Annotated in this window: 40 protein-coding genes and 1 tRNA gene (1 of these 41 only partly in view); 16 read left to right on the top strand and 25 right to left on the bottom strand. The window is 74.2% G+C overall.

Going from position 1 to position 57,671, the window contains the following annotated elements:
* Positions 1 to 127, top strand: the end of a protein-coding gene (locus ATJ97_RS01930; protein ID WP_098482302.1) for an aminotransferase class IV. Its footprint begins 719 nt before the window's first position; the window shows 127 of its 846 coding nt (coding positions 720-846); its start codon lies beyond the left edge, outside the window; the stop codon is at positions 125 to 127.
* 178 nt (positions 128 to 305) lie between these two features.
* Positions 306 to 377 (top strand) — tRNA-Val (locus tag ATJ97_RS01925).
* A 121-nt stretch (positions 378 to 498) separates the two neighbouring features.
* Here ATJ97_RS01925 and ATJ97_RS01920 read toward each other — a convergent pair.
* The gene (locus ATJ97_RS01920) at positions 499 to 1,119 is read right to left on the bottom strand and encodes a YgjV family protein (RefSeq protein ID WP_098482301.1); all 621 of its coding nucleotides are present in this window, start codon (positions 1,117 to 1,119) and stop codon (positions 499 to 501) included.
* 195 nt (positions 1,120 to 1,314) lie between these two features.
* Here ATJ97_RS01920 and glgX point away from each other — a divergent pair, with 195 nt between their 5' ends.
* Genes glgX through treZ form a run of 3 tightly spaced genes read left to right on the top strand, consistent with a single transcriptional unit; the run spans position 1,315 to position 7,723 of the window.
* Positions 1,315 to 3,435 carry a glycogen debranching protein GlgX gene (gene glgX / locus ATJ97_RS01915; RefSeq protein ID WP_098482300.1) on the top strand — a complete coding sequence of 707 codons (2,121 nt, stop codon included), beginning with the start codon at positions 1,315 to 1,317 and terminating at the stop codon, positions 3,433 to 3,435.
* A complete protein-coding gene (gene treY, locus ATJ97_RS01910; protein ID WP_098482299.1) occupies positions 3,432 to 5,948 on the top strand; it encodes a malto-oligosyltrehalose synthase in 2,517 nt (838 codons plus the stop codon). The genes glgX and treY overlap by 4 nt, the downstream gene beginning before the upstream one ends.
* The gene (treZ, locus tag ATJ97_RS01905; RefSeq protein WP_098482298.1) at positions 5,945 to 7,723 is read left to right on the top strand and encodes a malto-oligosyltrehalose trehalohydrolase; all 1,779 of its coding nucleotides are present in this window, start codon (positions 5,945 to 5,947) and stop codon (positions 7,721 to 7,723) included. The genes treY and treZ overlap by 4 nt, the downstream gene beginning before the upstream one ends.
* Positions 7,724 to 7,762: 39 nt before the next feature.
* Here the strand turns inward: treZ and ATJ97_RS01900 are convergent, their stop codons facing one another.
* From ATJ97_RS01900 to ATJ97_RS01865, 8 genes are all read right to left on the bottom strand, one after another.
* Positions 7,763 to 12,028, bottom strand: a complete 4,266-nt coding sequence (locus ATJ97_RS01900) for a TIGR02680 family protein (protein WP_098482297.1) — start codon at positions 12,026 to 12,028, stop codon at positions 7,763 to 7,765.
* Complete coding sequence (locus tag ATJ97_RS01895) at positions 12,025 to 13,278, bottom strand: TIGR02678 family protein (protein ID WP_098482296.1); 1,254 nt, start codon at positions 13,276 to 13,278, stop codon at positions 12,025 to 12,027. Before ATJ97_RS01895 ends, ATJ97_RS01900 begins: the two co-directional genes overlap by 4 nt.
* Positions 13,275 to 14,828, bottom strand: coding sequence for a TIGR02677 family protein (locus ATJ97_RS01890; protein WP_211287015.1), 1,554 nt, complete (start codon positions 14,826 to 14,828; stop codon positions 13,275 to 13,277). Before ATJ97_RS01890 ends, ATJ97_RS01895 begins: the two co-directional genes overlap by 4 nt.
* Positions 14,829 to 14,991: 163 nt before the next feature.
* The gene (locus ATJ97_RS01885; RefSeq protein WP_098482294.1) at positions 14,992 to 15,750 is read right to left on the bottom strand and encodes an iron ABC transporter ATP-binding protein; all 759 of its coding nucleotides are present in this window, start codon (positions 15,748 to 15,750) and stop codon (positions 14,992 to 14,994) included.
* Positions 15,747 to 16,676, bottom strand: a complete 930-nt coding sequence (locus ATJ97_RS01880; RefSeq protein ID WP_098485144.1) for an iron chelate uptake ABC transporter family permease subunit — start codon at positions 16,674 to 16,676, stop codon at positions 15,747 to 15,749. Before ATJ97_RS01880 ends, ATJ97_RS01885 begins: the two co-directional genes overlap by 4 nt.
* 61 nt (positions 16,677 to 16,737) lie before the next feature.
* Positions 16,738 to 17,709 (bottom strand): ABC transporter permease, encoded by a 972-nt coding sequence (locus ATJ97_RS01875; protein WP_483866838.1) that lies wholly within the window; start codon positions 17,707 to 17,709, stop codon positions 16,738 to 16,740.
* Positions 17,710 to 17,852: 143 nt separating this feature from the next.
* A complete protein-coding gene (locus ATJ97_RS01870; protein ID WP_211287014.1) occupies positions 17,853 to 18,815 on the bottom strand; it encodes a siderophore ABC transporter substrate-binding protein in 963 nt (320 codons plus the stop codon).
* A gap of 81 nt (positions 18,816 to 18,896) precedes the next feature.
* Positions 18,897 to 20,108: a carboxylate--amine ligase gene (locus ATJ97_RS01865; protein ID WP_098482293.1), complete on the bottom strand. Its 1,212-nt coding sequence runs from the start codon at positions 20,106 to 20,108 to the stop codon at positions 18,897 to 18,899.
* Between the two features lie 100 nt (positions 20,109 to 20,208).
* Here ATJ97_RS01865 and ATJ97_RS01860 point away from each other — a divergent pair, with 100 nt between their 5' ends.
* The 3 genes from ATJ97_RS01860 (at position 20,209) to ATJ97_RS01850 (ending at position 24,423) form a co-directional block, all read left to right on the top strand.
* Positions 20,209 to 20,793, top strand: a complete 585-nt coding sequence (locus ATJ97_RS01860) for a DUF3000 domain-containing protein (protein ID WP_098482292.1) — start codon at positions 20,209 to 20,211, stop codon at positions 20,791 to 20,793.
* A 114-nt stretch (positions 20,794 to 20,907) separates the two neighbouring features.
* Entirely contained in the window at positions 20,908 to 22,191 is a 1,284-nt protein-coding gene (locus ATJ97_RS01855) for an HRDC domain-containing protein (protein WP_098482291.1), read from the top strand.
* A 102-nt stretch (positions 22,192 to 22,293) separates the two neighbouring features.
* Complete coding sequence (locus ATJ97_RS01850) at positions 22,294 to 24,423, top strand: 3-hydroxyacyl-CoA dehydrogenase NAD-binding domain-containing protein (RefSeq protein WP_098482290.1); 2,130 nt, start codon at positions 22,294 to 22,296, stop codon at positions 24,421 to 24,423.
* On the opposite strand, the gene pflA is transcribed toward ATJ97_RS01850, so the two are convergent.
* Positions 24,417 to 25,322: a pyruvate formate-lyase-activating protein gene (pflA, locus tag ATJ97_RS01845; protein WP_098482289.1), complete on the bottom strand. Its 906-nt coding sequence runs from the start codon at positions 25,320 to 25,322 to the stop codon at positions 24,417 to 24,419. The genes ATJ97_RS01850 and pflA overlap by 7 nt on opposite strands.
* Before the next feature lie 76 nt (positions 25,323 to 25,398).
* A complete protein-coding gene (pflB, locus tag ATJ97_RS01840) occupies positions 25,399 to 27,669 on the bottom strand; it encodes a formate C-acetyltransferase (RefSeq protein WP_098482288.1) in 2,271 nt (756 codons plus the stop codon).
* A gap of 436 nt (positions 27,670 to 28,105) precedes the next feature.
* On the opposite strand from pflB, the gene ATJ97_RS01835 reads away from it, so the two are divergent.
* Complete coding sequence (locus tag ATJ97_RS01835) at positions 28,106 to 29,938, top strand: HNH endonuclease signature motif containing protein (protein ID WP_098482287.1); 1,833 nt, start codon at positions 28,106 to 28,108, stop codon at positions 29,936 to 29,938.
* Positions 29,939 to 30,067: 129 nt separating this feature from the next.
* Here ATJ97_RS01835 and dxs read toward each other — a convergent pair whose 3' ends face one another.
* Complete coding sequence (gene dxs, locus ATJ97_RS01830) at positions 30,068 to 31,981, bottom strand: 1-deoxy-D-xylulose-5-phosphate synthase (RefSeq protein ID WP_098482286.1); 1,914 nt, start codon at positions 31,979 to 31,981, stop codon at positions 30,068 to 30,070.
* A 107-nt stretch (positions 31,982 to 32,088) separates the two neighbouring features.
* On the opposite strand from dxs, the gene ATJ97_RS01825 reads away from it, so the two are divergent.
* Positions 32,089 to 34,236, top strand: coding sequence for an alpha/beta hydrolase family protein (locus ATJ97_RS01825; protein WP_098482285.1), 2,148 nt, complete (start codon positions 32,089 to 32,091; stop codon positions 34,234 to 34,236).
* 19 nt (positions 34,237 to 34,255) lie between these two features.
* Positions 34,256 to 35,482, top strand: a complete 1,227-nt coding sequence (locus ATJ97_RS01820) for an FAD-dependent monooxygenase (RefSeq protein ID WP_098482284.1) — start codon at positions 34,256 to 34,258, stop codon at positions 35,480 to 35,482.
* Positions 35,483 to 35,497: 15 nt separating this feature from the next.
* Here ATJ97_RS01820 and ATJ97_RS01815 read toward each other — a convergent pair whose 3' ends face one another.
* The 4 genes from ATJ97_RS01815 to ATJ97_RS01800 all read right to left on the bottom strand — a co-directional run bounded on the left by ATJ97_RS01815 (position 35,498) and on the right by ATJ97_RS01800 (position 43,363).
* Entirely contained in the window at positions 35,498 to 36,793 is a 1,296-nt protein-coding gene (locus tag ATJ97_RS01815) for a serpin family protein (protein WP_098482283.1), read from the bottom strand.
* A gap of 236 nt (positions 36,794 to 37,029) precedes the next feature.
* Positions 37,030 to 39,837: an aconitate hydratase gene (locus ATJ97_RS01810; protein ID WP_098482282.1), complete on the bottom strand. Its 2,808-nt coding sequence runs from the start codon at positions 39,835 to 39,837 to the stop codon at positions 37,030 to 37,032.
* 236 nt (positions 39,838 to 40,073) lie between these two features.
* Positions 40,074 to 41,387 carry a class I SAM-dependent RNA methyltransferase gene (locus ATJ97_RS01805; protein WP_098482281.1) on the bottom strand — a complete coding sequence of 438 codons (1,314 nt, stop codon included), beginning with the start codon at positions 41,385 to 41,387 and terminating at the stop codon, positions 40,074 to 40,076.
* On the bottom strand, positions 41,384 to 43,363 hold the full coding sequence (locus ATJ97_RS01800; protein WP_425432718.1) for an APC family permease: 1,980 nt from the start codon (positions 43,361 to 43,363) through the stop codon (positions 41,384 to 41,386). The genes ATJ97_RS01805 and ATJ97_RS01800 overlap by 4 nt, the downstream gene beginning before the upstream one ends.
* Positions 43,364 to 43,403: 40 nt before the next feature.
* On the opposite strand from ATJ97_RS01800, the gene ATJ97_RS01795 reads away from it, so the two are divergent.
* Complete coding sequence (locus tag ATJ97_RS01795) at positions 43,404 to 44,072, top strand: potassium channel family protein (RefSeq protein ID WP_098482279.1); 669 nt, start codon at positions 43,404 to 43,406, stop codon at positions 44,070 to 44,072.
* The gene (locus ATJ97_RS01790) at positions 44,072 to 44,788 is read left to right on the top strand and encodes a potassium channel family protein (protein ID WP_098482278.1); all 717 of its coding nucleotides are present in this window, start codon (positions 44,072 to 44,074) and stop codon (positions 44,786 to 44,788) included. The genes ATJ97_RS01795 and ATJ97_RS01790 overlap by 1 nt, the downstream gene beginning before the upstream one ends.
* Here ATJ97_RS01790 and ATJ97_RS01785 read toward each other — a convergent pair.
* Genes ATJ97_RS01785 through ATJ97_RS01775 form a run of 3 tightly spaced genes read right to left on the bottom strand, consistent with a single transcriptional unit; the run spans position 44,706 to position 46,500 of the window.
* Complete coding sequence (locus ATJ97_RS01785; RefSeq protein ID WP_245861992.1) at positions 44,706 to 45,416, bottom strand: DUF3159 domain-containing protein; 711 nt, start codon at positions 45,414 to 45,416, stop codon at positions 44,706 to 44,708. The genes ATJ97_RS01790 and ATJ97_RS01785 overlap by 83 nt on opposite strands.
* Positions 45,413 to 45,787: an OB-fold nucleic acid binding domain-containing protein gene (locus tag ATJ97_RS01780; RefSeq protein ID WP_098482277.1), complete on the bottom strand. Its 375-nt coding sequence runs from the start codon at positions 45,785 to 45,787 to the stop codon at positions 45,413 to 45,415. The genes ATJ97_RS01785 and ATJ97_RS01780 overlap by 4 nt, the downstream gene beginning before the upstream one ends.
* A complete protein-coding gene (locus ATJ97_RS01775) occupies positions 45,784 to 46,500 on the bottom strand; it encodes a DUF3710 domain-containing protein (RefSeq protein ID WP_098482276.1) in 717 nt (238 codons plus the stop codon). The genes ATJ97_RS01780 and ATJ97_RS01775 overlap by 4 nt, the downstream gene beginning before the upstream one ends.
* A 123-nt stretch (positions 46,501 to 46,623) precedes the next feature.
* On the opposite strand from ATJ97_RS01775, the gene ATJ97_RS01770 reads away from it, so the two are divergent.
* Complete coding sequence (locus tag ATJ97_RS01770; protein ID WP_098482275.1) at positions 46,624 to 47,121, top strand: DUF3093 domain-containing protein; 498 nt, start codon at positions 46,624 to 46,626, stop codon at positions 47,119 to 47,121.
* A 4-nt stretch (positions 47,122 to 47,125) separates the two neighbouring features.
* Here ATJ97_RS01770 and ATJ97_RS01765 read toward each other — a convergent pair whose 3' ends face one another.
* Together ATJ97_RS01765 and ATJ97_RS01760 are read right to left on the bottom strand one after the other, a co-directional pair.
* A complete protein-coding gene (locus ATJ97_RS01765; RefSeq protein WP_098482274.1) occupies positions 47,126 to 47,425 on the bottom strand; it encodes a DUF4193 domain-containing protein in 300 nt (99 codons plus the stop codon).
* 181 nt (positions 47,426 to 47,606) lie between these two features.
* Positions 47,607 to 48,449 carry an inositol monophosphatase family protein gene (locus tag ATJ97_RS01760; protein ID WP_425432781.1) on the bottom strand — a complete coding sequence of 281 codons (843 nt, stop codon included), beginning with the start codon at positions 48,447 to 48,449 and terminating at the stop codon, positions 47,607 to 47,609.
* 217 nt (positions 48,450 to 48,666) lie between these two features.
* On the opposite strand from ATJ97_RS01760, the gene sepH reads away from it, so the two are divergent.
* The gene (gene sepH, locus ATJ97_RS01755; protein ID WP_098482273.1) at positions 48,667 to 49,875 is read left to right on the top strand and encodes a septation protein SepH; all 1,209 of its coding nucleotides are present in this window, start codon (positions 48,667 to 48,669) and stop codon (positions 49,873 to 49,875) included.
* Between the two features lie 54 nt (positions 49,876 to 49,929).
* Here sepH and ATJ97_RS01750 read toward each other — a convergent pair whose 3' ends face one another.
* Genes ATJ97_RS01750 through ATJ97_RS01735 form a run of 4 tightly spaced genes read right to left on the bottom strand, consistent with a single transcriptional unit; the run spans position 49,930 to position 55,055 of the window.
* The gene (locus tag ATJ97_RS01750) at positions 49,930 to 50,574 is read right to left on the bottom strand and encodes a thymidine kinase (RefSeq protein WP_098482272.1); all 645 of its coding nucleotides are present in this window, start codon (positions 50,572 to 50,574) and stop codon (positions 49,930 to 49,932) included.
* On the bottom strand, positions 50,574 to 51,728 hold the full coding sequence (locus ATJ97_RS01745; protein ID WP_211287013.1) for an alkaline phosphatase family protein: 1,155 nt from the start codon (positions 51,726 to 51,728) through the stop codon (positions 50,574 to 50,576). Before ATJ97_RS01745 ends, ATJ97_RS01750 begins: the two co-directional genes overlap by 1 nt.
* The gene (locus tag ATJ97_RS01740; RefSeq protein WP_425432717.1) at positions 51,725 to 52,303 is read right to left on the bottom strand and encodes a DUF5998 family protein; all 579 of its coding nucleotides are present in this window, start codon (positions 52,301 to 52,303) and stop codon (positions 51,725 to 51,727) included. The genes ATJ97_RS01745 and ATJ97_RS01740 overlap by 4 nt, the downstream gene beginning before the upstream one ends.
* A 4-nt stretch (positions 52,304 to 52,307) precedes the next feature.
* Entirely contained in the window at positions 52,308 to 55,055 is a 2,748-nt protein-coding gene (locus tag ATJ97_RS01735; RefSeq protein WP_098482271.1) for a GNAT family N-acetyltransferase, read from the bottom strand.
* A gap of 88 nt (positions 55,056 to 55,143) precedes the next feature.
* On the opposite strand from ATJ97_RS01735, the gene ATJ97_RS01730 reads away from it, so the two are divergent.
* Positions 55,144 to 57,612, top strand: coding sequence for a DNA gyrase/topoisomerase IV subunit A (locus tag ATJ97_RS01730; RefSeq protein WP_098482270.1), 2,469 nt, complete (start codon positions 55,144 to 55,146; stop codon positions 57,610 to 57,612).
* Positions 57,613 to 57,671 lie beyond the last annotated feature (59 nt).

Below are 57,671 nucleotides of genomic sequence, written 5' to 3'. Positions count from 1 at the left end.
GACCTCCTCGACGCGCGGGGTGGTGCCCGTCGTCGCCGTCGACGGTCGTGAGCTGCGCCCGGGACCGGTGACCGAGCAGGTCTCGGAGATCTACACGCGGCGCCACCTCGAGACGCCCTACCCGTAGATGCCGGACCCGGAGGAGCCGGATCCGGAGGAGCCGGGCCCTGAGGAGCCGGGCCCTGAGGCGGTGTGGCCTTCCTCTCACCGCTCCGGGGGCCCGCCGGTTTCACGATCCGGCACCGCGTTCGCTAACATCACTTCTCGCACCCGAAGCGCCGGTCACGGCAGGCGCCGACGGACGCGGGCGATTGGCTCAGTGGTAGAGCGCCTCGTTCACACCGAGGAGGTCACTGGTTCGAACCCAGTATCGCCCACCGGCACAAGGCCGCCCCGGATCATCCGGGGCGGCCTTCGTCGTCCCCGGGCTCCTGAGCGCGCCCGACCCGGGTTCTCAGCGGGGCCGCACCGGGCGCTGAGCCTGCTCGTCCGCGGCTCTCAGCGCGCCCCGACCAGGTCCAGCTCGTAGGCACCGCCCACCTCGGTGAACCCGATCCGGTCGTAGTAGGGCTCGCGGACGCCGGGAGCGGTGCGCACGCGCCGGTACCCGTCCTCGACGAGGATGTCGCTGGAGTTGAAGACGAACTCGCCGGGCGTGAGGTCGCGGTACTTCTCGACCACGTGGTCCAGGTCGATCTGGGCGACGCCGTCCCCGGTGTCGTGGAGCAGCACGTAGCCCACCGTCTCCTCCCCCTTGACGATGAGGTAGGCGGCGCCGCCGGGGACGGGCCCGCGGAACCCTGGCGTGAACCTCTCGATGTCACCGCGGTGCCGCGCGAGGAGGTGGTGGAGGTACTCACCCTGGGGGTCCACCCGGAGCACCTCGTAGGCCTCCTCGGAGTGCCGGCGGCCGAGCAGCCGGTAGAGGTTGACGAGCTGGACCGCCGCGAGCACCACGTTCAGCCCCACGACCGGCCAGACGCCGAGCACGCTGTTGTAGACGATCTGCAGTAGGCAGCCGACCAGGTTGATGAACCGCAGCCGGAGGATGCGTTGCTGCATCATCGACCAGACCACGACGGCGGAGCCGACCCACCCCACGACCTCCAGCACCGGCATCTGCTTCCCCCACGCCTCGCACGTGCGGCACGAGCTGCCGCGCCGCCGGGATCCTCCCACGGCGCCCCCGCGAAGGTGCGGGACCATCTGCTCTCACCGGCACCTCGGCCGGCGGCGCGTGACCCATCTCACCCGCACCGTCCGAGAGATCCTCCCGGAGCGCCGTACGGCGGTCTGCGTGTCAAGGTATGCCTCATGCAGATCTGGCCCGGCCGCCCCTACCCCCTCGGAGCCACGTTCGACGGTTCCGGAACCAACTTCGCGCTCTACTCCAGCGTCGCCGAGCGCGTGGAGCTGTGCCTCCTGGACGACGACGGGACGGAGGAGCGCGTCGAGCTCACCGAGGTCGACGCCCACGTCTGGCACGGCTACCTGCCCTCGGTGCAGCCGGGGCAGCGGTACGGCTACCGCGTCCACGGCCCCTACGACCCGCCCGCCGGCCACCGGTGCGACCCGTCCAAGCTCCTGCTCGACCCGTACGCCAAGGCCATCGACGGGCAGATCGACGGCGACCGCTCCCTGTACTCGTACTCCTTCGACGACCCGGAGGAGCGCAACGAGGAGGACTCGGCCGCCCACACGATGACCTCCGTCGTCGTCAACCCGTACTTCGACTGGGGCTACGACCGGCCGCCGAACCGCGAGTACCACGAGAGCGTCATCTACGAGGCGCACGTCAAGGGCATGACGAAGCTCCACCCGGAGGTGCCCGAGGAGCTGCGCGGCACCTACTCGGGCATGTCCCACCCGGCGGTGATCCAGCACCTCGTCGAGCTCGGCGTCACCGCCGTCGAGCTCATGCCGGTGCACCAGTTCGTCAACGACCCGCACCTGCAGGAGAAGGGCCTGAGCAACTACTGGGGCTACAACTCCATCGGGTTCTTCGCGCCGCACAACGGCTACGCCGCCTTCGGCACCCGCGGCGAGCAGGTCCAGGAGTTCAAGACCCTGGTCAAGGCGCTGCACGAGGCGGGCATCGAGGTCATCCTCGACGTCGTCTACAACCACACCGCCGAGGGCAACCACCTGGGGCCGACCCTGTCCTTCCGCGGCATCGACAACGCCTCGTACTACCGCCTGGTGGACGGCGACGAGGCGCACTACTTCGACACCACCGGCACGGGCAACTCCCTGCTGATGCGCTCCCCGCACACGCTGCAGATGATCATGGACTCGCTGCGCTACTGGATCGAGGAGATGCACGTCGACGGCTTCCGCTTCGACCTCGCCTCGACCCTGGCCCGCGAGCTGCACGAGGTCGACCGGCTCTCGGCGTTCTTCGACATCATCCAGCAGGACCCGGTCATCTCCCAGGTCAAGCTCATCGCCGAGCCGTGGGACGTCGGCGAGGGCGGCTACCAGGTGGGCGGGTTCCCGCCCCTGTGGTCGGAATGGAACGGCAAGTACCGCGACACGGTCCGCGACTTCTGGCGCGGCGAGCCGTCGACCCTGGGCGAGTTCGCCAGCCGGCTCACCGGCTCGGCGGACCTGTACGAGCACAGCGGCCGCCTGCCGGTCTCCTCGATCAACTTCGTCACCGCGCACGACGGCTTCACGCTGCGCGACCTCGTCTCCTACAACGAGAAGCACAACGACGCCAACGGCGAGGGCGGGGCCGACGGCGAGTCGCACAACCGGTCCTGGAACTGCGGCGTCGAGGGCCCCACGGACGACCCGGAGATCAACGCCCTGCGCGCCCGGCAGCAGCGCAACTTCCTCGCCACGCTCCTGCTCAGCCAGGGCGTGCCGATGATCCTGCACGGGGACGAGCTCAGCCGCACCAAGGACGGGAACAACAACACCTACTGCCAGGACAACGAGCTCTCGTGGCTGGGCTGGGACCTGGACGAGGACGCCCAGGCCCAGCTCGAGTTCACGCGCCGGCTCATCGCGCTGCGCTCCGAGCAGCCGGTGTTCCGGCGTCGGCGCTTCTTCGCGGGTCTGCCGGAGCACGGCGGCGAGTCGGAGATCGGCGACATCGAGTGGTTCACCCCTGCCGCTGAGCACATGGCCGAGGAGGACTGGGGCACCTGGTTCGCGAAGTCGGTCATGGTCTTCCTCAACGGGCAGGCGATCCCGGAGCCCGACAGCCGCGGCGAGCGGGTGGTCGGGGACTCCTTCCTGATCCTGTTCAACGCCGCGGAGGAGCCGCTCGAGTTCTGCCTGCCGGGCGAGGAGTACGGGCCGAGCTGGGAGGTCGTCGTCGACACCGTCCACGAGAGCGCCCCCGAACGCACCGTCGAGCCCCGGACGAACCTGCAGGTCGAGGCGCGCAGCGTCGTCGTCCTGCGCGGGCCGAAGGAGGACCGCGAGTGACCGCCCCCGCCTCCCCGACCGGGGCGGCCGCCGCCCACCTGCCAGGACCGGACCGGCGCCTGCCCGTGAGCACCTACCGCCTCCAGCTCGGCCCGGACCTGTCGTTCGCGCAGGCGGAGAAGGCCCTGCCGTACCTGGACTCCCTCGGCGTCACGGACCTCTACCTCTCCCCCGTCCTGCAGGCCGCCCCCGGCTCGACGCACGGCTACGACGTCGTCGACCACAGCCGGATCAGTGCCGAGATGGGCGGCCGGGAGGGGCTGGAGTCCCTCGCGGCCGCCGCCCACGAGCGCGGCATGGGCGTCGTCGTCGACGTCGTCCCCAACCACATGGCCGTGCCGACCCCGGTGTGGCACAACCGCGCCCTCTGGTCGGTGCTCAAGCACGGCAGCTCCTCCCCCTACGCCACGTGGTTCGACGTCGACCTGGAGTCCGGCGACGGCCTCCTCATGCCCGTCCTCGGCAGCCGCATCGGCGCCGTCCTGGCCTCCGGGGAGCTCACCCTGGACCGGATGGTCGTGCCCAGCGAGCCCGACGAGGGCGAGCAGACCGTGCTGCGCTACTACGACCACGTCTTCCCGGTCCGGCCGGAGACGGAGCAGCTGCCGCTGGCCGACCTCGTCGAGCGCCAGCACTACCGCCTGGCGTACTGGCGGGTCGCCGACGAGGAGCTGAACTACCGGCGTTTCTTCGACGTCGGCACGCTCGCCGCGGTCCGGGTCGAGGACCCGGAGGTCTTCGACGCCACCCACGCGCTGCTCCTGGAGCTGTTCCACGACGGCGTCATCGACGCCTTCCGCATCGACCACCCGGACGGTCTGGCGGAGCCGCGCGGCTACCTGCGGCGGCTGCACGAGGCCACCGGCGGGGCATGGGTGGTCGCGGAGAAGATCCTCGAGGGCGAGGAGGAGCTCCCCGAGGACTGGCCCGTGGCCGGCACCACCGGCTACGACGCGGCCTGGCGCCTGCACGCCCTCCAGGTCGACCCGGGCGGCTCCGTGCCGCTCGCCGGCCTGATGCAGGAGCTGACCGGCGACCCCGCGAACCTGCCGGCGGTGGTCGAGGACGCCAAGCGGCAGATCGTCGCGACGTCCCTCTTCGCCGAGATCGACCGCCTCGCCCGGCTGCTGGCGGAGATCTGCCACGACGACATCCGCCTGCGTGACCACACGTACCGGGCCCTGCAGGAGTGCGTCGTCGAGCTGGTCGTGGCCTTCCCGCGCTACCGCGCCTACGTCGTGCCCGGCGAGGACGCCCCCGCCGCCGCGGAGCGCCTGCTGCACGACGCCGCCGACGTCGCCCGCGCCCACCTGGAGCCTGACCGGCACGACACTCTCGACGTCGTCGTCGGCCTGCTCCTGGGCAAGGAGGTCGGCAGCGCCGGCCGCACGCACGAGGAGCGGCGCACCGAGCTGATGGTGCGCTTCCCGCAGGTGTGCGGCGCCGTGATGGCCAAGGGCGTGGAGGACACCGCGTTCTACCGCTGGACCCACCTGGTGAGCCTGTGCGAGGTGGGCGGCGCACCCGAGCGGTTCGGCATCGACCCGGACGAGCTGCACGACTGGGCCGCCCGCACCCTGGCCGCCTGGCCCGCCACGATGACGGCCGGGAGCACGCACGACACGAAACGCGGCGAGGACGTCCGCGCGCGCATCGGGGTCCTCGCCGGCCACGCCGAGGCCTGGGCCGACCTCGTCCGTTCCCTGCGCACGGCGACGGCGGACCTGCGGCCCGCCGATCTCGACGGGCGCACCGAGAACCTGCTCTGGCAGACGCTGGCCGGCACCTGGACCGACGCCGGACCCATCCCGGTCGAACGGCTGCAGGGCTACCTCGTCAAGGCCGCCCGCGAGCAGAAGTCCTGGACCACCTGGACCGCCCCGGACGAGGCCCGCGAGGAGGCGATGAACCGCTACGCCGCGGCGCTGCTCGAGCACCCCGACGTCGTCGCGGCCTTCACGTCCTGGGTGGAGAGGACCAGTGCCGCCGTGCGCCGCGCCGTGCTCGGCACCAAGCTGCTCCAGCTCACCGTGCCGGGCGTGGCGGACGTCTACCAGGGTTCGGAGGTCACCCAGACCTCGCTGGTGGACCCGGACAACCGGCGCCCGGTCGACCTCGACGCCCTCGCGTCGGTCCTCGCCGAGCTCGACGGCGGACGCGCCCCCGCGGGCCTCGACGAGGAGAAGCTCCAGCTCACCGCCGCCGCGCTGCGGCTGCGCCGGACGCACCCGGGCGCCTTCGTCGGCGCCGAGGCGGGGTACGAGCCGCTCCCCACGACGACGGGTCACGCCGTCGCGCTCGCCCGGACCGACGCGACCGGCCCGCGCGTGGTCGCGGTGGCCACCCGGCTCGTCGCCGACACCGCACCGGCCCGCTCGCTGCCCGACCAGACCGTCGTGCTCCCGGACGGGACGTGGCGGGACGTGCTCACCGGCACCGAGCACGCGGCCGGCCCGTGCCGCCTGGGAGACCTGCTCGCCGCCCGTCCCGTCGCCCTCCTGGAGCGTGCATGACCACCACCACCGAGACCCTGCGCGTGTGGGCGCCCGTCGCGTCCGCCGTCGACCTCGTGCTGCCCGGTGCCGGCGACCCCGTCCCCATGCTGGCCGACGAGGGCGGCTGGTGGCGGTCGCCGTCGGCCCTCGCGCCGGGGACGGACTACGCGTTCTCGCTCGACGGCGGCCCGGCCCTCCCGGACCCGCGCAGCCCGTGGCAGCCGCAGGGCGTCCACGGACCGTCGCGCACCTTCGACCCCGACGCGCACCGGTGGTCCGACGGGTCGTGGACGGGCCGCTCCCTCCTCGGCGCGGTCGTCTACGAGCTCCACATCGGGACGTTCACCGCCGAGGGCACGCTCGACGCCGCCATCGACCGGCTCGACCACCTCGTGGCGCTCGGCGTCGACATGGTCGAGCTCATGCCGGTCGCCGCCTTCCCCGGCACCCACGGCTGGGGCTACGACGGCGTCGCCCTGTACGCGGTCCACGACCCCTACGGCGGGCCGGCAGCGCTGCAGCGCTTCGTCGACGCGGCGCACGCCCGCGGCATCGCGGTGTGCCTGGACGTGGTCTACAACCACCTCGGCCCGTCGGGGAACTACCTGGGGGCGTACGGGCCGTACTTCACCGAGCGGCACCACACCCCGTGGGGCGCGGCCGTCAACCTCGACGGCGACGACGCGGCCGAGGTGCGCGCGTTCGTCATCGACAACGCGCTGCGGTGGCTCCGCGACTTCCACGTCGACGCGTTGCGCCTCGACGCGGTGCACGCCCTCGTGGACGAGAGCGAGCGCCACGTCCTCGCCGAGCTCGCCGACGCCGTGGCGGACCTCGAGAGGCAGGTGGGGCGCCCGCTCTCCCTGGTGGCCGAGTCCGACCTCAACGACGCACGCATGGTCACCCCGACCGCCGAGGGCGGCCTGGGGATGACGGCGCAGTGGAACGACGACCTGCACCACGCGCTGCACGCCCTCGTCACCGGCGAGCGGCAGGGCTACTACGCCGACTTCGGCAGCCCGCAGACCCTGGCCAAGGCCCTGACCGACGTCTTCGTCCACGCCGGCGAGTACTCGAGTTTCCGGGGCAAGGTGTGGGGCGCCCCGGTGCCGCCCGACGTGGACGGCCGCCGCTTCGTGGTGTTCTCCCAGGACCACGACCAGGTGGGCAACCGGGCGCTCGGGGACCGGCCGAGCCGCACCCTCTCCCCCGGGCAGCTGGCGGTCAGCGCCGCCGTGGTGCTGCTCGGCCCGGGCACCCCCATGCTGTTCATGGGCGAGGAGTGGGGGGCGACCACCCCGTTCCAGTACTTCACCGACCACGCGGAGCCGGAGCTGGCGCGCGCCGTCCAGGAAGGGCGTGCGCGCGAGTTCGGCACGCACGGCTGGGCGGAGCTCTACGGCCGGGAGATCGAGGTCCCGGACCCGCAGTCCCCGGCCACCGTCGAGGCGTCCCGGCTGGACTGGGACGAGCCCGCCCGCCCGGGTCACGACCGGCTCCTCGCGTTCTACACCGACCTCGTGCGGCTGCGCCGCGACGAGCCGGACATCGCGTCCGGCGACCGTGGGGCCACCACGGTCCGCGTCGCCGACGACGGCAGCTGGCTGGTCGTGCGGCGGGGCGCGATCGACGTCGTGCTCGTGCTCGCCGACGGCGCCACGGCGGTGCCGGTGCCCGTGGGCGAGGCCGGCCCGCCGGAGGTCCTGCTGGCGTGGGGCGAGACCGCGCCCGTGCATGACGGCACCAGCGTCACCGTCGAGGGCCCCGGGGTGGCGGTCCTGCGGAACGCCTGACAGCGCGGACCCGGGGGCGCACCACGCCCCCGGGTCGTGTCATGCCGTCAGGTGGCGGGAACGGCCGTCCCAGTGCGTGTGGACGGCGACGGCGGGGGTGCCCTCCGCGCGGAGGATCTCGTACTCGTCGGCGCAGGGGACCTGCGGGTAGGTGACCCACAGGTTGTGCGCCGTCATGCAGAAGTCGAGGTCGAGACGCACGAGCAGGCCCATGAGCTCCCCGATGGTGGGGTCGTCGACCTTGGCGAAGGCGTCGTCCAGCAGGACCAGGCGCAGCGCCGTGTCGCCGAGGCCGGACAGGTACGCGTCCGCGGCGGCGAAGAGCGTGACGTAGGAGACGAAGCGGGTCTCGCCCTGCGACAGCTTGGCGCGCCCCCGCAGCTCGCGCCGGTCGTTCGGGCCCGGGCCGAGGATGGTCACCCGCATGTGGTGCCAGTCGCGGTAGTCGAGGGCGCTCTTGAGGTGCTGGGCGTACCCGGCGGTCTCGTCGAGCGCGAACTGCTCGTCCACCTGCTCGCGCAGGAGACCGATCAGCTCGTCGGTGCGCTCGCCCGGGCGCACGGCCGCGGCCGACCGGACGAGCTCCTTGATGCGGTGGACCCGGCTGCCCTCCGGCGCGTCCAGCACCCATGCCAGCCGCACCCCGATGCCGTGGCTCGTGCTGATGCTGCGCAGACTCTCGTTCATCGCGGACACGAGCTGCTCGGACTGCGCCAGCCGCCGGCGCAGCTCCTCCCCCACGCCGCCGACGACGAAGTTGGTGAACACCTCGTGCTCCCGGCTCGTGAGAGCCTCGCGTGCCCGCTCCACGCGCGCGCCCAGGTCGGCGGCGGCCTCCGCCACCGGACGCCGGCCGGCGCCGTCGACGAGCTCGACGAGGTGGACGTCCTCGGCGACGGTGGGCACGACGTCGAAACCGCCCTGCAGCTCGGCCTCGAGCTTCTGCCGGGCGCGTAGCAGCGCGTTGAGGTCGGCGGTGCCGCTCCCGGCGACGGCGGACCGCACCGCCTCGGCAGCGTCGCGGACCAGCTCCGGCGTGACCGGTCCGTCCGCCGTCAGGTCGAGCTCCCCGCCACCGGCGGCCGCCAGCACCCCCGGAAGGGCCACCTGCCGGCGCAACCTCTCCAGCGCCCCGGTGAGCTGTCTCTCCGCCGCAGCAGCCGCGTCCGCAGCGGTCTCGGCGTCCCGGCGGGCCACGGCCTCCTGCTCGCCCAGCTGCTGGGCGGCCATCCGAGCGTCACGCAGCTCCCGGGTGACCCGCCGCTGCTCGTCCTCGGTCACGGCCAGCCGGCGGTGGACCTCCCGCGCCTCCTGCCCGAGGCTGTCGGTGAGCGCCTCGACCTCAGCTGCCTCGCGGTGCCACTCGGCCCAGGCCTCCTCGGCGCGGAGCTCGGCCTCGGAGCGGCGTTCGCGGTGCCTGGCGAGCCGCGACACCTCCTCGGCGTGCCGGGCCCGGCCCCCCGCAAGAGAGCTCAGGGCGGCGGCGGCGGCCAGGCACGCGTCCTGGGCGGCCCTCGCGGTGTCACGCACGCCGCGCAGCTCGTCCGGGTCGTGAGGCAGGCCGTGCCGGTCGCAGAGCTGGCGGTGGGTCGTCTCCTGGGCCTTCCACGCCACGTGCAGCTCTGCGGCTCGCTCCGTCAGCCGGGCCGCCTCGGCCCGGCTGCGCGCCGCCTGGCGGGCTGCCGCGACGGCGAGGGTGCGGGCGTCGGCCAGCGCCGCGCCGCCGGGTGCGGTCCGCACGTGCGCGGTAAGTGCGGACCGCGCCGCCGCGAGCCGGTCGCGGGCAGCGGCCCGCTCGGTCTGCCGCCGGTCGAGGTCCGCCAGCTCGTCGTCGATCTGCGCCAGGCGCACGGCGCGGGCCGCGGCTCGCGCCGCGGCCCCGATGTGCCGGGCGGAGTCAGCGGTGTACCGCCCGCGCAGGGGCCCGTTGCCCCAGGAGCCGTCCACCTCGACCCACGTGGTGTGAGTGTCACGGCCCAGGCCGACGCGCGCCAGGACGGCGGTGACGACGGCCGCCGGCACGCCGGCGGTGGGGTCCGGTACGAGAGCCGCCCGCAGCGGGTGCTGAGCCGGCGGGGCGGCGGACGTCAGCAGGGTCTGGCCGTCCTCGGCGACGAGCGCGCCGTCTGCCGTCAGGCCTGCGCCGAGCAGGCCGGCGGAGAGCAGCGCGGCCTCGAGGCCGGCCCGGTCCGTGTCGCTCAGGCCGTCCGCGAAGTCCACCGCACGCCACAGCGCCACGGCCCCCTCGGGCAGCGCCCGCGCCCAGGGCGCGGCGGGCGGCTCCGGGTCGTTCGCGGCACGGAGGGCTCGCTGCTCGTCCGCCAGCTCCCGTCGCCGGACCGCGTCGGCCTGGTCCGCGGCGTCGAGGGCAGCACCCGTGCGGGCGAGCCGGTCGCGCGCGGGCTCGGCGGCCTCGGCGGCCACGCGGTCGAGCTCCTCGAGCCGGAGCGCGTGGGGGTTCTCGTCCCCGCCCCGGCCGACGCGGGCGTCGCCCGCGAGCAGGTCTGCGTCGAGCAGGAGGGGGCCGACGGCGGTGGCCGACCAGTCGACGTCGCCAAGCAGGTCGGTGGTCGCGTCCTGGGCGACCCACTCCCGCCAGGCGTCCGCCAGCCCTCGGGCGGCCTCGTCGCGGTCCTCTCGCCGCTCGGCCGCCCCGGTCTCGTCCACGGCCCGTCGCTCGTCGGCCTCACCCGCGGCCGTGCCGGCGTGGTCGGCCTCGGTCCTGGCGCGCGCGAGCTCGACGGCGCCCCGGAGCCTGTTCCCCGCCTCGCCCGCCCGCGCCTGCGCCGCAGTCGCGACCTCGCGCGCACGCACGGCGGCGTCCTCGAGGTCGGTCGGCGTGACCAGGAGCTGCTGGGCCTCCGGCCGCTGCTGAGGGTGCGGGTCACCTTCGAGCAGGGTGCGCACCGGTTCCGCGGAGCCCTCAACCGTCTCGAGGCGGGCCTCCAGCGTGCCGGGAAGGGCCGTCGTCGCCAGGCGGGCGCCGCGCAGCCCGGCCCGTGCCTCGTCGAGGACGCCGGCGGTCTCCCGGGCGGCGTCGACGACGTCCGCGGCGAGGGCGTCCACCGCGGCGACGGCCTCCTTCTCCTCGCTGCGTGCGCCGTCGGCGCCGTCGAGCCTCTCCTGCGCCCGCTGCGCGAGCGTCCGGACGTAGCGGTCGCGCTGGGCGAGGTCCTGGCCGGCGCGGTACGCCTCGGACGCCTTGAGACCTTCGGCAGTGGCCGCCAGCTCGCCCTCCCGGGTCTCCAGCCGTTCCACGGCGGTCCGGGCCTCCACCGTCCGGGCTGCGAGCTCGTCACGCGCGACGGCCGCCGAGCCCGCAGCCTCGGCCGCGGCCCGCGCCGCGTCGGCCGTGCGGGCCGCCCTGTCCGCCGTGGCACGCAGCTCCGTGGCCGCGTAACGGCCGTAGGTGGCGAGAAAGGTGCTGATGTGCTCGTGCGCGCCGGCGAGGCGGCGCTGGGACTCGCGGGACTCGGACAGGTCGTCGAGCCGGCCTCCGGCGTCGTTGAGCGTCTCCTCCGACAGCGGGGGCAGCGCCTCGGAGAGGATCCGTGGCAGGTTGCCCTCCTCGATGCGGTTGCCGACGTCGGGCGAGCGCAGGGTGCGGAGAAGCTGCAGCAGGCCGTCGTAGCGCTCGCGTGCGCCTGGCCCGGTCAGGCCGAAGACCGCGCTGCGGACACGTTCGCGGTGGGTGTCCGGGTTCTCGGTGAGGCGCTCGGCGCCGATGAGCTCGGCGAGGCGCTCACGGGGCATCGGCTGGCGCGCGGCGTCGAGGAGCTCGAGGTCGTGCCCCACGCGCAGCGGGGTGGTGAAGTACCAGACGCGCGCCTCCCCCGAGCTGGCCGACCAGCGCACCAGCGCGCCGAGCGTGAGGTGCTCACGGCCGGCGTCGCCGTCGCGGGCGAGCTCGACCCAGAGGTACCCGAGGCGGTTGCCCTGGCCCTCGGCCCCCACCTTCATGAGCTCGTCGAGACGCACCTTCCCGGAGCCGGTGGAGTCCATCCGTCGCCGGTCGGCGTCGAGGAGGAAGGGCAGGAGCATCTCCAGGGCCCGGCTCTTGCCCGAGCCGTTGGTCCCGCGCAGCACCATCCGCCCGCCGGAGAAGCTGAACGTCTCCGCCCAGTAGTGCCAGACGTTGACGATGCCTGCACGGTGCAGGCCCCACCGGTGAGGGCGGCGCGTGACGCCGTGCTCCCCGACGACGGCGCCCCCGCCCTCCGGGAGGAGGTCGGTGGCGCCGTCGGCGACGACGTCGACGGCGCCCTCCGGCTCGGTCCCGGCTGTCGCGGTGGTCGTGGTGCTCATCGGTCCTCCTGGAGCGGGAACAGGCCCTGCTGCGTCTCCGCCGGTGCGTCCTCGGACGCACGGGCGGCGGGGACGGACGCCCGGCGCGGGGCGCGCTGCGGCTCGGGCTGGTAGCGGGCGCACGCCGGGTGCAGCACGAGCCCCTCGGCGGTGCGCCGGGCCAGGCTCATGTCCTCGAGCCGGGACACGGCCTCGGCCTGCAGGTGCTCGGGGTCGCGGGCGAACGCCTCCGCGAACGTGGTGCCGTACTGCTCGACGAGCAGGTCCACCGCGTCCGACACCGCGGCCCACGGAGCGAGGAGGCCCGGCACGGTGCGACCGTCGACCTCGGCGACGACGCCGGGACCGCCGTCCAGGTCGTCGACGAGGGCGTTGACGAGCAGGAGCGCGACGTGCGCGACGGTGCCCTGGCCGGGGAAGGCGATGTCGGTGAGCTCGCCGTCGACGTCGTAGGCGAGTGCACCCTCCTGGCGGACCTCGAGCGTCAGGCCGAAGTGCTCGCCCAGGGTGCGGCTGAGGTCGGCGCGCTCGCGGGAGAGGACGTGCTGCTCCTCCGCGGTGAGGTCCTCCCGGCGCACGAGCGGGTTCTCGACGAGCCGGCGGCGCAGCGCCCGGCGAGGCTGCTCGGCGACGGCGCGCTCTCCGCGTGCCAGGAGCTCCTCCGGGGTGGCCACGTCTCCCAGTGGTCGCGCGAGCACGTGGGTGAGCAGCGTCCGGTTGACGTCGAGCAGCGCCTCATCCTGGCGGTCGCCCCAGGCGGTGACGGAGCCGTCCGTCTCGCTGAGCACGCCCCGGTCGAGGAGCAGCGCCATGGCCTGCACGAGATGGCGCCGGTCGGTCAGCGAGTCGTCGACGGCGATGCCCGCCACCGCGGCGTCGGCGCGGACCTGCTCGACCAGGGTGCCGAGGAGCACCTGCTCCCGGCCGGCGGTCTGCAGCAGGGCCGCGCACACGAGGGCGAGGTAGGCGTAGGTGCGCGGGGCGAACGGCTGCCCGCCGCGGCGCTGCGCGGGACGCGGCGGGGCGTCGGCGCTCGGGGCGTCCTTGACGAGGCGGGCGAACGAGGACTCCACGACGAGCGGGTAGCCCAGGACCGCGGGGAACATTCTCCGCAGCGCCGGCGCGTGCCGTCGGACGAGCGCGAACTCCTCCCCGTGGCGTGCCTTCGTCAGCACCGGGTGACGCAGCAGCGCCCGGGCGGCCTCGCGCCGCTCCGCGGCATCGTGCTCGGCGGTGCCGTGCGCACTCACGCGAGCACCTCCGCCGGCTCGGGCGAGGCAGCGCCGCCGTCGGCCGCGCCGCCGGCCGCGGTGACCTCCAGGACGAGCCCGTGGACGGTGAGATCTCCGTCCGTGGTCCGCAGCGTCGTGGACGCCGTCGGCTCCGGTGCGGCGGTGAGAGTCAGCCCGAGGTCGGTGTCCGTGGCCCGGGCCGTCGCCTCCAGCTGGGGGTGGAGCGCCAGCAGACGGGTCAGCTGGCCCAGCAGCAGGCCGAGGGCGGCCGGGCTGACCTGCGCGCCGTCGAGCCGGCCGGCGGCGACCAGCTCACCGACGGCGGCCGCCCGGGCGTCGGCCTCGCTCTGGGCCTCCGCCAGCAGCCGCACCCGGTCCAGGCCCGGGTCCGGGACGGACGAGGTTCGTCCCCGGGCGCCGCGGTCACCACGTTCGCGCAGGCTGAGCGGGACCTCCACGGGCGTCGCGGCCCACCAGGAGGTCGTGGCGCCGTCGCGAGGGTCCGGCTCCTCGGGGCCGCCGAGCAGGTGACGAGCGGGATAGGCGCCGAACGCTGCGGCGTAGAGGGCGTGCGCCTGGTCGGCGTCGGCGTCGTCGAACCACGAGGCGAGCTTGAGGAGGTCGGCACGCCGGCTCACCCCGGTGCCGGCGGACGCCAGCATCCGCTTGGTGTTGGCGAGAAGCTGACCGAGGGCCTGGTCGGCGGCGAGCCGCAGCGTCTCGGGGCCCGAACGGCCGTCGGCGCCGGTGTACCAGCCGCGCACGTGCTCCCAGTCCTCGCGGGTGCGTCCGGGCAGCCGCTCCGTGTTCGCGTCCGCCAGCGTGGGCAACGTGGCCATGGCGGCGAGGACGTCGTCGAGCAGCGGCTCCAGCGCGGTGAAGCGGCGGGCGACGACGGGGGCGTGGCGTGCGACGTCGGCCGTGAGCAGGTCGATGTAGTCGAGGAGCAGCCGCTTGAACTGCTGGTACTCCTCGCCGGCGAGGTCGTAGCGCGTGAGGACGGTGTTCACGTACGCGTAGAAGTCCCGCACGCTGTCGGAGAAGAGCCGCTGGTTGTTGAAGACCGTCGTCACGTCGCCGGAGAGTGCCTCGGCACTCACCGGGCGGCCGTCGCTGGCCGCCGTCATGCGGGCGACGATGCGGTCGAGGGTCTCGGCGGTGGCGCCGAGCAGCTCGCGGGCGACCTCCCGCGCACCGTCCCCGGCGGCGACGATCGCCTCGGCCTCGCGGTGCACGCGGACCCCCAGCTTGGAGGCCTGGTACCGGGCGCGGGAACGGACGTAGTCCTGGACCGTCGCCACCCGTGCGTCGCGGATGCCGCGGACGAGGTTGCCCCACCTCTCGAGCTGCTCGCACCGGGTGGTGACGTCGTCGACGGAGAGGACGGTCCCCCGCTCGGCGAGTGCCTCGCTCACCTCGGACGCGGAGAGGTCGGCCAGCAACGTCGAGGTGAACAACGTCATGATGGCGCGGTAGTCCGCGGCCAGGTCGGCGGTGAGGTAGCGGAAGAGATCCAGCCGTGCCGAGGTCGTCCCGCCGTCCTGCACCGACTCGTTCACAGCTGACACCCGCACGTCCCTCCTCCGCCACAGCGACGGTCCACCCTAATGGCCGGACCACGGCCGGATCGGCGGGCGGCGGGCGTGGCGGGGGTGACGTGCGCCGCGTCCGGCGCGGTCAGGGACTTCGGGAGGGTCGTCCGGCGCGTCGGCCCGAAAGTCGGAGCAGAGGTCAGTCGTAGTAGACGCCGATGCGCCGCCCGCCCACGATCTCGACGGCGACGTCCATGTCGTAGACCGCACGGAGCTGCTCGGTGGTGATGACCTCCTCGGCGCTGCCCTGGCACAGCACGCGACCGTTCTTCATCGCCACGATGTGGTCGGAGTAGCAGGAGGCGAAGTTGATGTCGTGGACGACGACCACCACAGTCTTGCCGAGCTCGTCGGCGGTACGCCGCAGCAGCTTCATCATCGACACGGAGTGCTTCATGTCGAGGTTGTTGAGCGGCTCGTCGAGCAGGACGTAGTCGGTGTCCTGGCACAGCACCATGGCCACGAAGGCGCGCTGGCGCTGCCCGCCGGAGAGCTCGTCGAGGTACCGCGAGGCGAACGGCCCGAGCTCGAGGTAGTCCATCGCGGCGGCGATGTGGCGCCGGTCCTCGATGGTCAGCCGGCCCCGGGAGTGCGGGTAGCGGCCGAACGCCACGAGGTCCTGGACGGTCAGCCGGACGGCCAGGTGGTTGTCCTGACGCAGGATGGACATGCGCTTGGCCAGCTCCGCGCTCGGCGTGCGGGAGACGTCGAGGCCGTCGATGCTCACGGTGCCGCCGTCCATCTCGAGCAGGCGCGAGATCATCGACAGCACGGTCGACTTCCCGGCGCCGTTGGCGCCGATGATGGACGTGACGCCGCCCGGGGTGAGCGTGAGGTCGACACCGTCGACGACGACGGTGGAGCCGTAGCTCTTGGTGAGGTTCTCGGTGACGATCATCGGCGGCCTCCCCGCACGAGCAGCATGATGAACACAATTCCTCCGACGAACTCGACGATGACGCTGAGCACGGTGTCCAGGCCGAACACGTGCTCGAGGATGGTCTGGCCGCCCACGAGCGTGACGACGGCGAGCAGCGACGCCACCGGCAGCACGTACGCGTGGCGGTGGGTCCCGGCCACGAGGTAGGCGAGGTTCGCCACCAGCAGGCCGAAGAAGGTGATCGGCCCGACCAGGGCGGTGGAGACGGAGACGAGCAGCGCGCACACCAGCAGCACGGCCATGGTGCTGCGGTGGTGCTCCAGGCCCAGGGTCACCGCGTTCGCCCGGCCGAGCGCGAGGACGTCGAGCTCGCGCCGGCGGCTCCACACCCACGCCGAGGCGACCGCCACGACGGCCGCGCACACGACCAGGAGGGTCGGGTCGACGGCGTTGAACGAGGCGAAGAGGCGGTCCTGGACGATGAGGTACTCGTTCGGGTCGATCACCCGCTGCATGAACGTCGCCAGCGAGCGGAACAGCACGCCGAAGACGATCCCGACGAGCACCACCAGGTACAGGCTGCGCCGCGCGCCGCCGAAGACCCACCGGAAGATCAGGAACGAGAAGACGAGCATCGCCGCCACCTCGACCGCGAAGCGCAGCGGCGGCGCCAGGCCGTTGACCGTCCCGGACCCGAGGAAGAACACCGCGGAGGTCTGGATCAGCGCGTACAGGGCGTCGAAGCCCATGATCGACGGCGTGAGGATGCGGTTCTCGGTCACGGTCTGGAACAGCACCGTGGAGACGGCGATGGCGACGCCGACGAGCACCATGGCCGCCACGCGCTCGACCCGCATGGGCACGAGAAGGGCGAGCGCGTCGAAGGCGCCGACCACGAGGAACCCGAGGACGACGAGGGCGGCCGCGGCTCCCAGCAGAGCCACCCGCAGTCCGGGACGGGGGCCCGCCGGGCGCCGTTCGGTCGCGGCGAGCGTGGCAGAGGCGTCAGCGAGCACCGGAGGGCCTCCGCAGCAGCAGGTACAGGAACAGGCCCGCGCCGACGATGCCGACCACGATGCCGATGGGCACCTCGGCGGGGTAGATCACCAGCCGGCCGACGATGTCGCACACGAGCACGAACCCCGCCCCGACGAGCGCCACCCAGGGCAGCGACCGGCGCAGGTAGTCGCCCATCGCGAGCGAGACGACGTTGGGGACCACCAGCCCGAGGAAGGGCAGCCCGCCCACCACGACCACGACCACCGCGCTGGTCACGGCCACGATCGCGAGGCCGAGCGCCAGGACCCGCCGGTAGTTGAGGCCCAGGTTGGTGGTGAACTCCTGCCCCAGCCCGGCCACCGTGAACCGGTTGGCCGCGAGGTAGGCCACGACGGCGCAGCCCGCGACGATCCAGAGCATCTCGTAACGTCCGCGCACGACGCCGGAGAAGTCGCCCGTCATCCAGCTCGACAGGGTGTGCAGCAGGTCGTTGCCGTAGGCCAGGAACGTCGACAGGGCGCCCACGACGCCCGCGAGCATCATCCCGACCAGCGGGACGACGACGACGGAGCGCAGCTGGATCCGTCGCAGGATCAGCAGGAACAGGGCCGTCCCGGCGAGGGCGAACACGGCGGCGACCCCCATCTTGCCCAGCAGCGGCATCCCGGGGGCGAGCAGGGTCACGACGAGCAGCCCGAGGCCGGCGGACTCGGTGGTCCCGGCCGTGGACGGCTCGACGAACTTGTTGCGCACCAGGAGCTGCATGACGAGCCCGACGACCGCCATCGCCGACCCGGCGAGCAGGATCGAGACGGTGCGGGGCACCCGCGAGGCGAGCAGGGTCTGTCGCTGCGCGTCGTCGAGGTCACCCGTGAGGACGTCGCCCACCGAGAGCTCGGACACGCCGACGAACAGCGAGATCGCCGCGAGGAGGAGGACGGCCGCCAGGCCCCCGAGAAGCCCCAGACGCTGCCGCAGGACGCCGGGGCGCCCGACCGGGCGGGCCACCTGCGACCGCGCCGCCGGCGGCGCCTCGGCGCCCGTCCCGGGGTGCAGACGCGCGGCAGGGCGCGGGGCCGTCGTGCTGACGGCCCCGCGCCCCGACCGCAGTTCCGGGCCTGTCACCGGGCCAGCGCCGTCCCGACCTCGTCCAGCATCGCCGGCACGTTGCTCAGGCCGTGCATGACCACGTACCACCGCTCGCCGTCGAGGTAGACCACCTGGTCCTCCTGCCACGCGGTGGTGGAGGTGACCAGCTCGTTGTCCAGCACCTGCTCCGCCGCCTGGCCGCTCGACTCGCCGATCGCGGCGTCGCGGTCGACGACGAACATCCAGTCGGGGTTCACGTCCCGGATGAGCTCGAAGGAGACGGCCTCGCCGTGGTCGGCGGCCTCGACACCGGTCTCGGCCTCGGTGACGCCGAGCTCGGAGTAGATCAGCCCGAAGCGGGAGTCGGCGCCGTTGAGGGTCACCTCGCCCCCGGAGGTCATCAGCACCATGCCGGAGCCGGCCGCCTCGCCGGCGGGCCGGATCTCCTCCGCCTGGGTCTCGATGTCCGCCAGCGCGGCCTCGACCTCGGACTCCTTGCCGAAGATCTCGCCCAGCATCGTGGCGCTCTCGCCGAAGTTGGCGAGGTAGTCGCCGCTCCACTCGAAGGTCGCGTCGACGGTGGGGAAGCTCTTCGACAGCTCCGGGTACGCGGCCGCGGAGCGGAACCCGACGATGACCAGGTCGGGGTCGAGCCGGGCGAGCGCCTCGTAGTCGGGCTCCTGGAGGGTGCCGACGTCGGTGTACTCGTCGGATTCGTACTCGCCCAGGAACGACGGCACGTTGGCCTTGGGCAGCCCCACGACGTCGACCCCGAGCGTGTCGAGGGTGTCCAGGACCCCCATGTCGAGCACCACCACGCGCTGCGGGTCGGCAGGGACCTCGGTGCTGCCCTGGGCGTGCTCGACGGTGACCGTCTCGGCAGTCTCCGCGTCGCCCGCGCCACCGTCGGCGCCGGACGACGAGCAGGCCGCGAGTGCGGTGGCCAGGGCGAGGGAGCCTGCGGCCACGGCGGCCCGGCGCGAGGTGCTGCTCACGTGTTCTCCTGAGGAAGGGTTACCTAACGAAGGAGACCCTAACCCAGATATACGCAACAGTCACGTACTGTAATTCAGTTCTCAGTGCGGGTAGTGCCGGGCGAACTTCCGGAACTGGTTCAGCTGCGCGGCCGCGATGTTCGCCCACCGCCGCGGGTTGCGCTCGGCGCGGTAGAGCAGCGGGTTCGTCGCCCTCCCCTGACGCGCCAGCCGGCGCACGAGCGCGGCGTCGTCCGGGCTGACGTACCGGCGCACCAGGCTCAGCGGCACCACGTGGAAGAGGTGCTCGGCGGTGCTCACCACAGGGTCGGCCGGCCGGCCCTCGACGAAGGCGTCGACGTACATGCGGGAGATGTCGTGGCCGGAGGCCGTCACGGCGTACCCGCTGCGACCCACCCGCGGGTTGACCTCCAGGAAGCGGTAGACGCCGTCCCGCGGGTCCCGCTTGAGGTCCACGTTGGCGAACCCGCGCCAGCCCACGTGCTCCAGCAGCCGCCTGGCGTGGTCGACGGCCTCGGCGTCGACGCCGGTGACCTGGGCGACCGAGTTCCCGAGCGCCCCGGGGGTGTGCTCCTCCAGCAGCACGCGCCCGAACTGCGCGAAGCGCCACACGCCGTCGGCGTCGAAGAAGAGGTTCACCGCCGCCATCTCGGCGTCCCCGCCCGGCACGAGCTCCTGGACGAGGAGGTCGCCGCCGAACCCGCCCGCCGCGATGCGCGAGAGGACCTGCCCCAGCTCGGTGACGTCGTCGGCCCGGTCCACCTTCTTCTTCCCGGCGAAGGAGACGGCGTGGTACGCCGTCGTCGAGGCCGCCTTGACCACCACCGGGAACGTCAGTCCGGCGGCTGCGTCGGGGCCGTCGGCGGCCCGCAGCACCACCGTGGCGGGGACGGGGATGCCGAGCTGCTCGCACAGCGCGGTGAACGTGCCCTTGTCCGTCACCCGCGCCATCGCGTCGGTCCCGGCGTAGGGCACGACGACGTCGCCCAGCTGGTCGCGGTGGGTCACGAGCGCGTCCACGAGCCAGTCGGCGCTGCCGAGGACGATGTGCGTCCTGTCAGGCTCCTCGGCGACCACCTCGCGGATCGCGGCGACCAGCAGGTCAGGGTCGGACAGCCCGGTCACGACGCGGTGGTCGACGGCGACGGAGCCCGTGACCGCCCAGGTCTCGACGCCGGCGAGCACGACAGAGCGCACGCCGTAGGTCTCGTGGAAGGTCCGCGCGGTGGCGTAGGCCCCGATGTCACCGCCCAGGATGACGGGACGGACTGCGGCTGCGGAGCTGTCGGCCAAATCTTCTCCAAAGTGCGGGGACCTCGGCGAGCATAGTGCCGCCCGGCGAGTCGGGCGCGGCCTGCCCCCGGGAGCCGCGCGCGAGTCCTAGCCTGAGCACGTGACCGGTGACGAGGCGGTGGCACCGCCGGAGTTCGAGACCGCGCTGCTGAGCCTGCGCGGGCATCGGCTGCGCCCCGAGCTGCACCTGGAGGAGGTCCCGGCGCCCACCCGGATCGCCCCGTACGCCCTGGCCCTGACCGGCGAGGTCAACGACCGGCTGCGCACGATGGACCCCGACACGATGCTCGGGCACGGCCGGTTCGTGGTGCTCCACGACCCGGCCGGCCAGGAGGCGTGGAACGGCACCTTCCGCGTCATCGTGCTCGCCAAGGCGCGCCTCGAGGAGGAGCTCGGCGCCGACCCGCTGCTCGGCGAGGTCGGCTGGACCTGGCTCACGGACGCGCTCTCGGACGCCGGCGCCGGGTACCACGACCTCTCCGGCACGGTCACCCGCGTGCTCTCGGAGACCTTCGGCGGGCTCGAGCTGCGGGGCGGCGAGGTCGAGATCGAGGTCCGCGCGTCCTGGACGCCGACGACGCCGGACCTCGGCCCCCACCTGAAGGCCTGGGCCGCGCTGGCCTGCCAGGCGGCCGGGCTGGAACCGCTCCCGGAGAACGTCGCCTCCTTCAACCGGCGCCGCTGACCCGCGCGCACGGGAGTCGCGCGCCGCGGACTGGCGCACACCACTGACCTACGGGCACCACTGACTCGCGCGCCGCGCACGCGGGGCGGGCCGCGCCGTCGTACCGTTGAGGCCGTGCCTGCCACCACCGACGCCCACGACCACGTCGACACCGGGATCTCTCCCGGCGGGGACGGTGTGGCGACGGCGGAGGAGACCCGTACCGTCCCGCTCCTCGAGCCCGCCGAGGGCGTGCCACCCGTCACCGCCACCGAGGCCGACCTGGCCGAGGCGACCGCACGGCTCGCCGCCGCCGGCGGGCCGCTCGCCGTGGACGCCGAGCGTGCCTCCGGGTTCCGGTACGGCCAGCGCGCCTACCTCGTCCAGCTCCGCCGGCCGGGTGCCGGGACCGTGCTGCTCGACCCCGTGGCGCTGCCCGAGCTCGGCGGGCTGGCCACCGTCGTGAACCCGGCGGAGTGGGTCCTGCACGCGGCCGACCAGGACCTGCCCTGCCTGCGCGAGCTGGGCCTGACGCCGGCGGCGCTGTTCGACACCGAGCTCGCCTCCCGCCTGCTCGGGCGCGCCCACGTCGGGCTGGCCGCCGTCGTCGCCGAGAACCTCGGGTACGCGCTCGCCAAGGAGCACTCCGCGGCGGACTGGTCGACCCGCCCGCTGCCGGCCCCGTGGCTGCGCTACGCCGCGCTGGACGTGGAGCTTCTCGTGGAGCTGCGTCAGGTCCTGACCGTCCAGCTCGAGGAGGCCGGCAAGCTGCGCTGGGCCCTGGAGGAGTTCGAGCACGTGCGCACCGCTCCCCCGGCCCCGCCGCGGGCGGACCCGTGGCGCCGCACTGCGGGCCTGCAGGTGGTGCGCGACCCCCGCGGGCTCGCCGTCGCCCGGGAGCTGTGGCACGCACGGGAGGACCTCGCCCGCCGCCGCGACCGCGCACCCGGCAGGGTGCTGCCAGCCGCCGCCATCGTGGCCGCCGCCCGGACGAGGCCGCGGTCCGTGGAGGAGCTCGGACGGCTCAGGGAGTTCTCCGGCAAGGGCACCCGCCGGCACCTGCCGTACTGGTTCGCCGCCGTCTCGCGGGCGCTCGCCCTGCCCGAGTCCGAGCTGCCGAGCCGGCGTGCCCCGCACGTCCCGGGCCAGCTGCCCGCGCCGCGGTCCTGGCCGGACAAGAACCCCGAGGCCGCGCTCCGCCTCGACGCCGTGCGCACGAGCGTGCGCAACCTCGCCGAGCAGCTCCGCCTGCCGCAGGAGAACCTGCTCTCACCCGCCACGCAGCGTCAGCTCGCGTGGGACGTCAAGCCCCGCCCGAGCCTCGGCCAGGTCGTCGACCGGCTCACCGCCCTCGGGGCCCGGCCGTGGCAGGTCGAGACGGTGGCGGAGCCGCTCGTGCGGGCGCTGCGCGCGGTCTGACCGCCACCTCCCGGTCGCGCACCACCCACACGACTCTCGGGCCTTCGGTAGGGTCTGCGGCAGTACCTGATACCGACAGTGCCGTCTATCCGGAGAGCAGCCGTGACCACCACCTCCCCCACGTACACCGAGCGCACCACCGTCGTGCTGCCCTCCGACGTCGTCGTCCCGGACCTCGGCACCGTGCTCGTGCTCACCCTCGCGCCCGAGGACGGCAGCGACCGGCCCTGCACCCTCGGACCCGCGGGCCTGGCCAACGTCGAGCGGGCCCTCGCCGACGCCGCCCGCCGCGCGTCCGCGGGGGAGATCGCCGCGCTCGTGCTGACCGGCACCGGGCGCACGTTCCTCGCCGGCGCGGACCTGCACCTGATCCGGACGGCCACGCGCGCCGAGCAGGTTCGCGAGCTCGCCGAGGCGGGCCACCGCGTGGTCGCCGCCCTGGCGGACCTCCCGGTCCCCACCCTCGCCCACCTCAACGGCGCGGCCCTGGGCGGCGGGCTCGAGCTCGCCCTCGCCTGCGACTACCGGGCCGCCGACCCCGGCGTGCGGGCGATCGGCCTGCCCGAGACACACCTGGGCCTGCTCCCGGGGTGGGGCGGCTGCACCACCCTGCCGCGGATCGTCGGGCCCGACACCGCGCTGACGGTCGTCGTGGACAACCCCGCGCGCGGCAACCGCACCCTCAAGGTCGCCGACGCCCTGCGCGCCGGGATCGTCGACGTCGTGCTCCCGGGCGCGGACGGTCCGGCGGACGCCATGGCGCCCGCGCTGGCCTGGCTGCGCTCCGTCGTCGCCGGTGAGGTCGAGCAACCGCGGCGTGCCGCGGCCGCCACGGACCAGGAGTGGACGACGGCGGTGGCCGCCCGCCGTCCGCTGGCCGAGGCCCGGGCCGCCGGGGGCGCCCCCGCCGCCCTCCGCGCCCTGGACACCGTCGCCGCCGCACGGTCGCTCCCGCGGGCGGAAGCCTTCGCCCTCGAGGACGAGGCGCTGGTCGATCTCGTGATGAGCGACCAGCTCCGGGCGGGGCTGTACGCGTTCGACCTGCTGACCCGGCGGGCGAAGAAGCCCGCCGGCCGCCCCGCGGACGTGGCGCCTCGCGAGATCCGCTCGGTCGGCGTGGCCGGCGCCGGGCTGATGGCCGGGCAGCTCGCGCTGCTCCTCGCCCGGTCACTTCGGGTGCCCGTCACCATGCGGGACCTCGACGACGAGCGCGCCCGGAAGGGTCTTGCGGCCGTGCACGCCCAGATCGACCAGGACGTCGCGAAGGGGCGCCTGCGCGAGGAGGACGCCGAGCAGCTCCGGCCGCTGCTGCGCGTCACCACCGACCTCGGCGACCTCGCCGGTGCCGACCTGGTGATCGAGGCGGTCTTCGAGGAGCTGGCGGTCAAGCAGCGCGTGTTCGCCGAGCTCGAGGACGTCGTCTCCCCGACGACCGTGCTGGCCACCAACACCTCTGCGCTGTCCGTCACCGCCATGGCGGAGCACCTGCGCCATTCCGAACGGGTGGTGGGCCTGCACTTCTTCAACCCGGTCGCGATGATGCCGCTGGTGGAGGTGGTCCGGGCCGCGGCCACGGACGAGACGAGCTACGCCACCGCGTTCGCCGTCGCGCAGGCGTGCCGCAAGACAGCCGTCGCCGTCGCCGACGCCCCCGGCTTCGTGGTCAACCGGCTGCTGATCCGGCTGCTCGGGGAGGTTCTCGGGGCGCTCGAGGAGGGCACGCCCGTCACCGAGGCGGACGCTGCCCTGCGTCCGATGGGGCTGCCGATGGGTCCCTTCCAGCTGCTCCAGCTGGTCGGGCCCGCCGTGGCGGAGCACGTGCTGGTCTCGCTGCGCCAGAACCTCGGGGAGCGCTACCCCGACTCCCCCGGGCTGGCCGCGGTCGTGGAGTCCGGGCGCAGCTTCGTCCTCGGCGAGGGGCGTCCGAGCGCGAGCTCGCCGGTGGACCCCGCCGTCGGCGAGCTGTTCGGCGCCCGTCGCGTGCCGCAGCCGCCGGACGCCGGGGCGCTGCTAGACCGTGTGCGCCGCGCGCTGGCCGAGGAGGCGGGGCTGCTGCTCGCCGAGGGCGTAGCCCGGGACGCGCAGGACGTCGACCTCGCGATGATCCTGGGGGCGGGCTGGCCGCTGCACCTCGGCGGCATCACCCCCTACCTCGACCGGACCGGCGCCGCGGAGGCGGCGACGGGGGCGCGCTTCCACGAGCCGGGCGTCGCGAGCCTGCCGGCTCAGTAGACCGTCAGGCCCCGCTCGCGGAACTGGCCGCGCACCCGCTCGACCAGCTCCGGCTCGGGCGCGGCGGTGTCGCCGAGCTCGTACGTCATGCCGAGGCGGTCCCACTTGTCGCGCCCCATCTGGTGGAACGGGAGGACCTCCACCCGCTGCACGGTGGCGAGGGTGGCGACGTGGTCGGCGACGGCCTCGACGTTGTCGTACGCGTCGGTCAGCCCCGGGACGAGCACGAAGCGGATCCACATGGCCGTGCCGCGGTCCGAGAGCCGGCGCGAGAAGTCGAGCGTCGGCTGCAGGTCCCGGCCGGTCGTACGCCGGTAGGTCTCGGGCAGCCCCGACTTCACGTCCAGCAGGACGAGATCGAGGTCGTCGAGCAGCGCCTCCGAGGCGTGGGTGCCGAGGAAGCCGGAGGTGTCGATGGTCGTGTGCACGCCCATCTCCCTCGCGCCGCGGAGCAGGCGGCCGAGGAACGCCGGCTGCATGAGCGGCTCGCCGCCCGAGACCGTGAGGCCGCCGCCGGTGGCCCGGAAGACGGGCAGGTACCGCCGCACGCGTGTCAGCAGCGTGTCGACGGCGACCGGTTCGCCGTCCTTCATCTTCAGCGTGTCGGGGTTGTGGCAGTACAGGCACCGCAGCGGGCACCCGGCGAGAAAGACGGTCAGGCGGGTGCCGGGTCCGTCGACGGCGGTGACGAGCTCCCAGGAGTGCATGGAGCCGATCTCGCCCGCGCGCACGGCGGCGAGGTGCTCGGCGTGGGACATCTCCCCGGCGACCTCGATCCCGGCGGTGCCGGCGGAGCGGCGCAGCCGTGGGACGTTGTCCTCGGGGACCGGCTCGTAGAAGCCGTTGATGCCGTCGGGGGCGACGACGCCGGTGGCGGGGGCGCCGAGGATCGCGGTCATCGTTCCTCCTGGTCGTTCTTCCGGGTGCCGCCCGCCCCGGTGGGCCGGGGCGGGCGGCGGCTCCGCCGTCGTCGGGTCAGACGGTGCCGTGGAACGTACGCGAGATGACGTCGAGCTGCTGCTCGCGCGTCAGCCGGACGAAGTTCACGGCGTAGCCGGAGACCCGGATGGTCAGCTGCGGGTACTTCTCCGGGTTCTCCATGGCGTCGTAGAGGGTGTCCCGGTTCAGCACGTTGACGTTCATGTGATACCCGTCCGAGCCGGTGTAGGCGTCGAGGAGACCCACCAGGTTCGTCACCTGCTCGTCCTTCGTGCGCCCAAGGCCCGACGGGACCACCGTGTTGGTCAGCGAGATGCCGTCCTGCGCCTCCGAGTACGGCAGCTTCGCCACCGACAGGGCGGAGGCGAGCATGCCGTGGGTGTCGCGCCCGTTCATCGGGTTGGCGCCCGGTGCGAACGGCTCTCCGGAACGGCGCCCGTCCGGTGTGTTCCCGGTGTGCTTGCCGTAGACGACGTTCGAGGTGATCGTCAGCACCGACTGGGTGTGCACCGAGTTGCGGTAGGTGGGCAGGGCCCGGATCTTCGCCATGAACTTCTCGACGATGGTGACGGCGATCTCGTCGACGCGGTCGTCGTCGTTGCCGAACATCGGGAAGGACCCCTCGACCTCGTAGTCCACGACCAGCCCGTCCTCGCGGCGCACCGGCCGGACCGTGGCGTAGCGGATCGCGGAGAGCGAGTCGGCCGCAACCGACAGGCCGGCGATGCCGCAGGCCATGGTCCGCAGCACCTCCTTGTCGTGCAGCGCCATCTCGAGCCGCTCGTACGCGTACTTGTCGTGCATGTAGTGGATGCAGTTGAGCGCGTCGACGTAGGTGGCGGCCAGCCAGTCGAGGAGGACGTCGTACTTCGCGACGACCTCGTCGTAGTCCAGGACGTCGCCGACCACCGGCTCGGAGACCGGCGCGATCTGCTGGCCGGAGTTCTCGTCCCGCCCGCCGTTGATGGCGTACAGGAGAGCCTTCGCCACGTTGACGCGGGCGCCGAAGAACTGCATCTGCTTGCCCACGGCCATCGGCGAGACGCAGCAGGCGATGGCGGCGTCGTCGCCCCACGCGCCGGAGATCTGGGCGTCGGACTCGTACTGGATCGCCGAGGTGTCGATGGAGACCTGGGCGCAGAACCGCTTGAAGCCCTCGGGCAGCGCGTCGCTCCAGAGGACCGTGAGGTTGGGCTCCGGCGCCGGGCCCAGGTTGTACAGCGTCTGCAGCATGCGGAAGGAGTTCTTGGTGACGAGCGTGCGCCCGTCCTCACCCATGCCGCCGATGGACTCGGTGACCCAGGTCGGGTCGCCGGAGAACAGCTCGTCGTACTCCGGGGTGCGCAGGAACCGCACGATGCGCAGCTTGATGACGAAGTCGTCGATCAGCTCCTGCGCCTCGGACTCTGTCAGCACCCCGTCGAGGAGGTCTCGCTCGATGTAGACGTCGAGGAAGGTCGACGTCCGGCCCAGCGACATCGCTGCGCCGTTCTGCTCCTTCACGGCACCGAGGTAGGCGAAGTAGAGCCACTGGATGGCCTCACGCGCCGTGGCCGCGGGCCGGGAGATGTCGTAGCCGTAGGACGCGGCCATCTCCTTGAGCTCGCCCAGCGCGCGGATCTGCTCGGTGTTCTCCTCGCGGTCGCGAATGACGTCCTCGACGGAACGCTCGGCGTCGAGCTCGGCCCGCTCGGCCTTCTTCCCTGCGATGAGCGCGTCGACGCCGTACAGGGCGACGCGGCGGTAGTCGCCGATGATCCGGCCGCGGCCGTAGGCGTCGGGCAGGCCCGTGACGATGTGCGCGCTGCGCGCCTTGCGGACGTCGGGCGGGTAGACGTCGAAGACGCCCTGGTTGTGGGTCTTGCGGTACTTGGTGAAGATCTCCTTCATCACCGGGTCGACCTCGTAGCCGTAGGTCTTCAGGGAGGTCTCGACCATCCGCCAGCCCCCGTAGGGCATGATCGCCCGCTTGAGCGGGGCGTCGGTCTGCAGGCCGACGATGAGCTCGTCCTTGCGGTCGATGTAGCCCGGGGCGTGGGCGGTGATCCCCGCCGGGGTCGTCGGGTCGACGTCGTGGACCCCCTTCGCGCGCTCCTCCGGGAACATCCCGGACAGGACGTCCCAGATGTACGTGGTCCGCGCGGTGGGCCCGGCGAGGAAGCCGGCGTCACCGGTGTAGGGGGTGTAGTTGCGCTGGATGAAGTCGCGGACGTCGATCCCGTCCTGCCAGGTGCCCGGCGCGAACCCGCGCCACGGCTCCCCCGGGGCCTCTGACGTCCCCGCGTGGTTCACGGTCGTGGTGGCCATGTTTCCTGCCTCCTCGTGCGGGCCGACAACCCTTGCGGCCCCTCGCTGTCAACGCTACGAACCGGGCGGAACGGACAGCTGGGACCATGGACCGGACCCCTGCATGAGCCTCCTCACACGACGCACAGAGGTACACGTGCGCCAGGTCACTCGGCTCGCTTATGACGAGAACGCGGGATCGTGCTCCGGGCGCTTTCACTGCCTTCTACGAACACCTCTGGATCAGTCGGCGGGCCAAGTGCTGTCCGCCCCCATCGCGATGCCCGCGCCCGGGGCGCGCAGCGGCACACCGGCGTCAAGCACGGTGGGCGCGAACCTGTCGCCCGACAGCGCCGCGTGCCCGGAGCCGACATCCACAAGCCACCGGGCGTCCCCTCTGTCCCCAGCGGAGGGGCGGTCCGGGGCGGATGTCGGTGGTCGAACGTATGTTTGATGCATGAGCGATGATGCTGAGATTCCGGGGGACGACGACGTCGGAGGGGCGGCCGGTCGGGACCGGTGCCTGTGGTGCCGGCTGGGGGTGGGCTGCGCCCGGCACGCGGGCTCGGCCGTCCCGGACGCGCCGGTCGATCAGGACGACCACGACAGTGGGCCGGCCGGCCCAGAGCGCACGGCCGGGCCGGCGGATCGCCGGCAGCTCGTGCCCGCCCTACGCCCGGTGGGTGCGGTGCCGGGCCGGGTCGGGGGGCGTCCGGTCGGGGCGGTGCTCTCGGAGTCCGAGGAAGGCGCGGGCCTGCTCGCGCACGCGGCGCCGGACGGGGAGCTGCTCGGCCTGCTGCTGGCGGTCGAGCCCGACGAGGTCGACGACTACACCGCGGTCGAGGTCGTCGCCGCCTTCCGCCGGGTCGAGGCCGCCGCCGCGGCCGGCGCGGCCCGCGCCGCGGCCGCCCTCGCGGGACGGGACTCCATGCACGGCCGAATGCCCACCCGTCGCGGCGTGAGCGACGTCGACCTCGCCGCCGACGAGCTCGGCATGCGCCTGGGGGTCACCCGGCAGGAGGCCGGCAAGCTGGTCGACCTCGGGCACGCCTTCACCGGCGTCCTCGCCCCCACCGGGGACGCGCTGGCGGCGGGGCTGATCGACGCGCGCAAGGCCCGGATGATCGCCACCGCCCTGTCCGGCCGGCCCGGCCCGGTCGCCTGGGGCGTCCAGGACACCGTCCTGCCCACCGCGCCGCGGCGCACCCACCCCCAGCTCCAGCGCGACCTGAACGCCGCCCTGGTCGCCGCCGACCCGCCCGACGCCCACGACCGGCAACGCCGCGCCGCCGCCGCCCGCAAGGCCACCCACCTGCGGCCCGGGCGGGACGGCACCGCGACGATGCTGCTCGACGGCCCCGCCCACGAGCTCATCGTCCTGGACGCGACCCTGCAGGCCGCCGCGGTCGCCGCCCGCGCCGCCGGCGACGCCCGCACCACCGACCAGCTGCGCTTCGACGCCGCGGTCGCCATGGCCGCCGGCGCGTTCGCCGCCGGCCGCATCGGCGAGGCGCCCGGACCGGGCGGCCCCACCGGTCCGTTCGCCCTGTCGGACAAGATCACCGTCAACCTCACCGTCCCCCTCGCCGTCGCCCTCCCACCGGACCTGCCCGCCACCGGAGTCCTCGTCGGCACCGCCGCCCAGAGATCCCAGGGCGCGGCCGCCTGCGGCACCGGCGCGGAACCAGACGCCGGTGCTTCACCGGGCCCGGCCGGCACCGGCAGCCCGGGCGACAGCGGCGGCCCGCCCGGCGGTACGTGGGGGTCGGCGTTCTTCCCGCCCGCCCCGGACGGGGACCCGTTGGACACCTACGGCGACGAACCCGACGGGCCGATCGCCCACCTCGACGGCGTCGGCCCCATCACCCACGAGGCCGCCCGCGCCCTCGCCCTGGGCGGGACCTGGCGCCGCGTCGTCGTCGACCCCTTCACCGGCACCGTCCTCGACGTCGGCCGCACCACCTACCGGCCCCCGGCCGACATGGCCCGCCTCGTCCGCGAACGCGACCGCACCTGCATCGCCCCCGGCTGCACCGTCCCGGCCCGCCACTGCCAGCTCGACCACTCCGTCTCCTGGGCGAGCGGCGGCCACACCGCCGTCTACAACCTCGCACCCATGTGCGAGCACGACCACCCCCGCAAGACCTGCGGCGCCTTCCACGTCGAACAACCCCAACCCGGGACCTTCATCTGGACCACCCCCAGCGGCCACCGCTACCGCCGCACCCCCGACGGACACGTCACCACCCTGCCCCGCCACGGCCACCCCGACGAGTCCCCGCCTTTCTGAAGGCCGTCGCTACATGGCCGTGACGTCCACCGAAGCTGCGCACTCCGGTTGGAGGGCCGCACACTCCGGTTGGAGGGCTGCGCCGAGGGCGTGGGCCAGGTCAATCCTCCGGCGAGGGAAGGGGCCGGGTCAGCCCGCCGGCCGGTCGACGGGGCGGACCTCGGCCGCACCGGTGAGGGCGGCAACCGCGGACGCGGCCTCGCGGGCGATGTCCTGGCCCCGCAGGTGGTGCTCCTCGACGAGCTGCGCGCGGGAGGCGTGCTCGAGGAACGCGTGCGGGATGCCGTGGCTGCGCACCGGGACGTCGGTGCCTGCTGCCGCGAGCGCGTCGCGCACGGCCGACCCGACGCCGTTGGTGACCAGACCGTCCTCCACGGTCACCACGAGGTCGTGCTGGCGGGCGAGGGACAGCAGGTCCGTGGGGACCGGCAGCACCCAGCGCGGGTCGACGACGGTCGAGCCGATGCCCTGTGCGTCCAGGGCTGCCCCGACCTCCACAGCGGTGTGCGCCATGACGCCGACGCCGACCACCAGCACCCGCGGGACGCCGCCGTGGCGGGCGAGCACGTCGACCGTGCCCTGCCGGCCGACCGCGGGCAGCGACTGCGGCAACGCCCCCTTGGGGTAGCGCAGCACCGTGGGAGCGTCGTCGACGGCGACCGCCTCCCGCAGCTCAGCTCGCAGGGTGTCCTCGTCGCGCGGCGCGGCCAGGCGCAGGCCGGGGACCGTGCGCAGCAAGGCCATGTCCCACATTCCGTTGTGGGAGGCGCCGTCGTCCCCGGTCAGACCGGCGCGGTCGAGCACGAAGGTCACGCCCGCCCGGTGCAGCGCGACGTCCATGAGGACCTGGTCGAAGCCGCGGTTGAGGAACGTCGCGTACAGCGCCACCACGGGGTGGAGCCCCGCGTACGCCATGCCGGCCGCCGAGGTGACGGCGTGCTGCTCGGCGATCCCGACGTCGAACACGCGGTCCGGGAACTCCTCCGCGAAGGGGGCGAGGCCGACCGGCGCGAGCATCGCCGCGGTGAGGGCCACGACGTCGCTGCGCCGTCGTCCGATCTCGACGATCTCCTCCGCGAAGACGGAGGTCCAGCCGAACCGGGAGGGTGCGACGGGCAGTCCGGTCTCGGGGTGGATGACGCCGACGGCGTGGAACCTGTCGGCCACGTCCGTCTCGGCGGGTGTGTACCCGCGCCCCTTCTCCGTGATGGCGTGGACGATCACCGGACCGCCGAACGCCTTCGCCCGTGCGAGCGCGGTCTCCATCGCGGCCACGTCGTGACCGTCGACCGGGCCGATGTACTTGATGCCGAGCCCCTCGAAGAGGCCCTGCGGGGCGATGACGTCCTTGATCCCCTTCTTCATCCCGTGCAGGGCGTCGAACGCGACCTTGCCGGGGGTCCCCGAACGCTGGAGGGTGCGCTTGCCCCAGTCCAGCACCTTCTCGTAGCTCCTGGTGGTGCGCAGCGCATCGAGGTGGTGCGCGAGGCCGCCGATCGTCGGGGCGTAGGAGCGCCCGTTGTCGTTGACCACGATCACGAGCGAGCGGTCCTGGCCCTCGGCGATGTTGTTCAGGGCCTCCCAGGCCATCCCGCCGGTCAGGGCACCGTCGCCGATGACCGCGACGACGGACCGGTGGTGCAGGCCGCGCAGCTGGTTGGCCTTGGAGATGCCGTCCGCCCAGCTCAGCGCCGTCGAGGCGTGGGAGTTCTCGACCACGTCGTGGTCCGACTCCGCCCGGGAGGGGTAGCCGGACACGCCGCCGCGCTGACGCAGCTCGGAGAAGTCCTGCCGCCCCGTGAGGAGCTTGTGGACGTACGCCTGGTGCCCGGTGTCGAAGACGATGTGCTCCGCCGGGGAGTCGAAGACACGGTGGACGGCGAGCGTCAGCTCGACCACGCCGAGGTTCGGCCCGAGGTGGCCGCCGGTCCGTGAGACGGAGGCGACGAGGAAGTCGCGGATCTCCTTGGCGAGCACCTCCAGCTCGGGGGTGCTCAGCGTGCGCAGGTCGGCGGGTCGCCGGATGCGCTCCAGGTAGCTCATGGTGCTCCTTCCTCGTGGCGGGCCGGGGCACGCGCCAGCCCACCACTGTAGAACCGTAGGCGCCCCGTGGCGACGTGGCCCGCCGGGCGCCCACTAGGGTGACGCCCATGATCGACAACGACGCCGCGCGCCAGGAGGCCCCGTACGGCACCTGGGAGTCACCGGTGGCCGCCCGCACCCTCACGGAGCGGGCCGTGGGCCTGAGCCTGCCGCAGGTCGACGGGGCGGACGTGTACTGGCTCGAGGACCGGCCCGAGGAGGCCGGACGCGCCGTCCTGGTGCGGCGCCGCGCCGACGGCACGGTCGCCGACGTCGTGACCACCATGCCCGGCGGCGAGCCCGTCGACGTGCGGTCCCGCGTGCACGAGTACGGCGGCGCTGCCTACGCCGTGCGGAACGGCGTGATCGTCCTCTCGCACGCCACCGACGGGCGCCTGTACCGCGTCGGCGTCGGTGGCGGGCGCGGCAACCACGCCTCCGCCTCCCCGGCGCCCGTGGCGGTCCCGCTGACGCCGCCCGGCCCGTGGCGGTTCGCCGACCCGGTGATCGACCTCGTGCGGGAGGTCGTGTACGCGGTGCGGGAGGACCACGGCCCGGTGGCGAGCGGCCAGGAGCCGGTCAACGAGCTTGTCCGCATCCCCCTGGACGGTTCCGCCTCGGGCGGCACAGCCGGCGAGCGCGCGGTCGGCGGCATCGGCTCCGGCAACGTTCCCGACGGCGAACACGGCGAAGGCGGCCACGACACCGGCTCCGACGGTGGGCAGGACAGCGCCGTGACGGTGGTCGCCGCCGGCACGGACTTCGTCGTCTCCCCCACGCTCAGCCCCGACGGCGCCCGTCTGGCCTGGGTCTCGTGGGACCACCCGCACATGCCCTGGACCAGCTCGTCGCTGCACGTGGCCGAGCTCACGCCGGAGGGCCTGCCCACCACGGACGAGGTCGTCGCCGGCGGCGACGGCGTCAGCGTCGCCCAGCCGCTGTGGACCCAGACCGGGGACCTGGTCCACGTCGACGACCGCACCGGCTGGTGGAACCTCTACCGCACCGAGGGCCTGCGCCCCGGGCAGGAACGGCGCACCAGGGCGCTGCACCCGGCGGAGATGGAGTTCACAGGCCCGCAGTGGCGGTTCGGGCCGCGCACGGTCGCGGTGCTCGACGACGAACACCTGGTGTGCGCCTGGACGCGCGAGGGCCGGTGGCACCTCGGCGCCGTGCGGCTCGCCAACGGCGAGCTCGAGGAGTGGTCCGGCGGCTGGGAGCCCCAGGAGGTGGCCGCCGCCGAGGGGCGTGTCGTCGTCGTGGCCGCCTCCGCGGTTCGACCGACCGCCGTGCTGGAGGTGCGCAGCGGGGCGTCGCACCCGGGCGCCGACGTCACCGTCCTGCGCCGCAGCAGCGAGATCACGCTGGACGGCGGCGACATCTCGGTCGCCGAGGGGATCTCCTGGCCGACTCCGGACGGCGCGCAGGCGCACGGATTCTTCTACCCGCCCGCGTCCACCCGCTTCCGCGGCCCGGACGGCGAGCGACCGCCGCTGCTGGTGCTCAGCCACGGCGGCCCCACCTCCGCCACCCGCGCCGTGTTCTCGCTCGCGGTGCAGTTCTGGACCACACGCGGTTTCGCGGTGCTCGACGTCAACTACGGCGGCTCCACCGGATACGGTCGCGCGTACCGGGAGCGGCTGGACGGCGCCTGGGGCGTCGTCGACGTCGCCGACTGCGCCAGCGGGGCCGAGCACCTCGCCGCGACGGGGCTGGTCGACCGGGCGCGCCTGGGCATCCGGGGCGGCAGTGCCGGCGGGTTCACCACCCTCGCGGCCCTGACCTTCACCGACACCTTCACCGCCGGCGCCAGCCGGTACGGGATCGGGGACCTGGAGGCGCTGGCGCGCGACACGCACAAGTTCGAGTCTCGCTACCCCGTCGGGCTCGTCGGGCCGTACCCGGAGGCGCAGCAGACGTACCGCGACCGCTCTCCCGTCCACCACACCGACCGGCTCTCGGCGCCGATCGTGCTGCTCCAGGGCACCGAGGACAAGGTCGTGCCGCCGAACCAGGCCGAGCTGATGGCCGACGCCGTCCGCGCCAAGGGGCTGCCGGTCGCCGTCGTGATGTTCGAGGGCGAGGGGCACGGCTTCCGCCGCGCGGAGAACATCGAGGCCGCCGCCCTGGCGGAGCTGAGCTTCTTCGGGCAGGTGTGGGGCTTCGAGCCCGCCGGCGACGTGCCCCGCCTGCCGGTGGAGAACGCCGCGGTCTGACCCGCGGGAGGTCGCCGTCATGCGTCACGCGGTGGTGGTTGGCGGCGGCGTCGGAGGGCTCGCCGCCGCTCTCGCGCTGGGCCGGGCGGGCTGGCGGGTGACCGTTCTCGAACGTGCTCCGGCGTTCGCCGAGATCGGCGCGGGCATCACCCTGCCGGCGAACGCCAGGCGGGCGCTGCACGCGCTCGGTCTCGCCGACGTCGTCGGATCCGGCGCCCCGCCGCAGGAGGAGGGCGGTGTCCGGGACCCCTCCGGACGGTGGCTCGTCCGTCTCGGCGGGGCCCGGGCGGCCGGCGCGGGGGCCGAGGCCGCCCGCGCAGAGCCCGGGACCACCGGCACGCGGTCCGGGGCCGACGCGGAGGCGGTCGTCGTCGGCATCCACCGGCAGCACCTTCATCGGCTCCTGCTCGACGCGGTGCCGCCGGACGCGCTCGTCAGCGGCGCGCGCGTGGTGTCGGTGAGGGCCGCGGGAGCTGGGCGAGCGTCGGTGACGTTCGTCCGGGGTGGCACAGAGCGCACGGCGACGGCGGACCTCGTCGTGGGTGCGGACGGCATCCGCTCGCGCGTGCGGAGCGAGCTCTGGCCGGAGCACCCGGGCCCGCGCTACTCGGGCGTCACCGCCTGGCGTTCGGTGACCCGCGGGACGGAGACGGTCCAGGCCGGGGTCACCAGCACGTGGGGCCCGGGCACCGAGTTCGGCATCGTGCCCCTCCTGGACGGGCGGGTGTATTGGTTCGCCGCCGCCCCGGCCCCCGAGGGCGAGCGCTCCGCGGACGAGCTGGGCGACCTCAGGCGCCGGTTCCGCCACTGGCACGCCCCGATCCCGGCACTCCTCGCCTCCGGCCAACCCGAGGACGTGCTGCGCCACGACCTCTACGAGCTGGGCAGACCGCTCCGGAGCTTCGTGCGCGGTCCGGTCGCCCTCCTCGGGGACGCGGCGCACGCGATGACGCCGCACCTGGGCCAGGGCGCGGCGCAGGCGCTCGAGGACGCGGTGGTGCTCGGCCGGGCCTGCGCCCCCGACCGGCCGGTCGAGGTCTCGCTGGCCGTCTACGACCGGACGCGCCGCCCGAGGGCCCAGGCCGTGGCGACGGCGTCGCGGTGGGCCGGCCGGGTCGGGCACGAGCTCCGGCTCGCGCCGGCGGTCGCCCTGCGGAACGCGGTGATGCGCCGGCTGCCTGCGGCGTTGGCGCTGCGCCCGCTCACGCGCTTCACGCGCTGGGACCCGGACCCCCTCTCGTCCTGAGCCCGGGCCCGGTCGTCATCCGCGCGGGTCCGCCACCACGCCCATGAACAGCGGCCAGCCCGTCTCCACGTGGACGATGCGCAGCGCGAACGGCCGGTCGACGGTCATCACGACGGGGTGGCTCGGGTCCGGCGCGTAGCCGGCCTCCGCGCCGATCTCGGTGGTCGCCGCCGCCACGGTGCCCTCCTCGTCCACGGTGAGGGTCGTCTGGTGGCCGACGGCGCCGACGAAAAGGTCGGGTGCGATGCCCGTCAGGTCGGCCCCCGGGTAGCTGAACAGGAGGCCGAGGCCGAGCTCGGTCAGCGGCGGCACGAGGTCGGCCGAGGTCTCGACGTCGACCTTGGGGAGCTGCAGCTGGACGTCCGTCGCGGCGGGCCCCCCGAGCGACTCGTCGAGCGCCCGCCACACCTCCGCGCCCGGCGCCGTCTGCCGGCCGGGCGCCGGCAGGAGCACGTCCATGGCGAAGCCCTCGGAGTACGGCAGACGCACCGCCTGACCGCCGGCGACCTCCGCGTAGGCGGCGAGAACCTGCTGGCTCATGGCCTCGACCTGTACCTCCCCGCCCGAGGCGAGGGTGAACGGCCGCTCGCTGGTCAGCTCGGCGCCGAACGGGTCCTGCCAGCGTGCCGCGAGCAGCACGGCGTTCTGCAGCACGAGGACGAGGTCGGGGGAGGGCTGGATCGACGAGGACTCGATCCGCCCGCCCGTGTGCTCACGGACCCAGGCGTCGAGCGCCCGTCCCCCGGAGGAGTCCGACAGCTCGGCCATCCGGACGCCGGCTCCGTACCCGCGTGCGAGGCTGTCGAGGAAGGCGGCCTCGACCTCCCGCCCCTCGTCGACGACGACGCCGTTCGCGAGGTGGAGGAGCGGGCGTTCCGGGAGGTTGTCGTCGTCGACGTCCCCGGGGTCCCCGTCGTACTCGAGCACCGCGGACTGCAGGGCGTTGTAGGCGTCGGTGCGCTCCTCGCCCGCCACGCCGAGCGCCCCGTCGAGCACGGCGGCGCTCTCGCCGCGCGCCCCCTCCGCCAGCATGGCGAGCGCCACCGCCACCGAGGCGGGAGAGATCACCCGGTTCTCCCCCGGCTCGCCGGCCATGACCAGCGCGGCGCCGAGCGCCGTGGTGGCGTCGACGGCGTCGGGCACCCCGACGGAGTCCTGGACGGTGACGGCCTCGTGCTCGACGTCGGAGCGCAGCTCGACGCCGGCGTCGGCGCCCGCGCACGCGCTCACGACGACCCCCGTCCCGAGCACGACCGCCAACGCCCGGGGGCGCGCAGTGCCGGTGAGCGGTCGACCACGGTGTCGCGCCATGTGGTGACCCTACGGCTCGCCTGCGCGGGGAGCGCCTCCGCGCACGTCACGATCTTGTCTCGGGGTGGGCCCGGACCGACTGGGGGCCCGATCGTGGGACGGGCAGGCTCAGCACCTTGAGACGGGCGGGCTCACCACCGTGAGACGGGCGGGCTCACCACCGTGAGACGGGCAGGCCCCGTCCCGTTGCGGGACGGGGCCTGCCCGGCGGTGCTACGCCGTCGGCACCTGGAGGATCAGGCAGCCTTCACGAGGGACCGCAGCACGTACTGCAGGATGCCGCCGTTGCGGAAGTAGTCCGCCTCGCCGGGCGTGTCGATGCGCACGACCGCGTCGAACTCGACCTTCTCGCCGTTCTCCTTGGTGGCGACGACCTTGACCGTCTTCGGGGTGGTGCCCTCGTTGAGCGCGGTCACGCCCGAGATGTCGAAGATCTCGGTGCCGTCCAGTCCGAGGGACTCCGCGTTCTGCCCGGCCGGGAACTGCAGCGGCAGGACGCCCATGCCGATGAGGTTCGAGCGGTGGATGCGCTCGAAGCTCTCGGTGATGACAGCCTTGACCCCCAGCAGCGCGGTGCCCTTGGCGGCCCAGTCGCGGGAGGAGCCGGAGCCGTACTCCTTGCCGCCGAGGATGACCAGCGGGACACCGGCCTCCTGGTAGGCCATGGAGGCGTCGAAGATCGTGTCCTGCTCACCGGTCAGGAAGTTCTTCGTGAACCCGCCCTCGACGCCGTCGAGGAGCTGGTTGCGCAGGCGGATGTTGGCGAAGGTGCCCCGGATCATGACCTCGTGGTTCCCGCGGCGCGAGCCGTAGGAGTTGAAGTCCTTCCGGGCCACCCCGTGCTCGGCGAGGTACTTGCCGGCGGGGCTGTCGGGCTTGATCGAGCCGGCCGGGGAGATGTGGTCCGTGGTGACCGAGTCGCCCAGCTTGGCCAGCACGCGGGCGCCCGAGATGTCCTCGACGGGCTCCGGCTCGGCGCTCATGCCCTCGAAGTACGGGGGCTTGCGCACGTAGGTGGAGTCGTCCTGCCAGTCGAACGTGTCGCCGGCCGGGGTCTCGAGGGACTGCCAGCGCTCGTCGCCGGCGAAGACGTCGGCGTAGTCCTCGGTGAACATGTCGCGGTCGATCGAGCGCGCGATGGTCTGCTCGACCTCGGCGGCCGAGGGCCAGATGTCCTTGAGGAAGACGTCCTGGCCGTCCTTGTCCTGGCCGAGCGGCTCGTTCTCGAAGTCGAAGTCCATCGTGCCGGCGAGGCCGTACGCGATGACCAGCGGCGGGGACGCGAGGTAGTTCATCTTCACGTCCGGGTTGATGCGGCCCTCGAAGTTGCGGTTGCCGGAGAGCACCGAGGCGACGGCCAGGTCGTTGTCGTTGACGACCTTGGAGACCTCCTCCGGCAGGGGGCCGGAGTTGCCGATGCAGGTGGTGCAGCCGTAGCCGACCAGGTGGTAGCCGAGCTCCTCGAGGTACGGCCACAGGCCGGCCTTGTCGTAGTAGCCGGTGACGACCTTCGAGCCGGGCGCCATGGAGGTCTTGACCCACGGCTTGACCTGCAGCCCCTTCTCGACGGCGTTCTTCGCCAGGAGGCCGGCGGCCATCATCACCGACGGGTTGGAGGTGTTGGTGCAGGAGGTGATCGAGGAGATCACGACGGCGCCGTGGTCCAGCTCGGTCTGCGTGCCGTCCTCCATCGTCAGCGACACCCGCCTGGAGGCGCGCCCCGTGGCGTGCTCGTGCGGCGCGGGCGCGGTGCCGTCGTGGTCGCCGTTGGTGCCGGACGCGATCGGGTCGGAGGCGGGGAAGGTCTCCTCGATCGACTCGTCGAGGCTCGACTCGACGATCTGCTCGTGCTCGCCGACGTAGTTGGGCAGGACGTCCGCGAAGGCACCCTTGGCGTCGGACAGCGCGATACGGTCCTGGGGACGCTTCGGGCCGGCGATGGAGGGCACCACGGTGGACAGGTCCAGCTCGAGGTACTCGGAGAAGACCGGCTCCTTCGAGGGGTCGTGCCAGAGGCCCTGCTCCTTGGCGTAGGCCTCGACGAGCGCGACCTGCTCGTCGGAGCGGCCGGTGAGCCTGAGGTAGTCGACGGTGACCTGGTCGATCGGGAAGATCGCCGCGGTGGAGCCGAACTCCGGGCTCATGTTGCCGATCGTCGCGCGGTTGGCCAGCGGCACCTCGGCCACGCCGTCGCCGTAGAACTCGACGAACTTGCCGACCACCCCGTGCCTGCGCAGCATCTCGGTGATGGTGAGCACCACGTCGGTGGCGGTGGCGCCGGACGGGATGGAGCCCGAGAGCTTGAAGCCCACGACCCGCGGGATGAGCATGGAGACGGGCTGGCCGAGCATCGCGGCCTCCGCCTCGATGCCGCCGACGCCCCAGCCCAGCACGCCCAGGCCGTTGACCATGGTGGTGTGCGAGTCGGTGCCGACGCAGGTGTCGGGGTAGGCGCGGGTGACGCCGTCGGCGTCGCGGGTCATGACGCCGCGGGCCAGGTACTCGATGTTGACCTGGTGGACGATGCCGGTGCCGGGCGGGACGACCTTGAAGTCGTCGAACGCCGTCTGGCCCCAGCGCAGGAACTGGTAGCGCTCCCGGTTGCGGCCGTACTCGATCTCGACGTTGCGCTCGAACGCGTCCGCGCGCCCGAAGACGTCGATGACGACGGAGTGGTCGATGACGAGCTCGGCCGGGGCGAGCGGGTTGATGCGGGCCGGGTCGCCGCCGAGCTCGGCGACGGCCTCGCGCATGGTGGCGAGGTCGACCACGCAGGGCACGCCGGTGAAGTCCTGCATGACCACCCGGGCCGGGGTGAACTGGATCTCGGTGCTCGGCTCCGCGGCGGCGTCCCACTCGGCGAGGGCACGGACGTGGTCGGCGGTGACGTTCTTGCCGTCCTCGGTGCGCAGCAGGTTCTCCGCGAGGATCTTCAGGCTGTACGGGAGGCGCTCCAGCCCCTCGACCGCCGAGAGCCGGAAGATCTCGTAGCTCTTCCCGCCGACGTCGAGCGTTCCCCTGGACTTGAAGCTGTCGGTACTCACATGTGCTCCTCGGCTCGTGCTGGCGTGCGCGGCGGGTGACGCGGGGCCACCGGGGCCGTCCACGGGACATGGTCCCACGGCGTCCGCGCCACGGATATCTCGATATCAAGATAGTTGGTCGCGGGCGCGTGTGTCCACCGACACGCGGCTGACAAGGAGGCCGATCTGTGGCGTCCGGCACGCCCCTGGGGCGCCTCGGGGCGACCGCTCGCCCCGCGTCGCCCCGAGCGGGAGGCTCAGGCCCGCTCGAGCGTGGCGACGACCTCGAAGTGGTGCGTGTGCGGGAACAGGTCCAGACCGGTCAGCGCCGTGACGACGTAGCCGGCCTCCCGGGCGGCGGCGAGGTCACGGGCGAGGGCCGCCGGGTCGCAGGCGACGTGCACGATCCGGCCCGGAGCGAGGCCGGTGATCGCGCGCATCACCTTCGTCCCCGCGCCGGCCCGCGGCGGGTCGAGGACGACGACGTCGCAGCCCTGGCCGCCCTCGCTCACCGTCGCGGGCGTCACCAGACCGGTGCCGAGCGCGACGTTGGGGTGGTCGTGGAGGTTGCGGCGGGCGTCCTTGACCGCGGTGGCCGAGCCCTCGAGCGTGACGACCCGTCCCTCCTCCCCCACCGCGCGTGCCAGCGGCAGCGAGAGCAGCCCCGCACCGGAGTACAGCTCCAGGACGGCCTGCCCGGGCTGGACGCGGGCCGCGTCGAGCACGGCGCGCACGAGCGCCTCGGGGGCGCCGCGGTGCACCTGCCAGAACCCGGCGCCGGCGACGCGGTAGTGCAGCTCGCCCACCGGGGAGGGCACGACCTCGCGCACCGACCGGCGAGCCGGCCCCTTGCCGCGGCGGCGTGCGGGCGTGGCGGGTTCGCCGTCGACCAGGACGAGCGGGTCGCCCTCGCTCGGGGCGACCGCCTCGACACGCGCCCCCGGGCGCCAGGTGCGCCGCCAGGGCGAGTCCGCCCCCAGGAGCCCGAGCTCGCCGATCGCCGGGTCGGCGAGCGGCAGGGAGCTCAGGGGCAGGACGTCGTGGCTGCGGAAGCGGTGCATCCCCGCGAGACCGTCGGGGGTGACGGTGAGCTCCACCCGGGTGCGGGTGCCGAGGCCGCCCCGCGCGTCGTCGCCGGGCAGCGCCTCGACGCGGGGGCCGGCGGGGCCGGTCACGGCGGCGACGTCGTCGGCCACCTCCTGGCCGCCGATGCGCCGGAGCGTCTCGGCGAGCACCTGGCTCTTCCACTCCCGCTGGGCGGGCAGCGCGACGTGGGCGAGCTCGCCGCCGCCCACCCCGCCCGGGCCGGCCTCGGGCCACACCGACGGGACGCGGTCGGGCGAGGGGTCGAGCACCTCCACGGCGTCGGCGCGCCAGAAGCGCGAGCGACGGTCGGTGACGGCGATCCGCACCCGCTCCCCGGGCAGGGTATGGCGCACGAAGACGACCCGGCCGTCGAGCCGGGCGACGCAGTGCCCGCCGTGCGCGGGGCCGCCGACCTCGACGACCGGCCGCTCCTCCTCCGCCGTCCGCGTCTCGGGGGCGGGGAGCTGGTCGGGCTGGTTCGTCATGCGGGTTCTCCGGTTCGGGTCTCGAGGCGGTCGACGACGTCGACCTGGAAGGGCACGGACGCCATGACGACGCCCGGCGTGAAGAGCAGCCGGCTCTTGAGGCGGAGCGCGCTCTGGTTGTGCAGGAGCTGCTCCCACCAGTGTCCGACGACGTACTCGGGGACGAAGACGACGACCAGGTCGCGCGGGGACGCCCGCCGGACCGAGCGCACGTGCTCGACCACCGGCCGGGTGACCTCCCGGAACGGGGAGTCCAGCACGGTGAGCGGCACCGGGATCTCGGCCTCCTCCCACGCCCGCCGCAGCGCCTCCGTCTCCTCGGGCGAGACGTTGACGGTCAGCGCCTCGAGGGTGGACGGCCGGGTGGCGCGGGCGTAGGCGATGGCCCGCATCGCCGGCTGGTGCAGCTTCGAGACGAGCACGATGCCGTGCACCCGCGCGGGGAGGGCCTTGGCGGCGCGGACGTCGGGGACCGCGAGCTTGGCGGCCACCGTGTCGTAGTGGCGGCGCACCCCGTTCATGACCACGTACAGCACCGCCATGAGGAGCAGGGCGATCCAGGCCCCGTGCGTGAACTTCGTGATCAGGACGATCACGAGCACGGTCCCGGTCATCGCCAGCCCGAAGCCGTTGACCACCCGTGAGCGGCGCATGGCCCGGCGCGTCCGAGGGTCCGTCTCGACCCGCAGGTGCCGCGTCCAGTGCCGCACCATGCCGGTCTGGCTGACGGTGAAGGAGATGAACACCCCGACGATGTAGAGCTGGATGAGGCGGGTGACCTCGGCGTCGAAGAGGGCGATGAGCAGCCCGGCGGCGACGGCGAGCGCGAGGATGCCGTTGGAGAAGACGAGGCGGTCGCCGCGGGTGTGCAGCTGACGAGGCAGGAAGCCGTCCCGGCCCAGGATCGACCCGAGCACAGGGAACCCGTTGAACGCGGTGTTCGCGGCGAGCACGAGGATCAGCACGGTGACGGCGGTGACGATGACGAACAGCCCGGGCACGCCCCCGAACACGGTGGCCGCGAGCTGGCTGATGACGGGGTCCTGGAGGTAGCCGTCCCCCACAGGCACGCCGTCCCGCAGCAGCTGGGTGGCCGGGTCCTGGACGAAGTGGACGTCCGCCGCCCGCGCCAGGAGCAGGATGGAGATCAGCATGGTGGCGCCGATGAACCCCAGCAGCAGCAGGGTGGTGGCGGCGTTCTTCGACCGGGGTTTCTGGAAGGCCGGCACCCCGTTGCTGATGGCCTCCACGCCCGTGAGGGCGGCCGCGCCGGAGGAGAAGGCGCGCAGCACGAGGAAGACCCCGGCCAGCCCCACCAGTCCCTGCTCGTAGGCGGGGTCCGGGACGACCTCCAGGGACGACGACGCGGCCGGCTCGAGCGTGCCGGTGGCGTGCTGGGCCAGGCCGACGACGGCGAGCACGCCGATCGAGGCGAGGAAGAGGAAGCCGGGGACGGCGATCGCACGGCCGGACTCACGCACGCCGCGCAGGTTGAGCAGCGCGAGGACGGAGACCAGGGCGATGGCGACGCCGGTGCGGTGGTCCGCCGCGGAGGGCAGGGCGGCCGCGAGGTACTGCACCGCCGAGGAGATGGAGACGGCCACCGTGAGGACGTAGTCGACGAGGAGCGCGCTGGCGACGGTGAGGCCGGCCCGGTGGCCGAGGTTGGTGGTCGCCACCTCGTAGTCACCGCCCCCGCTCGGGTAGGCGTGGACCGTCTGGCGGTAGGAGGAGACGACCGTCAGCATGACGACGACGACCGCGAGCCCCACCCAGGGAGAGAGGGTGAGCGCGGCCAGGCCGGCGAGGGAGAGGGTCAGGAGGATCTCGTCCGGCGCGTACGCCACGGAGGACCAGGCGTCGGCGGAGAAGACCGGCAGTGCGTACCGTTTGGGCAGTTTTGCCGCATGCAGACGGTCACTGCGCATCGGGCGCCCGACGAGCACCCGCTTGAACGCCCCTCCGAGACCTGGCACGAGGCCCCATGGTAGGCCCGCGCGGCGGTAGCGTCGTGGCGTGCACTTCGTGATCATGGGCTGCGGCAGGGTGGGAGCCTCCCTCGCCGAGCAGCTGGAGGCCAGCGGCCACTCGGTGGCCGTCGTCGACCAGAACCCCGACGCCTTCCGTCGGCTGCCCGCCGACTTCGGCGGCCGGCGGGTGACCGGGCTCGGTTTCGACCGCGACGCGCTCGCCCAGGCGGGCATCGAGGACGCGCACGCCTTCGCGGCCGTGTCCAACGGCGACAACTCCAACATCATCGCCGCGCGGGTGGCCCGGGAGGTGTTCGGCGTCGGCAAGGTCGTCGCCCGCATCTACGACCCCCGCCGCGCCGAGGTCTACCAGCGGCTCGGCATCCCGACCGTCGCCACGGTCCGCTGGACGGCGGACCAGGTGCTGCGCCGGATGCTGCCCATGGGCGCCTCGTCGGAGTACCAGGACCCCTCCTCCTCCGTCAGCCTCGTCCGCCTCGACCCGCACACAGGGTGGGTCGGGCAGGAGGTGGAGCGGGTGGAGGAGCGCACCGGGGCGCGCGTGGCCTACCTGACGCGCCTGGGGCGCGGCATGGTGCCGCCGCCGCGCACGATCGTGCAAGAGAACGACGTGGTCCACCTCATGGTGGCGACGGACCGGGTCGGGGCGGCGCAGCGGGTGCTCGCCGGCCCGCCCGGACGGGAGGAGGACTGATGCGGGTCGTCATCGCGGGGGCGGGCTCGGTGGGCCGCTCCATCGCCCGGGAGCTGCTCGGGCACGGCCACCAGGTGACGCTGGTGGACCGCAACCCCGCCGCCATGCGGGTCGCCTCCGTCGCCGAGGCCGAGTGGCTGCTGGCGGACGCCTGCGAGCCGAGCGCGCTGGCGGAGGCCGGCGCCGAGGACTGCGACGTCGTCGTGGCGGCCACGGGGGACGACAAGGTCAACCTCGTCGTCTCCCTCCTGGCCAAGACCGAGTTCGGGGTCCCCCGGACGGTGGCACGGGTCAACAACCCCAAGAACGAGTGGATGTTCGACGACGCCTGGGGCGTGGACGTGCAGGTCTCCACCCCGCGCATCATGACCTCGCTCGTGGAGGAGGCCGTCTCGGTCGGCGACCTGGTGCGGATCTTCCGCTTCCACCAGTCGGGCGCGAGCATGCACGAGATCACGCTGCCCGCCGACTCCCCCGTGGTGGGCCGCCGCGTCGGTCAGGTCCTGTGGCCGCCGGACACGGTGCTGGCCGCGATCATCCGGGAGGAGCGGCCCATCGCGCCCGGCGCCGACGACACGCTCGAGGCCGGGGACGAGCTGCTCGTGGTGGTCTCGGCCCTCGCCGAGGACCAGCTCAGCGTGCTGCAGCAGATGCTGGCTCCCGCACCAGCACCCACGTCGCCCACAGCGTCAGGGCCCACAGCGGAAGTCCCATGACGAGGCGCGCGGTGCCGAGCCACGCCACCTCCGCCTGCAGGAACAGCGGGACCTGGACGGCCAGCCGGAGCAGGAACATCCCGATCCACAGCGCGGTGGCGAGGCGGTAGCGCACCAGGCGGGCCCGCTGGGCGGGGTCGGTCCGCCAGGAGAAGTCCTGGCCCTTCAGCAGGGACACCACCACACCGACCGCGGGCCACCCCAGCAGCAGGGCGACGCTCAGGACGACGGCGTAGGCACCGTTGGTCCACAGGCCGAAGGCGAAGTAGTCCTGCGCCTCGCCCGTGCGCCACGCCCAGATCACGCAGACGAGCACGCCGACGAGCCCGCCGGCCGCCTGCGTCAGCGGGGTGCGGGCCACCAGCCGCAGCACCATGGCCACGACGGCGACGGCGAGCGAGGCCACGAGTGGCGGCACGAGGTCGCGCGTGGCGATGAAGACGACGACGAACACCAGCCCCGGCGCCATCGACTCCACGAGCCCGCGGACACCGCCGATGGTGTCGGCGAGCGAGAAGTCCTCCCCCACGAGCTGGCGCATGGCCGAGCCCTTGGCGGCACCGGCGACGCCCTCCGCCGGCTGGTCGGGCTGCTGCCCCTCGGCCGGCTCGGCGGGCGAGCCGCTCACGCCAGGTCCGCCCTGGGCAGCAGGCGGTAGTCAGGGTTGAACATGGCGGGTCTCCCGTGGTCGTCGTACACCATGCCGTCGGCGACCAGCCGGCGGCCCGGCTCGATGCCGGGCACGTCGCGGCGGCCGAGGAAGATCAGCTCCAGGGTCCCCGTCCCGTCGGAGAGCCGGGCCACGAGGGCCGCCGACTCGCTGCGGGGCCGGTAGGTCAGGGCGGTGACGGTCCCGGACACCACCGCCCGGCGGCGCAGGGCCACCTCCGCCACCGGGGTGGCCCCGGGGACGTGGCTGATCCGGCGCGCGTCGTCGGCCTCCAGCTCACGGCGCGAGGCGGTGAGGCGGTGGAGGGCGTCGGCGACGCGCGCGGTCATCGGACCTCCGTGATCTCCGGACCCCGGCGCAGCGGATCGAGGTCGGGCTCGTCCTCGGCCACCGGGGCCGCCGCCGGTGCGGCGGCGGCGCCGGGGGCGTGCAGCAGCAGGACGTCGCGGGGCGCGCGGGCCTCGGGGCCGCGGACCACGACGACGTCGGCGAGCACCGCCTCCAGCTCCGCGGCGGCCTCGGCGTCCACGGCCGCCCGGCCGGTCAGGACGGCTCGCAGGAACCAGCGGGGGCCGTCGACCCCGACGAAGCGGGCGGGGCGGTGCCCGGTCCCGCCCTCGGGGGTCCGGACGGGCAGGCGGGCGAGCAGCTCGGTGCCGAACGGACCGTCGACCTCCTCGACGGTGCCGCCCTGCTTGCCGACCGAGCCCGTGATCTCCTCGCGCAGCTCGTCCCAGATACCCAGCGTGCGTGGCGCGGCGAAGACCTGCAGCTGCATCGCGGAACCGTCCAGGCCGAGCGTGACGGCGACGACGTTGCGGGTCTTCTTCTCGATCTCGAGCCGCAGCTGCATGCCGGCGCGTGCGGGCACGCGCAGGGCCCCGAGGTCGAGGCGGGTGCCGAGGCCGGGGACGTCGTCGACGTCGTGCGGCCCTCGCTCGTCGGTCTGCGTGACGACGTCGGCGCCGTCCTGGGTCGCGCCGTCGGCCGCGTCGCCCACGTCGGCCGGGGTGTCGCGCCTGCGGCGCCGGAACAGACTCATCTCGTCGTCTCCTCGAAGAACTTCGGACCCGGCGGCGCTGCCGGCGGGCGCGTCACGACTGTACCCGGGGCACCGGCCCGCGCGCAGACACGGTCACGGCCGCCGGCCTGGCAGAGTGAGGGTGTGGAGAGAACCCCGACCGCGACCACCACCCCCGTCTACCGCGAACGCCTGGCCCCCTCGGCGGGCGTGCACCTGATCTCGCTCATGGTGGGAGGCGGCGCGGCGCTCGCGCTGTCGTTGTGGGGCCCGGTCGCCGCCCTCGTGGGCGGCGTGCTGGTCACGGCGGTGGTGTCAGCCGCCCTGGTGCTCACGGCGCCCGTGGTGCAGGTGGTCCGCGGTGGGGACCCGGCCGACGGCGGCGCCCCCGGCGGGCTGCGGCTGCGTGCCGGTCAGGCGGTCATCCCGGTCGACGCGCTGGGTGCGGGTGTCGCGCTGGACGCCGAGCAGCTTCGCTCGGCGCTGGGGCCCGAGGCGGACGCCCGGGCGTACGTGTGCCACCGGGCGTGGGTCCGTTCGGCGGTCCGGCTCCCCGTGGTCGACGAGCGGGACGCCACCCCCTACTGGCTGGTGTGCACGCGCCGGCCCAGCGCGCTGCTCGCAGCGCTGGACCGGCGTTGAGGGGTCAGGCCGCGCACTCGGAGCAGACGAGCTGCCCCTTGTCCTCGTAGGCCAGCTGGCTGCGGTGGTGCACAAGGAAGCACTTCGCGCAGGTGAACTCGTCCGCCTGGCGGGGCAGGACACGCACCGAGAGCTCCTCGCCGGAGAGGTCGGCGCCCGGGAGCTCGAAGCCCTCGGCCGCCTCCGCCTCGTCCTCGTCCACGGACGGGGAGTTCTTCTCCGCGCGGCGAGCCTTCAGCTCTTCGATCGAGTCCTCGGAGAGGTCCTCTTCGTTCTTGCGCGGTGCGTCGTAGTCTGTCGCCATCTCGGCGTCACGCTCCGGTTCTTCGAGTCGTCATGGTGGTCATCGGCCCTGCGGCCGCGTCCCCCGGGTCAACGTCCGGACGGAGCGTTTGTTCCCGCGGTCAACGGATTGTGCACCACCGAGGGCGTCGCCGCACAGACGGTCTCCCCGTTCCGGGGCCTGCGGTGACAGACTTCACAGGTCAGGCGCCGGCGCGGTGCAGCGCGGCGGTGAGCTCGCTCACGAGCGGCCCGGGGCCGGCGACCGTCATGGCCGCGGAGGCCGGCCCGCCGTCGAGGCCCTGGACGACGCCGCCCGCCTCGGCCACCACGAGGGCTCCCGCCGCCATGTCCCACGGGTTCAGGCCCGTCTCGTAGTAGGCGTCGAGCCTGCCGTCGGCCACCAGGCACAGGTCGATGGCCGCGGACCCGATCCGCCGGATGTCGCGCACCTGCGGCAGGATCTGGGCGACGACGGCGGCCTCGCGGGCGCGCTTCTCCGCCGTGTAGCCGAAGCCGGTGCCCAGGAGCGCCTCGGCGAGCGGCGGCGCGCTCCGCGGGACCAGCCGCTCGCCGTCGCGCCACGCGCCGAGCCCACGTCCCGCGGTCCAGGTGGTGCCGCCTGCCACCGCGTGCACACAGCCCGCCTGCAGGGTCCACGTGAGCGGGTCGGGGTCGCCCGTGACGACGGCGATCGAGACCGCGTAGGAGGGGATGCCGTAGAGGAAGTTCACGGTGCCGTCGATGGGGTCGACGACCCACGTCAGGCCCGAGGTGCCGGCGGAGGCACCCTCCTCCTCGCCCAGGACGCCGTCGTGGGGGCGGGCGGCCGCGATCCGCTCCCGCAGCAGCGCCTCGACCTCCTCGTCGACGGCGGTGACGACGTCGACGGCGGAGGACTTGGTGCGGGCGACACCGCCGTGGTCGGCGGTGCGCGCCCGTACGTGGTCGCCCGCGGCGCGGGCGAGCTCCTCGCACAGCGCCGCGAGCGTCGCCGGGTCGGGCAGCTGCGCGGGGTCGGGACCCGTCGCCGGGTCGGCGCCCACGGCGGTCGGCGGCGCGGGGTCGGCGGGCGAGCCCGTCCCTGGACGGTCCGGGGTTGCAGCGGCAGTCACGTGGGCCCTCCAGGGGCGTCGTCGGAGGCGGCGGCCGCGGGTCGGGCCGCCGCGAGGCCATTGTCACGAAGGGAACACACCGCCACCAATCCCCGGGGGCGGCGCGCGCAGGTGGCACCCTCGTGCAGAGAACCTCGAAGGAGGACCCATGGTTGAGCTCGAACTTCTCGGGCTGCACGGTGACGGCGAGCACCTCACGCTCACCGACGAGGACGGGCGACGCTACCGGGTCGCCGTCGACGACGCCCTCCGTGCGGCCGTGCGCCGGGACCGCCCGAAGCTGCAGCACCACCTGCCCGCCGACCCCGACGAGCCGCTGCGCCCCAAGGACATCCAGGCCCTGATCCGGGCCGGCGTGTCCGTGGCGGAGGTGGCCGAGCGCTCCGGCATGGCCGAGGAGCGCGTGCGCCGTTACGAGGGCCCGGTGGTCGCGGAGCGGACCTGGGTGGTGCAGCAGGCGCAGAACCAGCGCGTCGGTCACGAGCCCGACGCGCCCCGGCTCGGCGACCTGGTCCTCGACCGGCTCGCCGCGCGCGGCGTGGAGACCCGCTCCCTGGAGTGGGACGCCGTCCGCCACCCGGGAGGCCCCTGGGAGGTGGTGGCCACCTTCGTCGCGGGCGAGCGCGAGCGTGAGGCCCGCTGGGAGGTGGACCTGGGCACCCGCACCCTTCACGCCGTGGACGACGAGGCGCGCTGGCTGTCCGAGACCGAGATCGGCACCTCGGCCCACCCGCGCCGCCACCTCAGCCCGGTCGGTGCGCGGACCCGCGTGTTCGACGTCGAGGCGGACGGCCCGTCCAGACGCGGCCCCGCCTCCGCCGCCTCACCGGCACCGGCCCCGTCCGCGGCCTCCGCCGCCTCTGCGGCCGCTCCCTCGGCGGGCACGCCCGCGGCCGCCACGGACGGCACCGAGTCGCTGCTGGCCGAGCTGGCCGCCCACCGCGGCACGCGCGTGGAGCTGCAGCACGACATCGAGCCCGACGCGGGCTCCGGCGAGGACCGGTGGGACGGGGGCGCCCACCCGGCCGCGTCCCGACCGGAGGAGGCGACCGACGCGCACGTGCTCGCGCTGCCGCGCCGGGAGCGTGGCGTCGTCGAGGACGGGCCCGGTACCACGCCGGCCCTGCCCGCACCCCAGGACGACGAGTCCCGCCCGACGACGGCGGAGCCGGCCGTTCCCGCGTCGCCCGGGGACAGCTCCGGCTCGCCCGAGCACGAGGCCGGGACGATCGGGCCAGCCGGGCAGGCTGACAAGCCTGCGACCCGTGCCGCCGACCGGCGCCGGTCGCGCCGTTCTTCCAGCCGCCGCAGCGTCCCGAGCTGGGACGAGATCGTCTTCGGCGCCCGTCCGGAGTAGGGCCGGGCTCGGGCCGCCCCTGGCCCAGCCCTGCTCCCGAACAGGGCCCCGGCCCTACTCCCCCAGCGGGAGCGTGTCCGGGCTCAGGCTGCCGGCGTGCGCCGCCGCGGCGGTGACCCGTCGGACGTGGTGGCGCCGGCACAGCACCTCGTAGCCGACGTCCTCGGCGCGGTCCGTGTCGCCCACGACGACCTGCTCGCCCTCGGTGACCATGACGCCGCGGACGGTGCGGGCGTTGTGCGTGGCTCGGGAGCCGCACCAGCACAGGGCCTCCACCTGCAGCCGCTCGACGCGGTCGGCGAGCTCGAGCATCCGGGCCGACCCCGGGAACAGGTGCGTCCGGAAGTCGGTGGTGATCCCGAACCCGAAGACGTCCACGTCCATCTCGTCGACGAGACGGGCGAGCTGCTCGACCTGCTCGGCGGAGTAGAACTGCACCTCGTCGCAGATGAGGTAGTCGACCCGGGCACCGTGGGTGCGGCGCCGGACGACCTCGTCCCAGAAGTCGGTGGTGTCGCGCACCTCGACCGCGGGCACGGCGAGGCCGAGGCGCGAGGACAGGACCGCCTCGCCGGCACGGTCGTTGCGGGAGAAGATCAGGCCCTCACGGCCCCGGGCGGCGTGGTTGTGGTCCATCTGGAGGGCGAGGGTGGACTTCCCGGAGTCCATGGTCCCCGAGAAGAAGACGAGCTGGGCCACTACACCACCGTCCTGAGGAGCGGCACCGCCATCTCGGCCTCGGTCAGGGCGCCGTGCACCCCGACCAGGGCGATCGAGCCGGGGGTCTGGGTGCGCGAGTCGACCACCACGTCCCTGCCGCGCATGACGGCGACGACGTCGCCCACGGCGTCCAGGCGCTCGGGCGCGACGGGGCCGAGCAGCCCGGTCGCCACGAGCTCGTCCCGCTCGACGACCCAGGCGGTCTCCCCCAGCACGTCCTGCCAGCGCGCCGCGACGTCGGGCGCGGTGCCGGGGGCGGCGTAGACGTGGTTGGTGCGCGGCTCGCCGGCGACCAGCTCGACGTCCTCGGCGAGCGCCGGGGTGGCGGCGACGTCGGTGCGGTTCACGACGTCGACCATGCCGTGGTCCGCCGTCACCACCAGGAGCGTGCCGGCGGGCAGCGACCGGGCCAGGCGGCGCAGCTCGCCGTCGGTCGCGCTCACCTCCTCGCCCCACTGCCAGGAGCCCCACCCATAGGTGTGCCCGACGTGGTCGACGTCGCCCCAGTAGAGGTACACGGCGGCGACGTCCGGGCGGCGCAGCTGGGCGACGGTGGCGTCGACGCGGTCGGCGAGGGACTCGGCGGAGACGTTGCGCATGCCGCGCAGGGCGCACTCGGTCAGGCCCGACCCCACGAACCGGGCGGGACCGACGCTGACGACCGCCGGCAGGTCCTCGCCGGCGGCGCGGCGGCGCTCGAGCTGCTCGACGAGGGTGTCGCGGCGCTGCCACTCGCGCGGCCGGACGGAGGTGTCCTCCCAGCGGATGAGGTTGAGCACGCCGCCGTCGGCGGGGTCGCGAACGGAGTACCCGAGCATGCCGGTCGCGCCGGGCAGCTCGCCGGTGCCGACCGCGGTGACCGCTGCCGCGGTGGTGGAGGGAAAGGTGCTGCGCAGGGTGAGCGCGTCCGGCAGCAGCGAGCGCAGGAAGGGTGCGTGCCCACCGCGCTCGGCGAGCATCTGCATCCCGAGCCCGTCGACCAGGACCACGCAGGTCTTCGCGGCGGTGGGCAGGCCGAGGTCCGTCCGGTCCTCGCCGCTGCTGCGCCCGGCGGAGGCGGTGGGCAGGCCGACCGCGTCCAGGGCGCCCGAGAGCACGGCGCGCACGTGGTGCGCGTGGTTCTCGCCCGTCACGCCCGCTGGCTCCGGCCGGAGGTGGCGGCCGACAGGGCGCGCGCGAAGGCGAGGGCGCCCTTGAGGGCGTCGGAGCCCTCGGCGTGGGCGCTGACCCGGACCTCCACGCCCTCGGGCGTGAAGTTGCCCGTGTAGCCGTGGTCGGCCTCGCACTCCGGGTCCCCGCAGGTGGCCGGCGCCAGATCGAGGGTCTGGGCGGTGCCCCAGCTCACGCCGACGGTGAGCTCCTGGACCTGCATGCCCCGCGCGCGGGCGGGTTCGCTGACGCCGTGGGTCAGGGCGACGGAGCGGATCTCGCCGAGGGGGACGGAGTCCGTGGTCGCGAGCGCGGAGGGTCGCCCGTCCGGCCCGGGGGCGTCGTCGACGTGGGCCACGACCAGCCGGGTCGGCGTCAGGACGAGGGCGGTGAGGTGCCGGAAGACCTCGGTCTCGTCGAACGTGGTCTCCGGGTGGACGAGGAAGGAGGTGACGGGCTCGTCAGCCAGGGCGACGTCGATCACCCCGGCGACGACGTCCGGGTAGTAGCCGGCGTGGTCGAGATCGGCACGCAGCTGCTTGGCGAGGTTGGTCAGCACCGCGTCATTGTCCCACCCCGGCGCGCTCCTCGTCCTCTGCCGGGGGGATCGGCAGGGCGCGTCGTCCGGCGTCCTGGCGCACGGGGTGGGCGACCTCGACCGAGAAGGACGTGATGCACGCGCCCCGCTCCCCCACGATGACGGGGTTGAGCGTCACGTCGACCACCTCGGGCAGGTCGTCGGTGAGCATCGACACCCGCGCGATCACGTCCTCCAGCGCGGCGACGTCGACCGGCGGCAGGCCCCGGTGCCCGAGCAGCCGCGGGGCGGCGCGGACAGAACGGACCATGTCGGCCACGTCCGACGCCGTCAGCGGGGTGATGCGGTGGGAGACGTCCCCGAGCAGCTCGGTGGCGTCCCCGCCCAGGCCGAAGGAGACCACGGGCCCGTACAGGTCGTCCTCCGTGCCGCGGACCACGCACGCCACCCCCGGCGGCGCCATCGCCTGGACCTCGAACGCGGACGTGCGGCCCAGCACCTCCCGCGTGCGGTTCTCCATCAGCGCCATCGCCTCGCGCAGCGCGTCCGCGTCGGTGAGGTCCAGCCGCACGCCGCCGAGGTCGGTGCGGTGGCGCAGGACCTCGTTCTTGGTCTTCAGGGCGACCGGCCACCCGATCCGCTCCGCCGCGGCCACGGCCGCGTCCGGCCCGTCGACCGTGGTGGCGGGCAGGGTGTCGATCCCGTAGCAGGCCAGCAGCCGCTGCGCCGTGCCGGTGTCGAGGCGTTCCCGGCGCCCCGCCCCGAGCGCGCCGAGCGGCTCGGCGAGCACCTCCCGCGCCGCCACCGGGTCGATGCCGGCCGGGTCGACCAGCGGGTCGTCCGCGTGCTCGCGCCAGGCGGCGTGCCGCATCGCCCCGGCCAGGGCCGTCACGGCGTCCTCGACGGTCGTCATCGACGGCACGCAGCTCTCCCCCGCGCTCAGCTCCGCCGTCAGCCCGTGCAGCCCGTGCACGCTGGACACCCAGGTACGCGGGTCGTCCGACGCGGCCCGGGCGATCGCCGCCGCCACAGCGGGGTCGGTGCGTCCCGGGGGCGGCGCGACCGCGATGACGACGGCGTCCCAGTCGTCCCGGGCCCGCAGGGCGGCAAGGGCCGCCTCGTACGCCTCGGCCCCCGCCAGCGGGTCGAGGGTGACCGGCCGGCCCGCGACCTGCAGCCCCTGGGCCGCCGCGACGTCGGCCACGAGCGCCGCGAGCGAGGCGGAGGAGGAGACGACGGCGGTGCGCGGGCCGGCGGGCAGCGGCTGGGCCAGGAGGAGCCCGGCGACGTCGAGCATCTCCCGCTGCGTCCGGGCCCGCACGACCCCCGCCTGGCGGAGCATCTCGGTGAGCACCCGCTGCGGCTGGGTGGAGGTGCGCACGGCGTGGCCGGGCGGGGTCGCCTGGCCGGTCTGGCCGGAGACGACGGCCACCAGCGGGGTGGTCGCCGAGAGGTGGCGGGCGATCCGGGAGAACTTGCGCGGGTTACCGATCGACTCCAGGTACACCGCGCCCACGGCCGTCGGCTCGTGCACGGACCAGAACTGCATGGTGTCGTTGCCGGAGACGTCCACGCGCAGCCCGGAGGACAGGAAGCTCGCGACGGGCAGGCCGCGCCGGGCCGCCGTGGAGCGCAGGGCCAGGCCGGCCGACGCTGACTGGCAGAACAGGCCGATGCCGCGCCGGGCGGTCGGGTCCGGGCCGTCGGCCCACAGCGACGCGTTGTACCGGCCCGCCTCCCCGTTGCCGACCACGCCGAAGCTGGCCGGCCCCACCACCCGCATCCCCGCCTCGCGGGTGCGGCGCAGCAGCCGGCGCTGACGGTGCATCCCCGCCGGACCCTGCTCGCCCCACCCGTGGGAGAGCACCACCAGGGCGCGCACGCCCAGCTCGCCGAGCGCGGGGACGGCGTCGACGACGTCCTCGGACGGCCCGGCGACCACCGCCAGCTCGACCGGCCTCTCGACCGAGGCGAGGCTGTCGTGCCGGCGGACCGCTGCGCCGTCGGGACCGGGCGCCGTCTCCTCGGCGAGGCCGACCAGGTGCACCGGCCCGCCGAACCCGCCGCTGGTGAGCACCGAGCGCGCGGCCGCGGCAGCCAGGACGTGGCCCTCGCCGCCGTCGGGCCCGAGGCGCACCACCACGAGGGAGGTCGCGGCCAGGACGGCCCGCATGCTCAGCGCCTCGGCGTGGCGCTCCCGTTCCGCCATGACCCGCCAGGACCGCTCGGTCTCCTCGATGTCGAAGGAGACCGACACGACGCCGTCCTCCATCCGCTGCTCCACCTCGTACCCGGCGTCGGAGAAGACGCGGATCATCTTGGCGTTGCCGGGCAGGACGTCGGCGACGAACCGGTGGACGCCGCGCTCGCGGGCGGCGGCCGCCAGGTGCTCCAGGAGCACGGAGCCCAGACCGCGGCCCTGCTCGGTGTCGGCCACGTAGAACGCGACCTCCGCCTCCCCGGCCGCCACGACGTCGAAGCGGCCGACGGCGCGGATCTCGCTGCCCTCGGTGAGCACGAGCGCGACCCGGTCGTGGTGGTCGACGTGCGTGAACCGGTGCAGGTCCTTGTCGCTGAGCCGTTCCATCGGGGCGAAGAAGCGGAAGTAGACCGACTGGGCCGACTGCCCCAGGTGCATGCGCTGGAGGGCGTCGGCGTCGTCGGGGAGGATGGGCCGGATGTGCATGGCGGCGCCGTCACGCAGGGCGACGTCCGCCTCCCACTCCGCGGGGTACGGGGCGGTCGGCGTCGACGTCGTGGCCTCCTCGTCCATGGCCCGAGCCTAGCCAGCCCACGGCCGCGCGGCCCTCCCGCCGTGGCGCTGCGCGGCGCGGGCCCGAGGATCGGGGACAATCGACCCCATGCCGCGCAAGACCCCCACCGCCGAAGTGCCGCCGGAGAAGATCGTCGACATCGACGTCTCCACGGAGATGCAGGGCTCCTTCCTGGAGTACGCGTACTCCGTCATCTACTCCCGCGCCCTGCCCGACGCCCGCGACGGCCTGAAGCCGGTGCAGCGCCGCATCCTGTTCCAGATGGACCAGATGGGCCTGCGCCCGGACCGCGGCCACGTGAAGTCGGCCCGTGTGGTGGGCGAGGTCATGGGCAAGCTCCACCCGCACGGCGACAGCGCCATCTACGACGCGATGGTGCGCCTCGCGCAGCCGTTCGCCATGCGGCTGCCGATGGTGGACGGGCACGGGAACTTCGGCTCGCTCGACGACGGCCCGGCCGCCTCCCGGTACACCGAGGCCCGCCTCGCCCCGGCGGCGCTGGCGATGACGGCGGACCTGGGCGAGGACACGGTCGACTTCGTCCCCAACTACGACAACCAGCTGACCCAGCCGTCCGTGCTGCCGGCGGCGCTGCCGAACCTGCTCGTCAACGGTGCCACCGGCATCGCCGTGGGCATGGCGACGAACATGCCCCCGCACAACCTGGTGGAGGTCGTGGCCGCCGCGCGCCACCTCATCGCGAACCCGGACGCCACGCTCGAGGACCTTATGCGGTTCGTGCCCGGTCCCGACCTGCCCGAGGGCGGGAAGATCATCGGCCTGGAGGGCGTGCGCGAGGCCTACGCCACGGGCCGCGGCAGCTTCCGCACCCGAGCCACCGCGCGGGTGGAGAACATCACGGCCCGCAAGAAGGGCATCGTCGTCACCGAGCTGCCCTACATGGTGGGCCCGGAGCGGGTGATCGAGAAGATCAAGGAGGCGGTCAACGCCCGCAAGCTCCAGGGCATCACGAACGTGCAGAACCTCACCGACCGCCACCACGGGCTGCGCCTGGTCATCGAGATCAAGAACACGTTCAACCCCGACGCGGTGCTCGAGCAGCTCTACCGGCACACGCCGATGGAGGAGTCCTTCGGCATCAACAACGTCGCCCTGGTCGACGGCCAGCCCCGCACGCTCGGCCTGCGCGAGCTGCTCCAGGTGTACGTCACCCACCGCCTCGAGGTGGTCCGCCGCCGTACCGCGCACCGCCTCGCCCGCGCCACCGAGCGCGCTCACCTGGTCGCCGGCCTCCTCCTCGCGATCGCGGACATCGACGAGGTCATCGCCGTCATCCGCTCCTCCGACGACGCCGAGGCCGCCCGGGTGCGGCTCATGGCCGTCTTCGACCTCGACGAGCCGCAGGCCGACTACATCCTCGCCCTGCGGCTGCGCCGGCTGACGAAGTTCTCCCGCATCGAGCTCGAGGCCGAGCGCGACGAGCTGGCCCGCCAGATCGCCGAGCTGCAGGCCATCCTCGACTCCGACGCCCTCCTGCGCGAGGTGGTCTCCGACGAGCTCGCCGCCGCCTCCCAGCAGTTCGGCACCCCCCGCCGGACCGTGCTCCTCGAGCACGCGGGCGGTCCGGTCACCCAGGCGGCCGCCGGCCCCGCGGCGCGCGCCGCCCGCGGCTCCGCGACCCCGCTGGAGATCGCCGACGGCCCCTGCTGGGTCCTCCTGTCCGGCACGGGGCTGCTCGCCCGCACCGCCGACGGCGACGCCCCCCTGCGCTCGGGCCCGCGCTCCGCGCACGACGCGCTGGCCCACGCCGTGCCCGCCACCGTCCGCGGGCACGTGGGCGTGGTGACCACCGCGGGCCGGGTGCTCCGTCTGGACGTCCTGGACGCGCCGGGCCTGCCGCCCACCGGCGCCGCGCCGAGCCTGTCCGGCGGTGTCCCCCTCACCGAGCTCCTCACCCTGGAGAAGGACGAGGACGTCGTGGGCCTCGCCCGTCTCGACGACGACGCCGCGCCCCTCGTCCTCGCCACCGCCGCCGGGGTGGTCAAGCGGGTCACCGGCGAGCGGCCCGCCAACAAGGACAGCTGGCAGGTGATCTCGCTGGCCGACGGCGACCGGGTGGTCGGCTGCGGCCACGCCACCGACGCCGACCGACTGGTCCTGGTCTCCTCCGACGCGCACCTGCTGCGCTTCGACGCCTCCGCCGTCCGTCCGCAGGGCCGCACGGGCCGTGGGATCGCCGGGATGCGGCTCGCCGACGGTGCGCAGCTGATCCACCTCGCGATCGTCGGTGAGGACGACGTCTCCTCCTCCGTCGTCGTCACGATCGCCGGCACCGCCGGCGCGCTGCCCGGGACCGTTCCCGGCAGCGCCAAGGTCACGCCGCTGGACCGCTACCCCGCCAAGGGCCGGGCGACCGGCGGGGTGCGCGCGCAGCGGTTCCTGCGCGGCGAGGACTGCCTCCAGCTCGCCTGGGTCGGGCCCGAGCCCGCCCGCGCGGTCGGGTCGGGCGGCCAGTCCGTGCCGCTGCCCGCCCCGGACGAGCGACGGGACGGCTCCGGGCAGGCCCTGCCGGCCCCGGTGGCGGCGATCGGCTGACGCGCGGGGCGCCTTCCGCCCGCCGTCGCTGTGCCCGCTTCGGCCGGCTCAGCGCGGCG

It is taken from the genome of Georgenia soli, from assembly GCF_002563695.1.
GTDB classification, from domain to species: domain Bacteria; phylum Actinomycetota; class Actinomycetes; order Actinomycetales; family Actinomycetaceae; genus Georgenia; species Georgenia soli.
Note: the sequence above shows the minus strand (reverse complement) of the source record. Positions and strands in the feature narration are given on the sequence as shown.

Excerpts from the sequence above, each read along its gene's own strand:
- dxs (WP_098482286.1), bottom strand. The coding sequence starts at position 31,981 with ATGAGCTACCTGGAGCGCATCCGGCGACCCGCCGACCTGCGCACGCTG.
- glgX (WP_098482300.1), top strand. The coding sequence starts at position 1,315 with ATGCAGATCTGGCCCGGCCGCCCCTACCCCCTCGGAGCCACGTTCGAC.
- ATJ97_RS01730 (WP_098482270.1), top strand. The coding sequence starts at position 55,144 with ATGCCGCGCAAGACCCCCACCGCCGAAGTGCCGCCGGAGAAGATCGTC.
- ATJ97_RS01790 (WP_098482278.1), top strand. The coding sequence starts at position 44,072 with ATGCGGGTCGTCATCGCGGGGGCGGGCTCGGTGGGCCGCTCCATCGCC.
- ATJ97_RS01815 (WP_098482283.1), bottom strand. The coding sequence starts at position 36,793 with ATGGCGCGACACCGTGGTCGACCGCTCACCGGCACTGCGCGCCCCCGG.
- treZ (WP_098482298.1), top strand. The coding sequence starts at position 5,945 with ATGACCACCACCACCGAGACCCTGCGCGTGTGGGCGCCCGTCGCGTCC.
- ATJ97_RS01820 (WP_098482284.1), top strand. The coding sequence starts at position 34,256 with ATGCGTCACGCGGTGGTGGTTGGCGGCGGCGTCGGAGGGCTCGCCGCC.
- ATJ97_RS01735 (WP_098482271.1), bottom strand. The coding sequence starts at position 55,055 with ATGGACGAGGAGGCCACGACGTCGACGCCGACCGCCCCGTACCCCGCG.
- ATJ97_RS01805 (WP_098482281.1), bottom strand. The coding sequence starts at position 41,387 with ATGACGAACCAGCCCGACCAGCTCCCCGCCCCCGAGACGCGGACGGCG.
- ATJ97_RS01885 (WP_098482294.1), bottom strand. The coding sequence starts at position 15,750 with ATGATCGTCACCGAGAACCTCACCAAGAGCTACGGCTCCACCGTCGTC.
- ATJ97_RS01835 (WP_098482287.1), top strand. The coding sequence starts at position 28,106 with ATGAGCGATGATGCTGAGATTCCGGGGGACGACGACGTCGGAGGGGCG.
- pflB (WP_098482288.1), bottom strand. The coding sequence starts at position 27,669 with ATGGCCACCACGACCGTGAACCACGCGGGGACGTCAGAGGCCCCGGGG.
- ATJ97_RS01825 (WP_098482285.1), top strand. The coding sequence starts at position 32,089 with ATGATCGACAACGACGCCGCGCGCCAGGAGGCCCCGTACGGCACCTGG.
- ATJ97_RS01765 (WP_098482274.1), bottom strand. The coding sequence starts at position 47,425 with ATGGCGACAGACTACGACGCACCGCGCAAGAACGAAGAGGACCTCTCC.
- ATJ97_RS01780 (WP_098482277.1), bottom strand. The coding sequence starts at position 45,787 with ATGACCGCGCGCGTCGCCGACGCCCTCCACCGCCTCACCGCCTCGCGC.
- ATJ97_RS01920 (WP_098482301.1), bottom strand. The coding sequence starts at position 1,119 with ATGCCGGTGCTGGAGGTCGTGGGGTGGGTCGGCTCCGCCGTCGTGGTC.
- ATJ97_RS01900 (WP_098482297.1), bottom strand. The coding sequence starts at position 12,028 with ATGAGCACCACGACCACCGCGACAGCCGGGACCGAGCCGGAGGGCGCC.
- sepH (WP_098482273.1), top strand. The coding sequence starts at position 48,667 with ATGGTTGAGCTCGAACTTCTCGGGCTGCACGGTGACGGCGAGCACCTC.
- pflA (WP_098482289.1), bottom strand. The coding sequence starts at position 25,322 with ATGACCGCGATCCTCGGCGCCCCCGCCACCGGCGTCGTCGCCCCCGAC.
- ATJ97_RS01775 (WP_098482276.1), bottom strand. The coding sequence starts at position 46,500 with ATGAGTCTGTTCCGGCGCCGCAGGCGCGACACCCCGGCCGACGTGGGC.